This is a genomic window from Thermus tenuipuniceus (genome assembly GCF_002964845.1).
Taxonomy (GTDB): Bacteria; Deinococcota; Deinococci; order Deinococcales; family Thermaceae; genus Thermus; species Thermus tenuipuniceus.
In genome coordinates this window covers 1-49,586 of the sequence record NZ_KZ672965.1, presented here as the reverse complement: position 1 = coordinate 49,586, position 49,586 = coordinate 1, and the positions used below count along the sequence as shown (strand labels likewise).

Sequence of the window (49,586 nt, the reverse complement as noted above, 5' to 3'; positions counted from 1 at the left end):
GTTCTTGGCTAAGATACGGAGGGAGTCGGTTCCCCAAGGTGTCTCAAATGTGGTGGCCAATTACAGACCCTTGCCCCGGGGTTTTGGACCGGGTAAACTTTTGCCGGGGGTTCCCGTGGACCTGGAGAAATCCGTTCGGGAGCTGGCCCGGCGCTTTGCTCGGGAGCGCATCCTGCCCCAGGCCAGGCATCTGGACCAGGAGGCCCGGTTTCCCTGGCCCCTGTTTCGGGAGGCGGCGGGGCTTGGTTTTCCGGTACTGCTGGTCCCGGAGGAGCTGGGCGGGGCCGGGCTTGGGCCCAGGAGCCTGGTCCTGGTGGCGGAGGAACTGGCCTATGCCTGCACCGGGGTGGCGGCGGCCTTGCTCCTCAACAACCTGGTGGCGGACGCCCTTCTCCTCTCGGGAAGTGCCCACGCCCGAAGCTTTCTACCCCGGCTCAGGGAGGAGGTGGCCTCCTACGCCCTTACCGAGCCCCACGCGGGCTCGGATGTGGCCGCCATCCGCACCCGGGCGGAAAGGGTGCCGGGCGGATACCGCCTCCACGGGCGCAAAACCTGGATCAGCCATGCCCCGGAGGCTTCTTTTTTCGTGGTCTTTGCCAAGGTGGCGGAGGGCCGGGAGGGGATCGCCGCCTTTCTGGTGGAGCGGGGGATGGGGGTGGAGGTGGGGCCTCCTTTGTCCAAGCTGGGGCAGAAAGCCTCCCCGGCGGCGGAGGTGTACCTGGACGGCGTCCTGGTGCCCGAGGAGGGCTTGATCGCCCGGGAGGGGTTTGCCCTGGCCATGCGGGTGTTCAACCGCTCCCGGCCCATGGTGGCGGCCTTGGCGGTGGGGCTATTGCGGAGGGCCTTGGACGAGGCCCTGGCCTACGCTGCCATGCGGAAGGCTTTCGGCAGGCCTCTTCTGGAGCACCAGGGGGTGGGGTTTAAGCTGGCGGAGATGCACATGGACCTGGAGGCCGCCCGCCTTCTTACCTTGAAGGCTGCCGAGCTGGCGGAACGAGGCGAGGAGAACGCCTTGGAGGCAGCCACGGCCAAGGCCTTCGCCGCCGACGCCGCCGTGCGGGGGGTGTCGGAGGCCCTCCAGGTCTTTGGCGGAAACGGCTACAGCGAGGAGTATCCCTTGGCCAAGCTGTACCGCGACGCCAAGGTGCTCCAGATCTATGAGGGAACCTCCGAGATCCAAAGGTTCATCATCCTGAGGGAGCTGGTAAGGAGGCGGATATGGGAGAGCCCGTGATCCTCGAGGCGGTGCGCACCCCCATCGGTAAGAGAAATGGAGCCTTGCGGGAGTGGCGGCCCGATGCCCTTTACGCCCAGGTCTTGGACGCCCTCCTGGAGCGGACGGGTATCGACCCTGGGCTCATCGGGGATGTGGTCACGGGTTGCGTGACCCAAACCGGGGAGCAGGGGGCCAACATAGGACGGCTTGCCGTCCTCCTTTCCCGCCTACCCCAGGAGGTTCCTGCGGTAAGCCTAAACCGCATGTGCGGCTCCAGCCAGCAGGCTGTGCACTTCGCCGCCCAGGCCATCGCTGCCGGCGACCTGGACTTTGCCATTGCCGGTGGGGTGGAGAGCATGACCCGATCCCCCATGTTCTCCGATATCGGGGGAGGCTTCCACACCTTGAATCCGGCGCTTTTTCAGCGGTACGAGCTCGTCCACCAAGGGGAAAGCGCGGAGCGCATCGCAAGGAAGTATGGCCTCTGCCGGGAGGAGCTGGACGAGTGGGGCTATCTCTCCCACAGGCGGGCGGCCCGGGCCATTCAGGAGGGGCGCTTCCGGAGCCAGATCCTTCCCCTGGAGGGGGTGGATGGGGAGGGAAGGCCCTTCCTGCTGGACCGCGATGAAGGGGTGCGTTTCGACGTGGACTACGAGCGGATGCTGGCCTTGAAGCCCGTTTTCCGGGAGGACGGGGTGGTGACCGCCGGCAACTCCAGCCAGATCTCCGATGGGGCGGCGGCCCTGCTCCTGGGGGATAGGGAAAAGGCCTTGGCCCTGGGCCTTCGCCCCCGGGCCCGTTTCCTTGCCCGGGTGGTGGTGGCGGGGGATCCCACCCTGCAACTATTGGGGGTGATCCCCGCCACCAAAAAGGCCCTGGAGAAGGCGGGGCTTTCCCTTAAGGACCTGGACGTCATCGAGATCAACGAGGCCTTCGCCAGCGTGGTTCTGGCCTTCCTGCGGGAGTTTGGCCCTGACCCGGAAAGGGTGAACCCCAACGGCGGGGCCATCGCCCACGGGCACCCCTTGGGGGCCACGGGGGCCATCCTCATGACCAAGCTCCTTTACGAGCTGGAGCGCACCGGCGGGGAGTTTGGCCTGCAGGTGATGTGCATCGGCCACGGGCAGGCCACGGCCACCATCATCCAACGGATCTAGGGGTGGACCATGGAAAGAAGCGCTTTGGTGACGGGTGGGGCCTCGGGGCTCGGAAGGGCTACGGCCTTGGCCTTAAGGGATAGGGGCTACAGGGTGGTGGTCTTGGACCTCAGGCGGGGAGGGGATCCGGGTCTTGTTTACCTGGAGGGGGACGTGACCCGGGAGGAGGATGCCAGGCGGGCGGTGGAGCTTGCGGCCTCCCAGGCTCCCCTTTTTGCGCTGGTGAATGCCGCGGGCATCGGTTTGGCCCGCAAGGTTCTGGGGCGCGAAGGCCCCCACGACCTGGAGAGCTTCCGCAGGGTGGTGGAGGTGAACTTGGTGGGCACCTTTAACGTTTTGCGCCTTGCGGCTTGGGCCATGCGGGAGAACCCTCCCGATGCCGAGGGGCAGCGGGGGGTGGTGGTGAACACCGCCAGCGTGGCCGCCTTTGAGGGCCAGGTGGGCCAGGCGGCCTACGCGGCCAGCAAGGGGGGTGTGGTGGGCCTCACCCTTCCCGCCGCCCGGGAGCTGGCGGACTGGGGAATCCGGGTGGTGACCATTGCCCCGGGCCTCTTTGATACCCCCCTCCTTCAGGGGCTTCCGGAAAAGGCCAAGGCTTCGCTGGCCGAACAGGTGCCCTTTCCCAGGCGCCTGGGCCGGCCGGAGGAGTACGCCCTATTGGTCCTGCACATCCTGGAAAACCCCATGCTGAACGGGGAGGCGATCCGCCTGGATGGCGCCTTGCGGATGGCCCCCAGGTAGGGTGCTGGATCTCACCCGGCTTCTTCCCGGGCCCTTGGCGGGGAAGCTTCTTGGGGATTTGGGTTTTCCCGTGGTCAAGGTGGAGCCTCCGCAAGGGGACCCCCTCAGGGACTGGGCCCCGGAGGCCTACCGCTTCTTGAACGGGGAAAAGGAGGTCCTGACCCTGGACCTGAAGAGGGGGGAGGATCGGGAGAGGTTCCTGGCCCTGGTGAGGGAGGCCGCTGTCCTCCTCGAGGCCAACCGCCCCGGGGCCATGGAGCGCTTGGGCCTCGGGCCTGAGGTGCTCCTTGGGATCAATCCCCACCTGGTCTATGCCCGGCTTCGGGGCTACCCGGATGCCCCAGACCCCGGCCACGACCTCACCTACCTGGCGGAGGCCGGACTACTTGGACGTTTTCCCTGGAGATCCTTCCAGTTCGCCGACCTGGCCGGGGCCTATGCCCTGGCCCTGGTGGCCTTGAAGGGGCTGCTTCTTGGAGGTGGGGTGTACGAGGTGGCCCTCTCCGAGGCGGTGAAGGCCGTGGCCTATCCCCCGATTCCCTTTCTGGATGGCTCGGTGCTTTGCTATGGGGTTTACCCTGCCCGGCAGGGGCAGGTGGCCTTGGCGGCCTTGGAGCCCCATTTTTGGGCCCGGTTTTGTGAGGAGGCGGGCCTACCAGAGCTGCTTGCCGCGGCCTTCAGTCCGGCCAGGCCTGGCCTTGCGCCTTATGAGCGGCTACGGGCCTTCTTTCAAGGAAGGACCGCCCAAGAGTGGGAGGCCTGGGCCAAGGAGAAAGGGGTGCCCCTCCGGGCCGTGCGGGGCTAGCGGGCGGTCCAGCCCAGGTCAATGGGGAAGACCGCCCCGGTGATGGCCCCTGCCTTCTCCGAGGCCAGGAAAAGGGCGAGCTCTGCCACTTCCTCGGGCTCAATGAGCCGCTTCACCGCCGCCTGGGCCAGGAAGACCTTCTCCACCACCTCCGCTTCCGGGATCCCCAGGGTGCGGGCCTGGTCGGCGATCTGGTTCTCCACCAAGGGGGTGCGCACGTAGGCGGGGGCGATGGCGTTCACGGTGACGCCGAAGGGGCCCGCTTCCAGGGCCACCGTGCGGGTGAGGCCGATCAGGCCGTGCTTGGCGGAGATGTAGGCGCTCTTGTAGGGGCTTGCCACCAGGCCGTGGACGCTGGCGATGTTGAGGATCCGCCCCCAGCCCTTCTTTTTCATCCCCGGCAGCAGGGCCCGGATGAGCTGGAAGGGGGCCGTGAGCATCACCTGGAGCATTCGCTGCCAGGTTTCCAAGGGAAAGTCTTCCACGGGGTCGATATGCTGGAAGCCGGCGTTGTTCACCAGGATGTCCACGCCGTGCTGGACCGCTTGCCTTGCCAGTTCCTCCACGGCTTTGGGGTCTCCTAGGTCTGCCTGGAGGAACACCCCGCCCAGCTCCTCGGCGAGAGCAGAGGCATCCTTCACGTCGTGGACCAGGACCCTGGCCCCCTCCTGGGCGAAGGCGCGAGCGATGGCCAGGCCGATGCCGCTTCCTGCGCCGGTGATCAGTACGGTTTTGGAACCGCTGGGGCTCATGGGTACCTCTAAGGCATTCTACAGGCTCAGGTAGGCTTCCCGTATGCGGGAGTCCTCGAGGAGGGTGCTGGAAGGACCTTGCAACACGATGCGGCCATGCTCCATCACGTAGGCCCTGGCGGCCACCTCGAGGGAAAGCGCCACGTTCTGTTCCACCAGCAGGACCCCCACCCCCTCCTCCGTCACCTGTTTGATGGAGGCAAGCACTTCCTCGGCCAGGCGGGGAGCAAGTCCTAAAGAGGGCTCATCCACCAGGAGGATTCTGGGGAAGCCCATAAGGGCCCGGCCGATGGCCAACATCTGCTGCTCCCCACCGGACAGGGTGCCCGCAAGTTGCCTCCTCCTTTCCGCGAGCCGGGGGAATAGGGTGTAAACCCGCTCAAAACCCTCCCGCTCCCTTTCCGGGGCTAGAAAGGCTGCTCCTAGGCGGAGGTTTTCCTCCACGGTCATGAGCGGGAAAAGCTGCCTGCCCTCCGGCACATGGCCCAACCCAAGCCGGGCCCGACGGGCAGGGGAGAACCTCCGGAGGTCTTCTCCCTTCCAGAGGACCTTTCCCCGCCAGGGCGGGATGAGCCCGGAGATGGCCCGGAGCAAGGTGGTTTTGCCGGCTCCGTTGGCACCCAGGAGAGCCACCAGCTCCCCTTCCTTTACCTCTAGGTCCAGACCGAAGAGCACCTGGGCTTTGCCATACCCTGCTTCCAGGCCCTTCACCTCCAGCCTCATGTTTGCCTCCCCAGATAGGCCTCCCGCACCCGTGGGTTCCCCGCCACCTCTGAGTACGTTCCCTCGGCGATCACCTCGCCATAATCCAACACCACCACCCGGTCGGCCAAGGCCCGTACCACGGGCATGAGGTGTTCGATGAACAGGATGGTCACGCCAGCGTTGCGGATCCGCCGCACCAGGGCTACCGCCTCCTCGGCCTCCTTGGGGCGGAGCCCGGCCATCACCTCGTCCAAGAGGAGGACCTTGGGGCGCGTGGCCAGGGCCCGAGCCAGCTCTAGGCGTTTGTCCTCCAAAAGGGTGAGATCCCCGGCCAAAGCCTCTGCCCGCCCTTCCAACCCCGTGAGGCGCAGCACCTCCTCCACCCAGGCTTCCGCCTCTTTCCGCCGCACCCGGGGTTTGCCGAAAAGGGCTCCCACCATGAGGTTTTCCCGCACGGTGAGCTCGGGGAGGGGTTGCACGATCTGGAAGGCCCGTCCCAGGCCCAGGTGGGTGCGGGCCTCCGGGGGGAGGTGGGTGATCTCCTGTCCAAGAAAGAGGATTCGACCCGAGTCAGGCCTTAACAGGCCTGAGAGAAGGTTCAAGAGGGTGCTTTTGCCAGCCCCGTTGGGGCCGATGACCGCCAGGATCTCCCCTTCCTCCAGGTGAAGATGCACCTCCTTAAGGGCCTGGAGCCCCAGGAAGCGTTTGCTCGCGCCTACCACCTCCAGGACCCTACCCACGACGCCTCCCCAGAATGCCCACCAGGCCACGGGGCAGGAAGAGGATAACCAGGATGAGGATGGCCCCGTAGACCACCAGGTAACCCTCCTTGATCCAGAGCCTCAGGGCCTGCTCGAGGCTGACCAGCACCACGCCGCCCACCAGGGGTCCCAAAGTGGTGTAAAGGCCGCCGAAGATGGGGATGACCAAGGCTTCCACCGCCCTTCCCAGGCTGAAGGCATCGTAGGGGGAGAGGAAGAGGGTCTTCATTCCGTAAACACCACCTGCAAGCCCGGCAACCCAACTCCCCAGGAGCAAGGACCAAAGTTTCACCCGGATCACCCGCACGCCTAAAACCCGGGCCACGGCTTCCGATTGCCGGGTGGCAGCCTGCGCGAGCCTGAAAGGGCTCTTTTCTGCCCACAGGCTTAAGGCTGTGGCCAGGAGCAAGACGCTGAAGCTCAGGTAATAAGCAGCTAACGGCCAGGTTCCCCCGAAAGGAGGCGGCACAGGAAGGCCGATGGGGCCACCGGTAAAGGGCAACTTCAACGCGAGGGTGCGCAACACCTCGCTGAAGGCCAGGCTGGCGATGGCGAAGTACAGGCCGTGGAGGCGAAGGGTTACCGACCCCAGGATGAGGGCCCCGGCCCCTGCCACCGCGGCTCCCAGGAGCAAGGCGGGAAGAGTGCCCACCTGAGGGGCCAAGAGCCCTGCCCCGTACGCTCCCAAGCCGAAGAAAGCGCCGTGGGCCAAGGAAAGCTGGCCAGTCCGGGCCACCAGGTCCCAAGAAAGGGCTAAGGCGGTGAAAAGGAGAACAAAAAAACCCACGTCTAGGAGGAAGGCCCCCCAACCCCCCAAGGGGAGAGAGGGTAGCAGGGCGAAGGGGAGGAAGAGGAGGATCAGGGGGAGGTGATTGGCACCCCTCATGCCAACCTCCAAGCCCGGACCACCAGGGCCAGAAAAAGAACCAAGAAGAACACCGCTTCCACAAGCCCCCCGCCTCCCGGTAAATAGGTGCTCACCAAGGCTTCGGCCAAGGCTAGCACGAAGGCAGCAGGCACCACCCCCTTGAGGTTACCCAGACCGGCCAGGGCTACAATGGCAAAGGATTTGAGGGTGAAGATGAAACCCACGGTGGGGCTGGCGTACAGCATGACCGAGAGCATCACCCCAGCTACTCCCGCCAAAGCAGCCGCTAGGCCGAAGGCCAGCAGGTAGACCCTCTCGGCTTCGATGCCCAGGAGTCCGGGAGCCAGTCGGTTCTGGGATACCGCCCGCATGGCCAAGCCAAGCCGGCTTCGTGTAAGGAAGACCTGGAGCCCTAAAAGGATGGCAAGGGAAAGCAAGAAGGCTCCCAGGGGCACAGCCCCCAGAAAAAAGGGGCCCAAGGAGAGGGTGGTGGCCTGGTAAGGCGGAGCCACCACCCGGGTGTCTGCCCCAAACAGGAGGAGGGCAAGGTTTTGCAGGAGGATGGACAAGCCGAAGGTGAGGAGCATCTGGTTGAGCTCTGGGGCCTTCAGCGCAGGGCGTATCAGGCCCTGGTAGGTGAGGGCCCCCACCCCGAAGGCGGCGAGAAAGGCCAGGCCTAGGGAAAGCAGGGGGTCGGTTCCCCGGAAGGCGAAGAGGAGGTAGGAGAGAAAGGCGCCCACCATCAGGAACTCCCCGTGGGCGAAGTTGACGATGCCCACCACTCCCAGGGAGAGGGCCAGTCCGGTGGCCACCAGGGCGTACACCCCGCTCATGAGGAGGCCGTTGAGGATGGTTTGCAGTAGGAGCTCCATGGTCTTCCTGCGAACCCCTTCTTATCTGAAGTAGTACTCCCCAGGGTAACGCAAGGGCCGGGTGGCCACCGCTTTCGGGAAGACGGGCCGGCGGCTTCCTTGCAGGTACTGGAACTGGAACCAGATCTCGGGGCCGAAGCCTTGGTACTTGGTGTGGCCCGTGTCCGAGGGTTTGAAGGACAGGGGACCAAAGGGCGTGTTCATCTTGAGGCCAGCCAGGGCCTCGGCGATGCGGTTCTTATCCGCGCTTCCTGCCTGCTCTGCTGCCAGGGCCAGGCTTCTCACGATGGTGTAGCCCATGGGGGCCATGTACTCCTCCGTGACCTCCCCGTACTTTTTGCGGTAGGCGTCCACGAATCGCCGGGACTCGGCGTTGGCCACGGTGGGCAACCAGGCGGTCATGCCGGCGATGTCGTTAGAGAGCGGGTTCCTTTCAAAACCGATGGGCCAGGAGGGTGGCGCACCATAAATGAGCTTGGGCCTGAGCCCCACCTGCCTTGCCTGGGTGGCGATGGGCAAGGCATCCACGTCGTACCCAATCCAGTAAAGGATGTCGGGAGCGAAGGCCCGGAAACGGGTGAGGATGGCGGTGAACTGGCCGCTGCCTGTCTTGAAGGGTTCTGCCTGGACCTGGTAGCCCAGTTTTTCCAGTTGTTGTCTGTAAACCCCGATGCCCGCGGAGCCAAAAGGTCCATCCTCGTAAAGGATGGCCACCTTTTTCGCTCCGTGCTCCCGGTTCAGGTACTGGAAGAACTGCAAGGCGGCGGCCACGTTGTGATAGTCCCAGGGGTGGTAGTGGAAAAACAGGGGATAACCTTCAAAGGCTTGTTCCACCACCGAGCTGGCGGCCCCGATGACCAGGAAGAGGGGTCCGTGCTGCTTCACGGGGCCGGAAAGGGCGAAGGTAACCCCGCTGGCCAGGCCGCCGATCACGATGTCCACCTTGTCCACGGTCATGAGCTTGGTGAAGGCAGGGACCGCCTTGGCGGGATCGGTTCCGTCGTCCACCACCACCAGCTCCAGCCTGACCTTGCCGGCGGCGTTTACCTCGTCGGCGGCCAGCTGGATGCCGTTCAGCGCCGCCTTGCCCGAAACCGCAGAAGCCCCCGAGAGGGGGAGGATGACCCCTGCCTTTAGGGGGATCTGGGCCCAGGCCAGACCTGCTATAAGAACCAAGAATCCTACCACCTTCCGCATACTTGCCTCCCTTCCCTAGGGCCTTGCGCCCGTAGGTTCCTCATACAGCACCACAGCCTCGCCTTCGATGACCCTTTCTCCTCGCTGGTTTTCGCACACGGTGTCAAGGGTGAGGACGATGCCTCCCTTCTCCCTTTCCCGTACTCCCTTCACCGTGGCGGTGGCGGTGATGGTGTCCCCCAGGTAGGTGGGCTTGAGGAAGCGCAGGGTCTGGGAGAGGTAGATGGCCCCGGTGCCCGGCAGCTTGGTCCCGATGACCGTGGAGATGAGGCCGGCCACCAGGATTCCCTGGGCGATGCGCCCGCCGAAGCGGCTTCCTTGAGCATAAGTTTCGTCCACGTGTAGGGGATTGGTGTCCCCCACCGCCCCCACGAAAAGGGCCACGTGGGCCTCGGAAATGGTCTGGGTGTAGCTGGCTTTATCCCCCACCTTGAACCTCACCTTGCACCTCCTTAAGGAACGTTTCCAGGACGTCCTTGAGTACGCCTGGGTTTTCCAGGTTCGCCGAGTGGCCCACCCCCTCGAGGACCAAAAGCCTCCCCCTGGGGAAGAAGGCCGCCGTGGCCTCCGCCATGGCCCGGGTGACGAGGGGATCCAGGGTGCCATAGACCACCAGGACCGGCCCGGGATAGGCCCTCTCCAGCTGCCAGGCCGCCAGGGCCCGGGCGTTGCCCTGGAAGTGGGCAGGGTGCATCCTCTGCGCCCTTTCCACCAGCTCGGGAAACCAAGGGGGTCTACGGGTGGGGGCCATGGCCGCCAGGGCCTGGGCCAGGGCCTCAGGGTTGTGGCGGTAGCCTTCCAGGATGGGGTAGTAGGCTTCCGGGGTTTGGAGCCCCGAGGGCGGGGCGGAGTTGAGGAGGACGAGCCCCAAGGTCGTTGGGCCCGCCGCTTCCATCGCCACCGCACCCCCCAGGGAGTGGCCCACCAGGATGGCGTTTTCTAAGCCTTTCTCCTGAAGAAAGGTCCGAAGGGCCGAAGCATAGGCGGGGATGGAGGGGGTGAAGTCCTCTGGGGCGGGGCTATCCCCAAAGCCCAGCAGGTCGGGAGCCAGGAGCCGGGCCCCCTCAGGGGGGTCTTGCAGAAGCTCCCGCCACCACTCCTTGCAGGCGAAGTTTCCGTGGACCAGGACCACCGGGGTTCCGCTGCCGCTTTCCAAGTGGCTAAGCATACACCTCCTCCAAAAACTCCCTCACGGCCTGGGCGAAAGCCGCGGGGTCTTCCAAGGGTGCCGCGTGCCCCGTGGGCAGGGCCTTTAGCCTGGCCCCCAGGCCCTCGGCGAGGGCCTCGGCGTAGGGCCGGGGGAAGAGGAGGTCCTCCTCCCCATAGAGGACCAAGGCTGGGAGATGGAGGCGTGGGAGCTGAGGCCTGAGGTCCTCGAGGGCGAGAAACCCCAGAAGAAGCCTTTCCTGGGCCTTTTCCCCTGGCGCTTGGGCCACCAGGGGGGCCAGGCCTTCTTCCGTCAGCAGCTCGGGGTGCTGGTTTAGGAAGCGGGCCCCGAAGACCCAAGGCAGGGCTACCCTAAGGCGCAGGGGGGTACCCCCGGCCCTTAGGGCGTGCAGCCAGCTTTCCGCCTTGGCCCTTAAGGCGGGGTCTAGGTGGGGGGTGGTGCAGACCAAAACCAGGCCCCGGAGGCGATGGGGGGCTAGGAGGGCCGCCTTCAAGGCCACGATGCCCCCGTTGGAAAGACCCACCAAGGTGGCGTCTTCCCAGCCCAGTTCCTCGAGGAGCCCGAGGAGGTCCTGGGCATGGACCTCAGGGGTGTAGCGCCCCTTTGGGGCCTCGCTTTCCCCCTGGCTCCGCATGTCGTAGCGAAGAAGGGTGTAGCCCTTAAGCAGGGGCACCACGGGGTCCCAGCTTTCCAGGCGTTGGAAAATCCCGTTGAGAAGCACCACTTTCGGCCCATCTCCCTCCACGCGGAGCCTAAGCCTGGCCATGTTCCGCCTCCCACAACCTTTTCAGGGCCTCCTTCTGCACCTTCCCGGGCCCAGACTTGGGTAGCTCCGGCAAAAAGACGATGTGCTTGGGCACCTTGTATCCCGCAAGCCGCTCCCGGAGGAAGGCGCGAAGGGCTTCCGCCTCCAGAGGCTCCTTGAGGGTTACGAAGGCCACCCCTACCTCGCCCCACTTGGGGTCCGGCACGCCCACCACCGCTGCCTCCCGCACCGCCGGGTGGTCGTAGAGGGCCCGCTCCACCTCCACGGGGTAGACGTTTTCCCCCCCGGAGATGAACATTTCCTTCCGGCGCCCTACGATGTAAAAGCGCCCTTCCGCATCCTGGTAGGCCAGGTCCCCGGTCCTGAGCCATAGCCTTTCCCCGTCGTAGACGAAGGCCTTGGCGTTTTCCTCCGGGCGCTGGAAGTATCCCTTCATGACCACGCTCCCCGAAAGCCAAAGCTCCCCGGCCTCGCCCACGGGGGCCTCCTCGCCGTCCTCTTGCACCAGGCGAGCCTTCAGGTGGGGCATGGGCCGGCCCACGCTCTCCGGGTGGGCCTCGGCTTCCTCCAGCTCCAGGGTGAAGCAGTTGACCCCGCACTCCGTGAGGCCGTAGCCCTGCTTGAAACGCACCCCTTTTCTGCGGAAGGCTTCCCGCACCGGGCCGGGGCAGGGGGCTCCTCCGGAGATGGCGAAGCGGACAAAGGAAAGGTCGGCTTCCGCAAAACCCGGGGTTTCCAGAAGCATTTGGAACATGGTGGGCACCAAAAAGAGGATCGTGGGCCGGTATGTCGCCACCAGTTCCAGGTACTCCTCCGGGCGGAAGCGCTCTTGGATCACCACGCTCCCGCCCAAGTAGAGGAGGGGGGTGGCCAGGGCATTCAGGGCAGCGTGGAACATGGGGGTGGCCAGGATGTACCGGTCTTCCCGGGTAAGTCCCCAGGAAAAGGCGGTCTGGACAGCGTTGACCAGAAGCTGACGGTAGGGGATCAGGGCCCCTTTGGGCAGGCCGGTGGTGCCCCCGGTGAAGAGGAGGAGGGCGGGGTCCTCCAGTCCTACCCTGGTGGCCTCCTCTGCTTCCTTCCTCTCGAGGAGGGCCTCGAGGGGAAGCGCCCCAGGGTCTAAGGCTTGGGCCACCTCCTGGAAGCCTTCCCCATAGAAGAGCACCCGGGGCTCGGTGTAGGCGTAAAGGGCTTGAAGCTCAGGCAAGCTGAGGCGATGGTTAAAGGGGGTGAGGATGTGGCCGAGGAGGGGCCCGGCGAAGAGTAAGTCCAGGTATGCGGGGTGGTTCCAGGCCAAAAGGCCCACCCGGTCCCCCTTGCCCACCCCTAGGCCCCGGAGCGTTGCGGCGGTCCGTCGTGCCCTCCGGTAAAGATCCCCATAGGTGAACCAGACGCCCCGGAAGCAGACGGCCTTCCGGTCCGGATGGTAACCAGCAAGCCGCCCCAGCCAGTTGGGCTCAAGCATAAAGCCCTCCTTCCAGGCGGAGGACCGCCGCTCCGTAGAAGTACCCCACCCCCGCCGCCGCCAGGGCGGCCAGGCTGCCTTCCCGCAGAAGCCCCCTCTCCCAAGCCAGCTTCAAGGAGAGGATGGGGTCCAGCTGCCCCAGGTGGCCGAAGCGCTCCAGGTAGATGGACTGTTCCTCCCTGAGGCCTAGGCCTTCCAACACCGCCCGATGGGCGGAGCGCTTCATGTGGAGGAGGGCCAAGTAGTCCAGGTCGGCCTCGGTGTAGCCCGCTTCCCGCAGGGCCTCCCGTACCACCGCCAACAAGGTGGGGATGGAGGTGGCGTCCAAACGCGCCTTCATGGCCTCGGGGTTTTCCACGCGGAGCCGGAACGCCTGGAGGTTGGCCGGGTTCAACGGGTTTTGCGTTCCCCCCACCGGCACCTTCACCGCCAGGGCCAGGGTGGGGTCCATGCGGTGGGCCAGGCCTAATAGCCTAAGCCCTGGCCCTTCCCGGGTGAGGACCGCGGCGGCACCTCCTGCGGCCAGGTCGTAGAGGAAACGGGTGTGGGGGTCTTGGTAGTCCACCAGGTCCCCGTTGCGGTACCCCCCGGCCACCAGGACCACTTTCACTTCCTTCCGGGTGGCGAAAAGCCCCCGGGCCACCTCCAGGGCCCCTATGAAGGAGGCGCACTTCTGGTTGAGGTCTAGGCCCTTGGCCCTCGAGGCCCCCAGGCCCAGGGCCAGGTAAGGGGCTGTGGTCCAGACGGGGTAATCCTTATATTCCTCCACGATGGAGATCACCCAGTCCACCGCTTCCCCGCTGAGGCCCGCTTTTTCCAGGGCGGTCTGGGCGGCCCAGAGGGCCATCTCGGTAGGGTGGTCCTTGGGTCCTGGCACCGGTTTTTCCAAGATGCCCAGTTTTTCCCGCACCACCTCCACAGGTAGGTGGGCCCAGAGAGCGATTTCCTCGGCTCCCACACGCCCCTCCGGCAGATAAACCCCAAGGCTACGCAGGACCATCCACCCCCAGATTAGGGCTGGGGCGTTACCCAGGCGTTACAAAACGTGGTGGACCTGAAACCCATCTCCCCACATCCAGGACTACGCCCTGGGTGGGGTTATGAGCGACTGGGGCCTTGGCCATCCCTGGGCCTTCCTCCTTGGGAACGCCTGGGAGACCTGGGCGGGGGAGCGGGTGGAGGGGGCGGTCACGCCCCCTTACTGCACCGGGGGAAGGAGGCCCGGTCCTACCGGGGAATGGGGGCGAGGGTGAGCCCGATGGTGCTGGCCCACCACCTCATCTGTGGCCGTGTCTTCCTCAACATAGCGGGGGTGGAGCCTTGAGGTGGCCAACGAAGGGACTAAGCCACCGGGTTCAGGCTTGCCTCTAAAGCGGGTCCCGGGGAGAATAAGACCGTGCCCTACCCGGTGCCCGCCTCGAGGCTCCTGCCCCCTCGCACGGCCAAGGAGGTGCGGCGGGACCGTCCTCGGCGCCTGGTGGAGGAGGCCTTCCGCCAAAGCCCTGGGGTGGTCCTGGCGGCGGGGGCGGGGTACGGGAAGACCAGCCTGGCCTCGGAGTTTTCCGGGGTCTACGTGGCCCTGGCGGAGGAGGCCAAGGACCCTGTGGTTTTCCTGTGGCACCTTCTGGCTGCCTACCAAGGCCGGGCCGAGCTTCAGAGGGTGGCGGAGCTTTTGGAGGCAGGGGCTTGGCCCAGGGCCTTGGAGGTCTTTTTGGGTGCCCTGGAGCCCTTGGGTTTCCACCTCCTGGTGCTGGATGAGGTCCACCGGGCGGAAAGCCCCGGGGTGCTCAAGGTGGTGCAGGGCCTGGTCCGGCTTCCCGGCCTAAGGCTCTTGCTCCTCTCACGGAAGGCCACACCCTTTGCTTTCCTCACGGTGCTTTCCGAGCGGGAGCTGGCCTTTGATCCCGAGGAGGCTTGCCAGCTGGCCAAGGCCTTGGCCCCGGAACTTCTGGCCTTTGAGGTGGAGCGGGCCCTTTCCCTGGCCCTGGGCCTACGGGTGGTCCTGTTGGCCATGCGCCGGGGTCTGAAGCCGGAGCTGGCGCTGGAAAGCGCCGAGGGGCTCTTGGCCTACCTGGCCTATGGCCTTCCCGAGGAAGTTCTGCGGGAGGCCTCGAGGCTGGCCCTTTTGGGGGAGGTGCCGGAGGCGGAGGGGCAGGTCCTCCTGCCCTTTGCTGAGGACCTGCTCCTGGAAAGGCGGGAGGGGAAGCTCTGCTTCCATCCCCTGGTGCGCAGCGCCTTGAAAACCCTCCTTCCCGAGGCGGAAGCCCGGGGGCTCCTCACCAAGGCGGCGGAGGAGGCCCTGGCCCGTGGGGAAGGGGTTCGGGCGGCCGAGTTTCTCCTGGAGGCGGGAAGGCTTGGCCACGTGGCAGATCTTTTGGCGCAGGAAGGGTTTTCCTGGCTGGCTCGCGGCCTCACCTACACTGTCTTGCGCCTTCTGGCCCACCTGCCGGAAGCCCTGCGGCGAGGGCGGCATAAGCTCGGCCTCTTGGAGGCGGAGGCCTTGCGCCAGGCTGGGCGCTACCAGGAGGCGGAGGCTGCTTACCAGAAGGTCCTTAGGGCAGGGGAGACCCGGGCCTATCTGGGGTTGGCCCGCCTTTTCCTGGACACGGTGGAGCCTGCGCGGGGGCGTCCTTACGTGGAGGAGGCCTGTCGGCTCTTTCCGGAGGAGGCGCGGCTGCTCCTTGCCGAGAACCTCCTCAACGAGGGTCGGGTGGAGGAGGCTCAGGCCTTGGGGTTTTCGGGGCCGCGGCTCCTCCTCAGGCAAGGAAAGCCCGCGGAGGCCCTGGCTTGCCTGAGGGAAAGCGCGGACCCAGGGCTCCACCGGCCGCCGCAAAACCATCGTGAAGGCACCCTTCTTCGGGCGCTTCTGGAGTGCGTGGCCGGGGATGCGGAAGAAGGCCTTCGTTGGGCGGAACAGGGCCTTAGGGAAGCCGAGGTGCTGGGGAGCCCCTTTGGCATGAGCCTAGCCCAGGCCAGGAGGGGGCACGCCCTTCTGGCTTTGGAACGCCTGGATGGGGCCAAGGCCGCCTATCGGTCGGCCTTGGCCATGGCGGAAGGAGGTCCTGCGCGGCTCCGGGTGGAGGCCTTAGGGGGTATGGCAGCTTTGGGGGATGAGGATGCCTATAAGGAGATGGTGCGCCTGGCCCGGTTCTCGGGGGACCTCTGGGTGGAGGGCTTTCTCACCCTGATGGTGGCGGCCGCTTGGCTTCGCCGAGGGCAGGCTTTCCCTCTGCCGGCCCTTCCCCTTCTGGACTCCTTCCTCCGGGCTTTGGCCGAGGCCTATCCCTTCCGCGACGGCTGGGAGGATCTTTTGCGAATCTATCCCTTCTTAGCTGGGCGGACCCTCTTTGCCCCTCCCGTGCCCCGGGTACGCCGGGCCCTTTGGCGGCTTGGCCGCCTTCCCGTTCCCTACCATCCTGGGGTGCGGGTGGAGATACGAGTCCTTGGGGGATTTGAGGTGCGGGTGGAGGGGCGGCCTGTGCGGTTCCGCCGGGATAAGGCCCGGCTTCTTTTGGCCCTTCTGGTGGCCGCCCAATGGGAGAAGGAGGATCTCCTCGAGGCCCTGTCGGTTTCACCTGGGGAGTTCCGGGTGCTTTGGTGGGAGGTGGTAAGTGCCCTGGAACCGGGCCGGCCCAAAGGGGCTAAGCCCTACTTTCTACGCCAGAAGCCCTATGGCCTCTCTCGCGAGGCTCCAGAGCTCTACCTAGACCTCCAGGACCCCGAGGCCCCCTTGGCCCCACCCTTTTGGGGGCTGGAGCACCCTTTTTTGGAGGACTGGGCCCGGGCCTATCTGGAGGAACGGCGGCGGGCCCTTCTGCGGAGCCCCCGCCTCGAGGACTGGCTCCTGGCCCTGCGCCTAGATCCCTTGGACGAGGAGGCCCTGCGCCGCCTCCAGGGCACCCCGGCCCAGGAGGAGGGTCTTTTCCTGCACCGAAGGGCCTTGCGGGAGCTGGGTTGGGAAGGTTAAACCCCCAGGGGATGCGGCCCCTGGGGGTGGGTTCTTCCGCTTCCGCCTAGGCCGCCTTCTTGGCCCGCCCTTGCCGCATCTCCTTCCAGAACACCACCAGGGCGCTCACCACGTAGATGGAGCTGTAGGTACCCACGAAGATGCCTACGAGGATGGCCAGGGAGAAGTCCCTAAGGACGCTTCCTCCCAGGAAGAGGAGGGCGATGATGGGCAAAAGGGTGGTGAGGCTAGTCATCACCGTGCGGGAGAGGGTTTGGTTGATGGAGCGGTTCACCAGCTCCCGGTAGGGGATGCCCCGCATGAGCTTCTGGTTTTCCCGAATGCGGTCGGAAACCACGATGGAGTCGTTGATGGAGTAGCCCACGATGGTGAGGAGGGCGGCGATGGTGGGGATGGAGAACTCCAGGCCCAGGAGGCTGTACATCCCCGCCACGATGGCCACGTCGTGGGCCACGGCCAGCACGCTGGCTACCCCGAAGGTCCAGTCAAAGCGGAAGGCCACGTAGAGGAGGATGAGGCCGAGGCCTACCAGGACCGCCATCACCGCGTTCCGCCTCAGCTCCGAGCCGATGGCGGGGCCCACGGTTTCCGAGGTGAGCACCGTGGCCTTGAGCTCCGAGGCAAAAAGCCGCTCCAGCTCCAGCCTCTTGGCGTCGCTTAAGGGGGGGAGCTTCAGGGAGAACTCGCGGAAGTCGGCGGTGGGGGCTTGCACCTGGGTGATGACCGCTTCCTTGGCGGGGAAGCCCCTGGCCTCCAGGAAGCGCCTTAGGGTGTCCACGCCCACCTCGGGGCCCGTGCGCAGGGTATACGCCGTGCCCCCGGTGAAGTCAATGGAGTAGTTGAAGCCCTTGGTGAAGACCACGCCGGCCGCCAGCACCGCCAAAAGAAGCGTGGCCACGGTGATGAAGCGGGCCGGGCCCATGAAGTTGAACTGGGGGTTCACCAGCCACATGGGAGGCTTGATCTCGCTCCGGTCCGCCATGCGCTCCAGGAGGTAGCGGCTGAAAACCAGGTTGGAGAAGACGCTGGCCACCACACCGATGGCCAGAACCACCGCAAATCCCCGAACGGGCCCGGTGGCGTACTGGTAAAGGGCGGCGGCCGCCAGCAGGTGGGCGGCATTCACGTCCAGGATGGTCAGGGTGGAGTGCTTGAAGCCCTCGGGGATGGCCTGGCGGAACCTCTTCCCCGCCCTTAGCTCCTCCTTGATGCGCTCGAAGGAGAGCACATTCCCGTCCACCGCCGCCCCCAGGGTGAGGACGAGCCCGGCGATGCCGGGCAGGGTCAGGGTGGCCCCAAGGCCGGAAAGGAGCCCGAGGATCAGGATGGAGGTGTAGATGAGGCCCAAGGAGGCCACCAGACCAAGGCTCGGGCCGTAGTAGGCAAAGATGAGGAGGAAGATGGCCAAGGTGCCGATGAGAGCCGAGCGGATCCCTGCCTGAATGGCGTCCTGGCCCAAGGTGGGCCCGATGGCCCGGATCTCCGCCACCTGCAGGGGCACAGGCAGGGCTCCGGAGCGCAGGACCAGGGCGATCTCGCTGGCCTCCTCGAGGCCCGATAGCCCCTCAATCACCGCCTGCCCTCCCGTGATGGCCTGGCGGATCACGGGGGCGGTGTAGACCTTGCCGTCCAAGACGATGGCCAGCTGCTTGCCCACGTTGGCCCGGGTGACCTCCTCAAACTTCTTGGCCCCTTCCGGGGTGAAGGTGAGGGCCACCTGGGGGCGGCCAAACTGGTCAAAGACCGCCCGGGCGTCCGCCAGGTCCGCTCCCGTGAGGAGGGCCGGGCCCAGGTCCTCGGGCTTGATGAGGTCCTTCTCCAGGTCCTCCCGCTTCAGGCGCGGGTTTTCCCGGAGGGCCTGGTTGATCTGGGCCACGGTGGTGCCCGTGGCCCCCTCCTTGAGGATGCGGAACTCCAGCACCGCCCGCTGGCCGATGAGCTTGAGGGCCCGGTCCTGGTCCGCCTGGGAAAGGCCCGGAAGCTCCACCACGATGCGCTTTTGCCCCTGGATCTGGATGAGAGGCTCGGCTACCCCCAGGGCGTTGATGCGGTTCTCCAACACGGTGCGGGCCTTTTCCAGGTCGTCGGGGGTGGGGTTTTCCACCGCCGCCTCGAGGACAATACGAAGACCTCCTTTAAGGTCAAGTCCCAGCTTGACCTTGGGTTCCCCGGGGGCCCAGGGCTTCCAGACCATGAGGAGGGCCAGGAGGAAAAGGCCTAGGAGGAGAAGTCCGTTGAGAAGCTTGCGGTTCATACTCTTCACCTTTTGGGGCACGCAGGTGCCCGATTCGCTAGCAGAAGGGCTTAAAGCCGTATAGAGCCTAACCTCAGACTGCGCCGGACGGTCTTTTGAGCTTGTGCCAGCGCAAGAAGAAAGGATTCCGGGTCCTAGCCCCCATCCATCTGGAGGCGGCCATAGAGGAGGTAAAGGTGGGACGGGGAAGAGGTTTCCAGTGACGGTGGCTTGGCCTTCCTATTCTGGAGCTTGAGGGAGAAATGGGGAGGCCGGGTGGGAGCCTGGGCCAAGGGGGTAAGCCCGTTTCCCTGGCGGTCCTCCTTGAGGACCCAGGCAGGTCCCTTGGCGTGAAGTCCGGCTTCCGCCTTTCCCTTTCCCGTAGGGAAAGGGGGTAGGCCTTGGAGGACCAGGACCAGGATGGCCAGGGCCAGCCCTAACCTTCCCCAAGCATTCCCTGGGATCTTCCATTGCCCCAAGGAGGGTCTAAAGACCCCTGCCGCCCTAGGGCACGCTGCGGAGAAAGACCGCCGGATCCAGCGCAAGGAACCTCCTACGCCGGCACCTCCACCATCTGGAAAACCTCTATGATGTCCCCTTCCTGGAAGTCGTCGAACCCCTCGAGGCCGATGCCGCACTCGTAGCCCTGGGCCACCTCCCGCACGTCCTCCTTGAAGCGCTTGAGGCTGGCCATCTTCCCCTTCCAGATTTCCTCGCCCTTGCGCAATACCCTTACCTCGGCGCTACGCACCACCTTGCCCTGGATGACCATGCATCCCGCCACCTGTTTGCCCCCGGGCAGGCGGAAGATGGCCCGCACCTCGGCCCGGCCCAGGACCTCCTCCTTGAACTTGGGCTCCCGCTGCCCTTTGACCATGGACCGGACCTCGTCGATGAGGTCGTAGATGATACGGAAGGTTTTGAGGAGAACCCCCTTGCTTTCCGCCGCCTTCTTTACCGCACCGGAGGGGTTCACCCCGAAGGCCAGGATGGCGGCGTTGGCTGTCTGGGCCAGGAGGACATCGGACTCCGTGGGGGCCCCCACCTGGGCCAGGAGAACGTTGATCTTGACCTCCCCAAGCTGTTCCCTATGGGAGGCATCGGTGCTCTCCTTGGCCAGGATGTGCTGGATGGCCTCCAGGGAGCCCTGGGTATCCGCCCGGAGGATGAGGTTAACCTCCTTCTGCCCTTCCTCCTGCAGGGCCCGGAGCAGGTCGGCCATGGTCCTGGGGCGGCGCTCCTTCTCGGCTTCCTCGCGGGCCTTGCGCTCCTCTTTGCGCTCCTCGGTGATCTCCTTGGCGGCCTCGAGGTCCGGCACCCACTCCACCACATCCCCCGCGTGGGGAAGTTCCTGGAAGCCCAAAACCTGCACGGCGCTTCCCGGGCCCGCTTCCTTGCGCTGGTTGCCATCGGCGTCCGTCATGGCCCGGATGCGGCCGTACACCTCCCCGGCCACCACGTAGTCCCCCACCCGGAAGGTCCCCTCCTGGACCAGCATGTTGGCGATAATGCCCGCCTGTTTGTCCAGCTTGGACTCGAGGACAACCCCTTTAGGCTCGGCGTTGGGGTCGGCCCGGTAGTCCTCCAGCTCGGCAATGAGGAGGATCATCTCCAAAAGGTCCTGCACCCCTTGGCCCGTTTTGGCGCTGATGGGCACCACGATGGCATCCCCGCCGTACTCCTCGGGCACGAAGCCCCGCTCCATCAGCTGGCGCTTGACCCGGTCGGGGTCGGCCTGGGGCAGGTCCATTTTGTTCAGGGCGAAGATGATTTTGGCCCCGGCTGCCTTGGCGTGGGCGATGGCCTCATCCGTTTGGGGCATAATCCCGTCGTCGGCGGCGATGACGATGACGGCGATGTCCGCCACCTTGGCTCCCCGCTGCCTTATGGTGGTGAAGGCCTCGTGCCCCGGGGTGTCTATGAAGACCACCGTGCCCTGAGGGGTCTTCACCTCAAAGGCACCCACGTGCTGGGTAATGCCTCCCGCCTCCTTCTCGGCGATGCGGCTTTTCCGCAGGTAGTCCAGGAGGGTGGTCTTCCCGTGGTCCACGTGGCCCATGATCACCACCACGGGAGGCCTTCGGGGTAGGGCTTTCCTGCGTTCCTCCTCCGCCAGCTTCTCCTGCAGGCCCCGCTGCTCCTTTACCAGCTCCCGCACCGCCTCCGCATCCTCCTCGGAAAGGGTGGAGGCGTGGGACTTGTAGGCAACCCCCATCTGGTCCAGGAGCTCCAGGAGCTCCTCGTTGGTCATACCCAGCTCTTTAGCCAGCTGGTAGATGCGTATTTTGGCCATCCGTACCTCCTAAAAGGGTGACAAGCGCTTCCGACAAGGCTTTAGCCCGGGCCCCGGCAAAGCGCCTCAGCTTCTTTTCCGTCCAGCACCCCGGGTTGTCGGGGCAAACATAAGCCCCCCTGCCCGGCAGTTTCCCCGTGGGGTCCAGGCGAAACCCCTCCGGCATGAGCAGGATCCGCAAAAGCTCCTCCTTGGGCCGCCTTTTGCGGCACGCCACGCACATGCGGGTGGGGACATGCTTCGCCATTACTCGGAAAGATCCCGGAAGAGTTTCTCGAATTCCTCTTTCGCCCGGCTGGTGGTTTCCGCCTCTTCCTTGGCGGCCTTGCGAATGGCCTCGTCCAGGTCGGAGATCTCCGCCTCCTCAAAGTGGATCTCGTAACCCGTGAGCTTGGAGGCCAGGCGCACGTTCTGACCCCCGGTGCCGATGGCCAGGGAGTGCTGGTCCTTGGTCACCTTGACCCGGGCCTTCTGCCCATCGGGTTCCAGCTCGATGGAACCCACCTGGGCGGGGGAGAGGGCGTTGCGGATGAACTCCTTGGGATCCTTGGCCCAGAGGATGATGTCCACCTTCTCCCGGCCCAGCTCGGCGGAAACCGCCTGGATGCGCTGGCCCTTATGGCCGATGCAGGCCCCGATGGGGTCCACATTGGGGTTGTGGGTCATCACCGCCACCTTGCTGCGGCGGCCGGGCTCGCGGGCGATGGCCTTGATCTCCACGATGCCCTCGGCGATCTCGGGGACTTCCTGCTTCAAGAGGTGCTCCAGAAGCTTTTCGTGGGCCCGGCTTACGATCAGGGAAGGGCCTTTGGCGGAGCGGTCCACCTTTTTCAGGTACACCTTGAGGCGCTGCCCGGGGTAGTAGCGCTCCGTGGGGATCTGCTCGCTCTTGGGGAGGTAAGCCTCCCCCCGGCCCAGCTCCACAAAGACGTTGCCCCGGTTGTCCACCCGGGTCACCACCCCGGTGAGGACTTGGCCCTCCTTGTCCTTGTACTCGTTGTAGATGCGGTTGCGCTCGGACTCCTTGAGGCGCTGGGTGAGGATCTGGCGCAGGTCCTGGATGGCCATGCGGGAGAGGCCCTCGGGGTCGATGGGGAACTCCATCTCGTCGCCCACCTGGACCTCGGGATCGTACTGGAGGGCCTCGGAGAGGGCGATTTCCTTGTCGGGGTCCTCCACCTTCTCCACCACGCGGCGGACCTCCACCATCTCGATGCGCCCGGTCTGGGGGTCTATATAGACGTCCACCTCCGGACCCTTACCCGCATCGATTTCTTCCTTGCGGTACCCCTTTTGCCGCTTGATGTAGGCCTTGCGCAGGGCTTCCTTGAAGGCCTCGAGGACCTCCTCGGTGGTGACCCCCCGCTCCAAGGCCAGCTGCTGCATGGCGTCTATGAATTCCCGGTTCATCTCTCCTCCCTGAATCTAGGCTGTTACCTGGGCTCCTCGGGCCACTCGGCAAGGTTGGCGCGGAAGGTGCCGATCCTCAGGCGCTTTTCCTCCTGGCCCACCTGGAAGACGACCTCGTCCTCTTCCACCCGAAGGATGCGCCCGGTGAAGCCCTCGGGCCCCGGCACCTTGGCCTTTAGACCCTGGAAGCGCTCAAAATGGCGGCGGGTAAAGAGAGGGCGCTTGGGGCCGGGAGACTCCACCAGAAGGCGGTAGCTTCCCGGGATGGGGTCCTCCCGGTCAAAGACGGCCTCTATGGCCCGGCTGGCCCGTTCCAGGTCGGCCACGCGGATGGGCCTTTCGTCCTTTCGCTCCAGGCGGACCAGGACCTCCCCGGGGGCTTCCTTCACCTCCAGGACCTCGAGGCCCAGGGGCTCTACCGCTTCCTCCACCAACCGCCAAAGGTCCACAGGCACCTCCCTACCTCCCTTCACAAAGGAAGGGTGGGCTTACACCCACCCCCCTCCCTTGGGAGCACTGGGCTCAGTTTACACCCAAAACCCCCTTGACTACAACCCCTTTAGCCTAGTAGACTCAAGGTTGCCGGTCCGAGTCCGGCCAGTCACATGGGGGTGAACGGTCTCGACGGGGGTCGCCGAGGGCAGGTGGCGCGCCGAGGTGCGGGTGGCCTCGAAGGTAGCCCTTAAGGGGCTGACCGTAAAAACCCGCAAAAGCATAAAGGCCAACAAGCCTGCTTACGCTCTCGCGGCTTAATGACCGCGACCTCGCCCGGTAGCCCTGCCGGGGGCTCACCGACGCGGGGACACAAACCCGGCTAGCCTTGGCTACGCCCCGTAACCCAAGGCGAAGTTAAGCGGGGCTTGCTCCTGGCCGCCCGTCCGCGGGCCAAGCCAGGAGGACACCCAAAACGCGGACTACGCGCGTAGAGGCCTGCCGTAGGGACTTTCGGACGGGGGTTCGACTCCCCCCACCTCCACCAAAGGGCTTAGGGGCCTGTGAAGGCCCCTAGTTTTGTTGTGGCTCTATATCTCAGAGGTTGTGCGCCAGCAGGATGAGGTTCACCCGGGCCACTAACCCCCAGTAGGACCACGGCGCTAACCGATGCAGTCCCAAAGAGCGTACCATCACGCTGAAGCGCGTTTCCATCCGGTTCCGCACCCTCCCCATCCACGCTGTAAAAACCACTTTTCCACCCCGGGTGCGATAGGGTGGCGTGACTACCCCCTCCACCCAGCGAGTCGGGCCCGAAGGGCCTAGCTTGCCTCCTCGGTCCCCCCTAACCCTTGCGCCAACTCCTCCGCGGTCCAGGCCCAGGAATGTCAGGAGCTCGGAGAGGCTGGCCTTTTGGTGGCGCTGGGGTTTAGGGAGGCGGATGCCTTGGGGTTGGAGAGCCTCGAGTGTGTCATCTACCCAGACGTAGGTGGCCACCAAGAGGGTTTCTGCGTCAGGATGGTAAGCCTGGTAGTGCATCCTAACTTGTGACCTTCCTCATGGTTGTAAAGTGAGGTTGGTGCCTACTGGCACCTCCTTCGGGGCGGGGTGGAAGTCCCCACCGGCGGTGAAAGCCCGCGAAGCCCCTTTGGGGCCCGATCCGGTGGAATTCCGGGGCCGACGGTGAAAGTCCGGATGGGAGAAGGAGGTCTTTTGCGAGAGCTGGACGAAAGGTTCCTTCGTAGGGCGTTGCAGCTGGCCGAGAGGGCTCGAGGCCACACCTACCCCAATCCCCTGGTGGGGGCGGTGCTGGTGCGGGAGGGCCGCGTCGTGGGGGAGGGGTACCATCCCCGGGCCGGGGAGCCCCATGCGGAGGTTTATGCCCTGGGCCAGGCGGGAGAGGAGGCCCGGGGAGCCACCCTCTACGTGTCCTTGGAGCCTTGCAACCACTTTGGCCGCACCCCTCCTTGCTCCTTGGCCCTTCTGCAGGCGGGGGTGGCCCGGGTAGTGGTGGCGGCCCGGGATCCAAACCCTTTGGCCCAAGGGGGTCTGGAGCGGCTTAGGGCCGGGGGGGTAGAGGTGGAGGCCGGGCTCCTTGAAGCCGAGGCCCAGGGGCAGAACGAGGTCTTCTTCCACGTGCAGAAAAAGGGCCGGCCCTTCGTGCTCCTCAAGGCTGCCTTGACCTTGGATGGCAAGGTGGCTGCCGTAAGCGGGGATGCCCGCTACGTGTCCTCGGAGGAGAGCCGGCGCGTGGCCCAGGCCTACCGCCAGTGGCTTCCCGTGGTGATGGTGGGGGTGGGGACGGTCCTCGAGGACGATCCCTGGCTCACCGTGCGGGAGCCCGACTTCAGGCCCTTCCCCCTCATGCTGGAGCCCCCACCCCTCAGGGACCCGGTGAAGGTGGTCTTGGACACGGAAGGCCGTACCCCCCCCACCGCCCGCATCTTTCAGAAGGGACCCCGGGGGGAGCCTGCCCGCGTGTACGTGCTGGTGGGCAAAGGTGCGCCCAAGGATCGGCTTAGGGCCCTCGAGGAGGCGGGTGCCCGGGTGGTGGAGCTTCCCCGGGAAGGAGGGAGGGTGAGCCTCGAGGGGGCTTTGCACCTTCTCTTGGAGGAGGGATTGGACGGGATCCTGCTGGAGGGGGGTCCGAGGCTGGCTGGGGCCTTCTGGGAAAGGGGACTGGTGGACAAGCTGGCCCTCTTCGTGGCGCCCAAGGTTTTGGGGGAGGGGAGGGGGTTTTTGGAGGGGTTCGCCCTGGAGCGCATGGCCGAGGCCAGGAGGCTGAGGCTCGCCCGAAGGGAGTGGCTCGGGGAGGACCTTTGGCTGGAGGCGTACCCGGAGGGGTGATGTTCACGGGATTGGTGGAGGAAACCGGCGAGATCGTGGAGGTTCGGGAGGGTCCTTTCCTCAGGGTCAGGATCACCGCCAGGGAAGTGCTTTCGGACCTCAAGGTGGGGGATTCGGTGGCGGTGGATGGGGTCTGCCTCACCGCAGTGGAGGTGGACGAGGGTGGTTTTTGGGTGGAGCTTGCTCGGGAAACCCTGCGCCGCACCGCCCCCACCTGGCGGGTAGGGCACCGGCCCAACCTGGAGAGGGCCCTTAAGGTGGGTGGCCGGCTTGGGGGGCATTTCGTCACCGGGCATGTGGACGGGGTGGCGGAGGTGGTGGCCATCCGGGAGGCCCCGGGGGCCAAGGACTACTTCTTCCGACCTCCCCAAGACCTTGCCCGCTACGTTGCCGAGAAGGGAAGCGTGGCCCTAAACGGCGTTTCCCTCACGGTGGCGGGCCTAAAGGGGCAGGACTTCTTCGTCACCCTCATCCCCCACACCCTTAAGGTCACCAACTTAGGAAGCCTAAAGGTGGGGGATGGGGTGAACCTGGAAGTGGACCTCATCGCCCGTTACCTGGAGCGGCTAATCAAGGGGGAATGATGGAGGGTTTGGCCAGCGTCAGGGAACTCATGGAGGAACTCCGCCAAGGCCGCCCGGTGATCCTGGTGGACGACGAGGACCGGGAAAACGAGGGCGACCTCATCATGGCGGCGGAACACGCGACCCCGCAGTGGGTGAACTTTATGCTCAAGGAGTGCCGGGGGCTCCTTTGCGTGGCACTCACGGAGGAGCGGGCCAGGGCCCTGGACCTGCCCCTCATGGTGGAGAGAAACCAGGATCCCCAAGGTACCCGCTTCACCGTGAGCGTGGATGCCCGGGGGACCACCACGGGGATCTCCGCCTTTGAGCGGGCGGCCACCATAAGGCTTCTGGCTGATCCCGAGGCCACCGCCCAGGACTTCCGGCGCCCCGGGCACATCTTCCCCCTGGTGGCCAGGCCGGGCGGGGTCCTGAGGCGGGCCGGGCACACGGAGGCCGCCGTGGACCTTTTGCGCCTGGCGGGGCTTAGGCCGGTGGGGAGCCTCATTGAGATCCTCAAGGAGGATGGCACCATGGCCCGGCTTCCGGACCTTTTGGAGTTTGCCGGGCGCCACGGCCTTAAGGTGGGCACCATCGCCGACCTCATCCGCTACCGCCTGGAGAAGGGGGACCTCTACGTGAAACGGGAGGCGGAGGCCCTTTTGCCCACCCGGTTTGGCGAGTTCCGCATCCTGGGCTACCGGGATACCCTCACGGGAGAGGAGCACGCCGCCTTGGTCATGGGAAGCTGGGACCCTGAGGAACCTGTTCTGGTGCGCATGCACTCCGAGTGCCTCACCGGGGATGCCCTGCATTCCCTGAGGTGCGACTGCGGCTTCCAGCGGGATCTGGCTCTGGAGCGTATCTCCAAGGAGGGGAAGGGTGTTTTGGTCTATCTGAGGCAAGAGGGGCGGGGAATCGGCCTTGTGAACAAGATTCGGGCCTACCACCTGCAGGACCAAGGCCTGGATACGGTGGAGGCCAACCTGGCCCTGGGGTTCCCGCCGGACCTCCGGGACTATGGGGTGGGGGCCCAGATCCTCTACGACCTTGGGGTGCGGAAGATGCGCCTCCTCACCAATAACCCCCGCAAGGTGAAGGCCCTGTCGGGTTTCGGCATCGAGATCGTGGAGCGCATTCCCCTGCGGGCCGGGGACAACCCCCACAACGAGCGTTACCTCCAGGCCAAAAAGGAGAAGCTGGGGCACTGGATGGACTGATGGGGTTCCCTGGATGGTCCAGGCTTTCCCAAAGCCTCTAGCATGAGGCTATGCTTCGGCTTCTTAGGGTTGGGGTCCTCATCCTGCTTTTCTTGGCTTTCCTGGACCCTAGGTGGCCCATGCCGGGGCGGGTGGTGTACCTTCTGGACTTCTCGCCCTCTGCCCGGGAAAGCGTCTTCGCCTTGGCGGATAGGCTTCCTAGGGACGTGATCTATGTGGCCTTTGCGGAGCGGGCGGCGAGGCTTCCTTCGCCCACCGCCCGCAGGCTGGACCTGGGGGAGAGGACAGACCTGAAGGCGGCCTTCCAGGAGGCGGAGGCCCTGAGGCCGAGCCGTGTGGTCCTGGTTTCCGATGGGCTTTTCGAGCCCATTCCGGCCCCCTTTCCCCTGGATGCGGTTTACGTTCCCCCCAAGCCCCATGTGGCGGTGGAGCTGGTCCCCCCGCCTTACCCCCTGTACGGGGAGACGGTGGGGGTGGGGGTGGTCCTCGAGGCGCCCCTCTCCGTGGAGACACGCCTGAGGGTGGAGGGCCCCGCAGGGACTTGGGAACGAAGCCTTCGGGTGGAGGGGCGTAAGAGCCTGGTGTATACCTTTCCCCTTACGGAGAAGGCGGGGGTGCGGGCGGTGGTGGAGGGTTCCTGGGGCCGGAGCGAGGCCCAGGTGAGCCTCCAACCTGCCGACCGCGGCAAGGCCCTGGTGCTGGGGGACCCGGCCTTGGCCCGTTACCTGGAGGTCCAGGGCTTCCAGGTGGAGGAGGGTCCCTTCCGCCTGCCCCTCGAGGCCGACCTGGTGGCGGTGGGCCTCGGGGTCTTGGACCTTCCCGAGGGGGCTCCGGAGGCCCTGAGGGGATACCTCCGCCAAGGCGGCGGCCTTCTTTTCACCGCCACCCCCAAGGGTCTTTTCTTCGGCGGCTGGGACCGGGCTTTGCCGGAAGACCTTCCCCTGAAGCCCCTGGGCCGCAAGGGGGCGGCCTTGGTCCTGGTGATGGACGTATCGGGAAGCATGGAGGGGGAGAAGCTTTCCCTGGCGGTGGCGGGGGCCTTGGAGCTGGTGCGGTCGGCGGCGGAGGAGGACTACTTGGGCGTGGTGCTCTTTTCCTCCACCCATCGGGTTCTTTTCCCTCTCAGGCCCATGACGGAGCAGGGGAAGAAGGAGGCAGAAAGCCTCCTCTTATCCGTGCAGGCGGGGGGCGGGACGGTCCTGGGCTCCGCTTTCCGGGAGGCGGTGCGGCTTTTGCAGGGGGTGCCGGTGGAGCGCAAGGGGATCCTGGTGCTCAGCGACGGCCTCATCTCCGACCCCCAGGACCCCATCCTGGCCCTGGCGGAGGCCTCGGGCCTCGAGGTGAGCGCCATGGCCCTGGGGGCCGACGCCGACCGGGCTTTTTTGCAAGAGCTTTCCCGCCGGGGTGGGGGCCGGTACTACCAGGCCGGCACCGCCCAGGAACTTCCCCGGCTTTTCCTAAGGGAGGGGCAGGAGGTCTTCCAGGGGGAGAGCCTGGAAGGCCGCTTCCCCTTGCGGACCAGGCCCCACCCCCTCACCGAGGGCTTTGCCCCACCCCCCCTTGCGGTTCTCCTCCCGGCCCGGGCCGAGCCCTGGGCGGAAGTGCTCTTGGAAAGCGAAGGGCGGGCGATCTTGGCCATAGGAGAGCGGGGGGAAGGGCGGGTGGCCGCCTTGGCCACGGATCTTTCCCGTTCCTGGCGGGGATGGAAGGACGCGGCTTCTTTTCTGGGCGGCCTTGCCCGCTACCTCATGGGGGGCAAAAAGGCCCTGGCCCTATACGCCTATCCCGAAGGGAAAGGGGTGCAGGTGGTGGTTCTGGGCCACCTGGAGCGCCCGCTTTTCCTAAGCGGGGGCCAGGAGATGCCCCTGGTGCCCACAGGGCCTGGGCGGTACGAAATCCAGGCCCAGGCTCCGGGGGTGCTCCTGGACGGCCCGCGCCGCTTGCCCCTGGCCTTCCCCTTGCCCGGGGAGTGGACCCCTAGGGATGGGAAGGCAGTTCTCAAAACCCTGGCCGAGGCTTCCCACGGGCGGTTGCTGGCCCTCGAGGACCTAGGGCGACCTGGGTCCTCCCCCCTCCCCCTGCGCCCCTACCTGCTGGCCTTAGCCCTGGCGCTTTTCCTCCTGGAACGCTTTAGCGAGGCACGGCGAGGCTTTTCCAGGTGAGGTCACTTCGCTGGCTCGGCGAAAACGGAGGCCCCAGCAAGTCCCTTGCCCACACCCTCCTCTTGGATCCCCAGGGGCCGCAATCAGGCCAGCGAGGCTAGGGTTACCCCGGGTGCTTAGATCACACCCGGGTCTTTGGGGGACGTTCTATCCTATGGCCATGCATTGGGATGATGAGCTGGAAAAGCGAATCCTGCGGGAGATGGAGAGGAGGCGCCAGGAGGAGAAGCCTTTGCACGACCGCATCAACCAGTTGGAAGCAGCCCTTTGCGACGCCCAACTAAAAATCCGGCATCTTTGGGAGGAAAAGCGGGAGTGCCTTGAGCGTGCCCAGGCGGTGGCGTTGGGCGGGGTGTTTCCGGGTTCCGAGCTTAGGGCTTTGAAGAAGACCCTGGAGGAAGCCTGGCTGGAACTGGTTCTGGTGGCCTCGCCTCAGGCCGAGGCCCTTTCCCAGATCATCCGCCTTTTGGAGCGTTATTTTCCTGACCAAAACCCCCGGTGATCTGCACCAAGACCGCCTCCCCCCGCACGGTTACCTCCCCGTTGGCGTAGAGCTCGGTTTCCACCACCACCTTTTTCCCCTTAATCTCCTTGGCCCGGCCCACCAGGACCAGCTCGGGTCCCAAGGGCGTGGGCCTCAGGTAGTCCACCTTGAGGCTGGCGGTCACGAAGCGCAAGGGATGGGTTTCCAGATCCAGCCCCTCCGCATGGGCCTTGGCGGCGGCGGCGGTGGCGGTGGAGTGGCAGTCCACCAAGGAGGCCAAGAGCCCCCCGTAGACGAACCCGGGAATGGCGGTGTGGTGGGGGCTAGGGGTGAAACGGGTTTCGCTATGGCCCTCTTCCGCCTTCCAGTAGGTCTTGAGGTGGAGGCCCATGGGGTTTAGGTAGCCGCACCCGTAGCAGTGGGCCCACTCCGGGGGGTAGTAGAGCTGGATGGCCTTCATGGGGGTTTTCCTCCTAGCCGGCGTCCCGGAGGACCCTTAGGCCAGTCCCTGGGCCCGCCAGCGCTCGGGCACCGCCTGGCGGAGGAAGTCCACGATATCCTGGGTGCTGGTCCCAGGACCGAACACCGCCGCCACCCCCAGCTCCTTCAGCCTGGGCACATCCTCATCGGGGATGATCCCTCCCCCGAAGAGAAGAATGTCCGAGGCACCCTGCTCGTCCAAAAGCCTTTTAACCTCTCGGAAGTAGTGCATGTGGGCCCCGGAGAGGATGGATAGCCCTATGGCATCCACGTCCTCCTGGATGGCCGCGGACACGATCATCTCTGGGGTCTGCCTGAGCCCCGTGTAGATCACCTCCATGCCGGCATCCCTTAAGGCCCGGGCCACCACCTTGGCCCCGCGGTCATGGCCGTCCAGCCCGGGCTTGGCGATGAGCACCCGTATGCGCCTGTCCATACGCTAATCCTAAACGTAAGCTGGCTCCTGGTAGGTGCCGTAGACCTCCCGCAAGACATCCATCATCTCCCCCAGGGTGCAGTAGGCCAGGGCGCACTCCACGAAGTGGGGCATGGTGTTCTGCCCTTCCACCGCAGCCCGCCTTAGGCCCGCAAGGGCCTCCTCCACCCGCTTGGGGTCCCGTTCCCGGCGCACCCGGGCCAGGCGCTCCGCCTGGACCCGCTCCACCTCGGGGTCCACCAGCTGGATGGGGACCTTCAGGGGGATTTCGTCGGTGAAGGCGTTCACCCCCACGATGATCCTCTCCTTACGCTCCACCTCCTGCTGGTAGCGGTAGCTGGCCTCGGCCAGCTCCCGCAGGAAGTAGCCCTCCTCGATGGCCCGCACCACGCCCCCCATGCGCCGGATCTCCTCGATGATGGCCATGGCCTGGCGCTCCATCTCGTCGGTGAGCCACTCCACGTAGTAGCTCCCCGCCAGGGGGTCGATGGTGTGGGTGACCCCGCTTTCGTAGGCGATGATCTGCTGGGTCCTGAGGGCGATGGTGGCGGATTCCTCCGTGGGCAGGGCCAGGGCCTCGTCGTAGGCGTCGGTGTGCAGGCTGTTGGTACCCCCAAGGACGGCGGCCAGGGCCTGGATGGCCACCCGGGCGATGTTGTTCAGGGGCTGCTGGGCGGTGAGGGAGACCCCGGCGGTTTGGGCATGGGTGCGGAGCATCCAGCTTTGGGGGTTCTTGGCCCCGTAGCGGTGGCGCATCTCCTTGGCCCAGATGCGCCGGGCGGCGCGGAATTTGGCGATCTCCTCAAAGAAGTCGTTGTGGACGTCGAAGAAGAAGCTGATCCTGGGGGCGAACTCGTCGATGTCCAGGCCCCGCTTCAGGGCGGCCTCCACGTACTCAAACCCGTCCGCCAGGGTCCAGGCCAGCTCCTGCACCGCGGTGGAGCCCGCTTCCCGGATGTGGTAGCCGGATACGGAGATGAAGTTCCACTTGGGGACGTTCTTGGGCCCCCACTCAAAGGTGTCGATGACCAGCTTCACGCTGGGTTCGGGGGGGAAGATGAACTCCTTCTGGGCGATGAACTCCTTGAGGATGTCGTTTTGGATGGTGCCCCCAAGCTTCTTCCAGTCGTACCCCTTCTTTTTGGCCACCGCCAGGTACATGGCCCAGATGGCGTTGGCGGGGCTGTTGATGGTCATGGAGGTGGTGACCTCCTCGAGGTTGATCCCCTCGAAGAGGATCTCCATGTCCGCCAGGCTACTGACCGCTACCCCGCACTTGCCCACCTCCCCCTTGGAGAGGGGGTGGTCGGAGTCGTAGCCCATGAGGGTGGGCAGGTCAAAGGCCACGCTGAGGCCGGTTTGGCCCGCCTTTAAGAGTTTCTTGAACCGCTCGTTGGTCTGCTCGGCGGTGCCGAAGCCGGCGAACATGCGCATGGTCCAGAGCTTGGACCGGTACATGGAGCCGTAGACCCCGCGGGTGTAGGGGTACTCCCCGGGGTAGCCCCTCTTTTCCTCGTACTCCGGGTCCAGGACCCCGATGTCCTCGGGGGTGTAGAGGGGCTCTGGGGCGATGTCCGAAAGGGTCCGGTGGGCCACGGGCCTCTCGGGCATCTTCTCCAGGCTCTTCTGGTACGTCTCCCTGAGCCAGTCGTGCTTCTTGCGCATGGGTCCTCCCTTGGGCCATATTCTACGCTTTTGTGCGCCCAAGGAAAAGAGCGTTAGAAGAGTTCTTCGCTGGTGGGGAAAAGCCAGCCTGTCGGCAGCACCTTTCTGAAGCCACCTTTCCTTTAGCGCTTCCGCTCGCTTTCCGGCTCCACGTGGATGGTGACGGCAAGCCCGGGGAAACTTTCCTCCAAGGCCCTTTCCAGCTCGTCGCAGAGCCGGTGGGCTTCCTCCACGGTCATGGACCCCGGCACCACCAGGTGGAATTCCAAAAAGGCCCGGTTTCCCGCCTTGCGGGTTTTGAGGTCGTGGACCTCGAGGGCCCTTCCCCCCAAGGCCTCGGCGATAGTCTTTCGGATCCGCCCCACCTCCGCTGGGGAGAGTCCCTCATCCATAAGCCCTCCCACGGACTGGCGCACCAGGCGGAAGCCCATGAGGAGGATGTTCCCCGCCACCAAAAGGGCCAGCAAGGGATCCAGCACCCATAACCCCGTGGCCCAGGCGAGACCCACCCCGGCCAGCACCCCCACGGAGGTGAGCACGTCGGAAAGCACGTGGTACCCATCGGCGGTGAGGGCGGGGGAGCGCAAGCGCCTTCCCTGGCGGAGGAGGTGCCAGGCAAGAAGGCCGTTGATCAGGGAAGCCAGGAGGCTGACCAAGAGGCCCGGTCCCAGGTCCCCTAGGGGCCTGGGATGAAGGAGGCGGGGGATGGATTCCTTGGCGATGAGAAGGGCGGCCAGCACCACCAGGACCCCCTCCAGCACCGCGGAGAAGTATTCGGCCTTGCTGTGGCCGAAGGGATGGGTTTCGTCGGGAGGACGCTGGGCGAAGCGGATGGCGAAGAGGGCCAAAAGCGCCGCGGCCACGTTCACCGTGGACTCGAGGGCATCGGAAAGCAGGGCCACCGAGCCGGTGAGGAGGTAGGCCAAGGCCTTTAACCCCAGGACCCACAAGGCCACCAGGAGGCTGAGGCGGGCAGCCCTTTCCGCCACCTAGGCTAGGCTTCTTCCTCCACCAGCTCCCGCTTGGGTTTGAGCAAGGGGAAGAGGAGGACGTCCCTCAAGGAGGGCTGGTCGGTGAGGATCATGGCCAGGCGGTCCAGGCCCAGGCCCAGCCCCGCCGCCGGGGGCATGCCGTACTCCAGGGCCAACAGGAAGTCCTCGTCGGGCTCGGGGGCCTCCTCGTCCCCTTCCCGTCTGCGCCTGGCCTGCTCCAAAAAGCGTTCCTTCTGGTCCAGGGGGTCGTTGAGCTCGGAGTAGGCGGGGGCGAGCTCCATCCCGCCCGCATAGAGGTCCCAGCGCTCCGTGAGCCCGGGCTTTTCCCTATGCCGCTTGGCCAGGGGGCTGATGGCCAGGGGGAAGTCAAAGACAAAGGTGGGGTCTTGCAGCTCGGGCTCCACGTAAATGCCAAAAAGCTTGTCCAGAAGCTTGTAACTGGGAACTTGGGCGAGCTCGGGGTGGTGGGCGTCGGCGAAGATCCTAAGCCTTTCCAGGTCCAAGGGGTTAAAGGGCAGGCCGGCCTTTTCCTTCAAGGCCTCCACGAAGGAGATGCGTCTAAAGGGTGGGGTAAAGTCCAGCACCCGCCCCTGGTAGCGGACCTGGTAGCTGCCGAAGAGGTGGAGGACCAGGCCGGAAAGGAGTTCCTCCACCAGCTTGGCCATGTCCTGGTAGTCGGCGTAGGCCCAGTAGGCCTCCAGCATGGTGAACTCTGGGTTGTGGTTGTGGTCGATGCCCTCGTTGCGGAAGTTCCGCCCGATCTCGAAGACCTTCTCAAACCCGCTTACGAGAAGGCGCTTTAGGTAAAGCTCCAGGGAGATGCGTAGGTAAAACTCGTGGTCTAGGGCGTTGTGGTAGGTCTTGAAGGGCCTGGCCTCTGCCCCGCCGGTGGTGGCCTGGAGGATGGGGGTTTCCACCTCCAAAAACCCCCGCTCCTCAAAGAAGCGGCGGACGTAGCGCACCATGGCGGTGCGCCGCCGAAAGACCTCTCGCACCTCGGGGTTTACGATGAGGTCCAGGTAGCGTTGCCGGTAGCGCACCTCCTTGTCCTTGATCCCGTGCCACTTGTCGGGGAGAGGGTGGAGGCTTTTCACCAGGGGGGTCCAGGAGAGGACCTTCACCGTGACCTCCCCGGTCTTGGTGGTGAAGACCGTGCCCTTGACCCCTAGGATGTCCCCCACGTCCAGCTTCTTCAAGAGCTCATAGCTTGGGGTGAGGTCCTTTTGGAAATAGAGCTGGATCTTGCCGCTTTCGTCTAGGAGGTGGGCGAAGGTGACCTTCCCCATGCGCCTCAAGGCCACGATGCGCCCGGCCAGGGCCACCTCTTCCTCCCACTCGCTTTCCGAGGGAGCCCCCTCCTTGGCGGATAGGATTTCCTTTGCGCTGTGGGTCTTGGGATACCGGTAGGGGTAGGATGGAAAGCCCGCCTCCACAAGGGCTTCTAAGTTGAGTAGGCGTTGCCGCGTCTGCTCGTTCATGTTTAGCCGCGCACCGAGACCACCCGGAACTCCTTCTTACCCTTGGGGGTTTCCAGGCTGAGCACATCCCCCTCCCTGTGGCCCAGGAGGGCTTTGCCCATGGGGGAGGCATCGGAGATCTTCATGGGGGTTTCCAGGACGCTGGCCTCGGCAGGGGAAACCACCTGTACCTCCAGGCGCTCCCCGGTGACGGGGTCTTCCAGCTCCACCACCGAGCCCAGGCTGATGACCTCGGTGGCGGCCCCCTCTATGATCACCGCCCGGGATAGGATGTCCTCGAGGCTGTCGATCCGGGCCTCGATGCGGGCCTTTTCCTGTTTGGCCGCCTCCAGCCCCGAATCGTCGTAGTCGTCGGAGGACTCCATGAGCTCCTGCAGGATGCGGGTAGCTTCTTGCAGGCGTTCCCTTTCCTGCAGAAGTTGCTGCATGAGCCGCTCGTAACCGGCTTTGGTTAGTTTCACCTCACGCGCCATAGCTCACCTCGTAAGTCATGAAGGTCGGCCAAAGCCGACCTCCTTGGCCCAAGGGCCTCCTTCTCAGGTGAGTATACCGCGAAGGAGGATTTCCCTCAAACGCTCGGGCTCCGCATGGCTGGCGCAGGCTGCCGTGTCCAGGCAGAGGACCAGGTAGCGGAGGTGGGTTTCCCTTCCGCCCACCGGGTGGCGGAAGAAGCCCAAGGCGCTTCCCGAAAGATGGCGGTGGCAGGCCTCGCACACCTGAGGGCTTCCCAGGGTTCCGGGCAGGGGTTCCAGGGTCAGGCGGAGCTCCGGGGGCCCCTTTTCCTGGATGATCACCCGGCCTTCCTCATCGCGATAATAAAGAATCTCCCCAATGGGGAGAAGCTCAGGGGGAGTGCCTGGAAAGATTTCCAGGATCATCTCCCTTTCCTCGTGGTCCATACGCTTAGCTTAGCCTAAACCGCTCGAGGAGGGGAGGCAGGAGGAGGTAGAGGCCCACCAGGAGGGCGAAGAAGCTCGCCAAAAGAACCGCTGCCGCCGCCGTGTCCTTGGCCCGCTTGACCAGGGGATGAAATACCGGGCTCACCAGGTCGGCCAGGGCCTCGAGGGCGGTGTTCATGAGTTCCAGGGAAAGCACCAGGGCGCTAACGAGCAGCACCGGCACCGGGTTGACCTCCAGCCAAAGGGCAAGCCCGAGGGCCAAAAGGGCCGAGTAGACCTCGAGGCGGAAGTTCCGCTGCACCCGCCAGGCGTAGAGAACCCCTTCCCAGGCATAGCCCAGGGAGCGCCAAACGCCCTTCAGAGGGCGAGGATCCTCTCTTGGACGCGGCGGAAGCCCTCCCAATCCTCCTCCTGTTGGTGGTCGTGGCCGAGAAGATGCCATAGCCCGTGGGCCGCCAGGACAAGCACCTCCTCCTCGAGGGGAACCCCTCTTTCCTCCGCCTGCTTCTTGGCGGTGTCCAGGCTGATCCAGATATCGCCCAGGTGGGGGGGTACAAAGGGATCCCCGGGTTCGTAGTGGGGAAAGGAAAGGACATCCGTGGCCTCATCCTCCCCCCACCACTCCCGCTTTAGGACCCTGATCCTGCGGTCCCCGGTGAGGATGACCGTGACGGCCTTGTCCCCCACGCCCAGTTCCTCCATCAGGGCGGAAAGGGCCCGGCGGAGCCTGGGGATGAGGCCCCGGGGCGGACGCTTATTGGCTACGATCTCCACCACGCTCGGCTTCCTCGTAGGCCTTGATGATGCGGGCCACCAGGGGATGGCGCACCACGTCGGATTCCCTGAAGTACACGAAGGCGATGCCCTCAATGCCCTTGAGGATGCGGATGGCCTCCACCAGCCCCGACTTTTGGTGCTTGGGCAGGTCGATCTGGGTGATGTCCCCGGTGATGACCATCTTGGAGGAGAAGCCCATGCGGGTGAGGAACATCTTCATCTGCTCCGGGGTGGTGTTTTGGGCCTCGTCCAGGATGATGAAGGCATCGTTGAGGGTCCGGCCCCGCATGAAGGCCAGGGGGGCTACCTCGATGATCCCGGACTGGAGGTACTGCTCAAAGCGTTCGGCGTCGATCATGTCAAAGAGGGCATCGTAAAGGGGGCGGAGATAAGGGTCCACCTTGGCCTGTATGTCCCCTGGCAAAAACCCCAGCTTTTCCCCCGCCTCCACCGCCGGCCGGGTGAGGATGATGCGCTTAACCCTTTTGGCCCGGAGGTGGCTCACCGCCATGGCCACCGCCAAGTAGGTCTTGCCGGTTCCCGCAGGGCCCACCCCGAAGGTAATGTCATGGTGGGCGATGGCCTCCACGTACCGCCTTTGCCCCGGGGTTTTGGGCCTAAGGCGGCCCGGTAGCGCCAGTTCGGTTTCCGGGGTGGTGGCCTGGTACAGGCCCTCCCCTTGCAAGGCCAGGGCCACGGATTGTTCCAGGGTGGGCTGGTCCAGCTCGGCCCCCTGTCTTAGGAGGGCCAGGAGGTCCCGCACCGCCCGCTCGGCCACCCCCACCGCTTCCGGGTCGCCCTCCAGCTCCACCTGGTTGCCCCGCATGATGAGCTTGAGCCGGTCGCCGAAGGCCTCCCGGAATAGCGAACGGAGCTTCTTCAGGTTTCGATCCGCCTGGCCCAAAAAGGCCAGGGTTTCCTCGGGTTTTAGGGGAATCACCAGCCTTTGGGCTTCTTCAGGATCTCGTGCCATATCACCCCTTTCAAGATGCTCTCGCCATCGGTGGTGAGCAGTCGTTTCCGCGGGCGCTTCCTTCGCTCTTCCTCCGGCGAGGATGCCTCGCGGAACCGCACTTCCAAGGGTTGCCGTTCGGGGCTAGAGGGCCGTTCTAAACTCTCTCCCTCCGGTTTCTTGGGTGCGGGAAGGGACGGGGGCGGTGGGACCTTGGGCTTGGGCCGGGCCTTGGGCTTGGGGCGGGGTAGGGGTTCCGGTAGGGGCAGGTCCTCGGGAAACCCCGGGGGGGTGGGGGGAGGCTGGCCCCGGCGGCTTAGGCCCTGCAGGGCCGGGATGACGATGAAGAAGAGGAGGAAAAGGAGACCCAGAAGGTCGTCTAGGCTCATTCCTCACCCTCGGGCTTCGCCGCCCGGCTGATGGACTCCCGCATGTCGGTGTCGGCCTCGATGTTCTTCAGGCGGTAGTAGTCCATAACCCCAAGCCTTCCCGTGCGCAAGGCCTCCGCCAGGGCCAAGGGTACCTGGGCCTGGGCCTCCACCAGCTTGGCCCGCATGGCCTCCACCAGGGCCCGGTTCTCCTGTTCCGCGGCCACCGCCATGGCCCGGCGCTCCTCCGCCTTGGCCTGGGCGATCTTCTTGTCGGCCTCCGCCTGGTCTATTTGCAGCTGGGCCCCGATGTTCTTGCCCACGTCCACGTCGGCGATGTCCACGGAGAGGATCTCAAAGGCGGTCCCGGCATCCAGGCCCTTTTCCAGCACGGTCTTGCTGATGCGATCCGGGTTTTCCAGGACCTCCTTGTGGGAGTTGGCGGAGCCGATGGTGGTCACGATGCCTTCCCCCACCCGGGCGATGATGGTTTCCTCCCCAGCCCCGCCCACCAGGCGGTCGATGTTGGCCCTTACCGTCACCCGGGCGGTGGCGAGAAGCTGGATCCCGTCCTTGGCCACCGCGGCCACCATGGGGGTCTGGATCACCTTGGGGTTTACGGACACCCGCACCGCCTCCAGCACGTCCCGCCCCGCCAGGTCAATGGCCGCCGCCCGGTCAAAGGTGAGCTTGATCCCCGCCTTGTCGGCGGCGATCAGGGCGTCCACCACCCGGTCCACATTGCCCCCTGCCAGGTAGTGGGCCTCGAGGCGGTCCAGCCTCACGTCCAGCCCCGCCTTGGTGGCCTTGATGAGGGGGTAGATGATCTTGGCCGGGGGAACCCGCCTCAGGCGCATGGCCACCAGGGTGATCAAGGGCACCCTGACCCCCGCCGCCCAGGCGGAAATCCAAAGGCCTACCGGGATGAAGCTGAAGAAAAGAAAAACGAGGATGAGAACGATAAAAGCCAGAAAAAGCACGCCGAGTCCTTCCATATCACTCCTCCAAAGCTTCCACCACCACCGTGGGCCCCCTGACCTCCACCACCCTCAAGGTGGTGCCCTTGGGCAGGAAACCCCGGTTGGCTACCACGTCTATGCGCCTATTGCCGAAGCGGGCTACGCCCCCGGGCCTTAGGTCCGTGAGGGCCACGCCGATGGCCCCCACCTCCACCTCGTCCCCGGTGGCGTGGGCGGAGATGGCGCTTTCCAGCACCAGGGCCCTTGCCGGCCGGGTCCTGGGGAGGAAGCGAAACACCAGGAGGAGGCCAAGGCCCAAAGCGATCACCGCAATGGCGATGACCATGAGGGCGTTCTCCCCGAAGGTGAAGTACACGGAGGCCAATATGGACCCCACGCCCAAGGCCCCAGCGATGCCAAACCCAGGAAAGAGGAAGGCCTCGGCCAGGAGGAGGGCCACCCCCAGGAAGAAGAGAACCAGCTCGAAGGCCCCGGAAAGCCCGGCGAGCCACCCCCCGGCAAAGTAAAGGGCTAAAAACGCCAGGCCTAAGGTCCCCATGACCCCGAAGCCCGGGGTGAAGAGCTCGAGGAGGAGAAGAAGAAGCCCAAGGGCCAGGAGAAGCCCCGCCACAGTGGAGCTGGTGAGGAACCGGGCCACCTGCACCCGGGGGCCCGGTTCCAACCTTTCCGTTTCTAGGGTGTACCCCGCCTGGCGCAGGGCCTCAGCCAGGCTTCCCGCTTTGAAGTCCGCCACCTTGAGTTCCACCGCCTTGTCGGCGGAAAGGGTGAGGGGCTCTCCTTTGGCGGAAAGGCCAGGGATCTCCACCTGGGGGTCCACCATGGCCTCCGCCAGCTCCACCGGCCTTCCCCGGGCCTCGGCCACCGCGCGGAACTTGCCCTTAAGGGCGGAGATGATCTTCTGGTCCGCCGCCTGGGGCTGCTGCAGGGGAAGAGCCACCACCGGCAGGGCCGCCCCGATCTCCGAGCCCGGCAGCATGGCGATCTGGCGGCAGGAAAGGGCGATCAAGGCCCCGGCGGAAAAGGCGTTCTGCACCACCGCCAGGGTGGGAAGAGGGGTTTGCAGGATCCGGTCGGAGATGCGGATGGCGGCGTCCACCCGGCCCCCTGGGGTGTCGATGAGGAAGACCACGCCACTCGCCCCTTCCCGTTCGGCGCGGGTCAGGGCCTGCTCCACAAAGACGGCCAAGGCGGGGTCAATCTCCCCCTGGATGGGGACGAGGTAGGTTTTCCCCAGGGCCAGGGAGAGCAGGAAGCATAGGGGAAGAAGCCTTTTCACCGTCTTTATTCTATACGGGTTCGGTCCTGGGGTGTGGCGGCAGAAGCTATCCTGGGGTAGATGCTGCGCTTCGCCCTGTTGGGACACCCCGTGGCCCACTCCCTCTCCCCGGCCATGCACCGGGAGGCTTTGGAGGAACTGGGCCTCGAGGGAAGCTACCAGGCCTTGGAAACCCCCCTCGAGGCCCTGAAGGACCGCCTGGAGGAGGTGCGCCGGGAATACCGGGGCGTGAACCTGACCATTCCTCTTAAGGAGGCGGCCTTGCCCCTTTTGGATTGGGTTTCCCCGGAGGCCCAGGCCATTGGGGCGGTGAACACGGTGCTTTCCGTGGAGGGGAGGCTTCTTGGCTTCAACACCGATGCCCCTGGGTTTTTGCAGGCCCTGAGGGCCGAGGGGATTCCCCTCATGGGCCCCGCCTTGATCCTGGGGGCCGGGGGGGCGGGGCGGGCGGTGGCCTGGGCCTTGAGGGAGGCGGGCCTCGAGGTCTGGATCTGGAACCGCACCGGGGAAAGAGCCCTGGCCCTGGCGGAGGAGTTTGGGTTGAAGGCGGTTCCCTTGGAACGGGCCAAGGAGGCTAGGCTCCTGGTGAACGCCACCAGCGTGGGGCTTAAGGACCCAGGGGCTACTCCCTTGCCGGCTGAGTTTTTCCCTAAGGAAGGGGCTGTGGTGGACCTGGTCTACCGTCCCCTCTGGACCCGGTTGTTAAGGGAGGCCAGGGAAAGGGGCCTTCAGGTGCAGACCGGGCTTCCCATGCTGGCCTGGCAGGGGGCCTTGGCCTTCCGCATCTGGACGGGGCTTCTCCCGGACCCCCGGGGCATGGAGGAAGCAGCCCGCCGGGCCTTGGAGGGGGAGTGAATGGCCTACACCTTGGCGGCCCCGGTGGTTCACGAGGAGATCATCCAGAAGAGCCACTTCATCGCCAAGGCGGCCCCGGTGGCCTCGGAGGAGGAGGCCCTGGCCTTCTTGGCGGCCCAGCGGGAGTCGGAAGCCACCCATAACTGCTACGCCTACAAGATCGGCCCCCTGTACCGCTTCTCCGACGACGGCGAGCCCACGGGCACGGCGGGTAAGCCCATCCTTCACGCCATAGAGGCCCAGGGGCTGGATAGGGTGGTGGTTTTGGTGGTGCGCTATTTCGGCGGGATCAAGCTGGGGGCCGGGGGGCTTGTCCGGGCCTACGGGGGGGTGGCGGCGGAGGCCCTGAGGCGGGCTTCCAAGGTGCCCTTGACGGAGTGGGAGGAGGTGCGGTTTGTGGTCCCTTTTCCCCAGGTGGGCCGGGTGCACAGGCTTTTAGCCTCCCGCTCCTGGGCGGCTTTGGAGGAGTACCTGGCGGAGGGGGTGCGGTTTCACCTCAGGCTTCCCGCAGGGGAATTGGAGGCTTTTTTGCAGAAGCTCAGGGACCTCACCCGGGGACAGGTGCGCTGGGAAGGCTAGGGTAGCATAAGGGCGATGCTGCCCCTCTTTGAGCCCAAGGGCCGGGTGCTTCTGGTGGACGGCCACCACCTGGCCTACCGTACCTTTTTTGCCCTGAAGGGCCTCACCACCAGCCGCGGGGAGCCGGTCCAGGCGGTGTACGGCTTTGCCAAAAGCCTTTTAAAGGCGCTAAGGGAAGACGGGGATGGGGTGATCGTGGTGTTTGACGCCAAGGCCCCCTCCTTCCGCCACCAGACCTACGAGGCCTACAAGGCGGGGCGGGCTCCCACCCCCGAGGACTTTCCCCGGCAGCTTGCCCTGATCAAGGAGATGGTGGACCTTTTGGGCCTGGAGCGCCTCGAGGTATCGGGCTTTGAGGCGGACGACGTCCTGGCTACCCTGGCCAAGAAGGCGGAAAGGGAAGGTTACGAGGTGCGCATCCTCACCGCGGACCGGGACCTCTACCAGCTTCTTTCGGACCGAATCTCCATCCTTCACCCGGAGGGTTACCTGATCACCCCGGAGTGGCTTTGGGAGAAGTATGGGCTTAAGCCTTCCCAGTGGGTGGACTACCGGGCCTTGGCCGGGGACCCTTCCGACAACATCCCCGGCGTGAAGGGCATCGGGGAGAAGACGGCGGCCAAGCTGATCCGGGAGTGGGGAAGCCTGGAGAACCTTCTTAAGCACCTGGAACAGGTGAAACCTGCCTCCGTGCGGGAGAAGATCCTTAGCCACATGGAGGACCTCAAGCTATCCCTGGAGCTTTCCCGGGTGCACACGGACTTGCCCCTTCAGGTGGACTTCGCCCAGCGCCGGGAGCCGGACCAGGAGGGACTTAAGGCCTTTTTGGAGAGGCTGGAGTTCGGAAGCCTCCTCCACGAGTTCGGCCTGTTGGAAAGCCCGGTGGCGGCGGAGGAAGCTCCCTGGCCGCCCCCCGAGGGGGCCTTCGTGGGGTACGTTCTTTCCCGCCCCGAGCCCATGTGGGCGGAACTTAACGCCTTGGCCGCCGCCTGGGAGGGAAGGGTTTACCGGGCGGAGGATCCCTTGGAGGCCTTGCGGGGGCTTGGGGAGGTGAGGGGGCTTTTGGCCAAGGACCTGGCGGTGCTGGCCCTGAGGGAAGGGATTGCCCTGGCACCGGGCGACGACCCCATGCTCCTCGCCTACCTCTTGGATCCTTCCAACACCGCCCCCGAAGGGGTAGCCCGGCGCTACGGGGGGGAGTGGACCGAGGAGGCGGGGGAAAGGGCGCTGCTTTCCGAAAGGCTTTACGCTGCCCTCCTGGACCGGCTTAAGGGAGAGGAGAGGCTTCTTTGGCTTTACGGGGAGGTGGAAAAGCCCCTTTCGCGGGTCCTGGCCCACATGGAGGCCACGGGGGTGCGGTTGGATGTGGCCTACTTGAAGGCCCTTTCCCTGGAGGTGGAGGCGGAGCTCAGGCGCCTCGAGGAGGAGGTCCACCGCCTGGCCGGGCATCCTTTTAACCTGAACTCCCGGGACCAGCTGGAAAGGGTCCTCTTTGACGAGCTGGGGCTTCCCGCCATCGGCAAGACGGAGAAGACGGGCAAGCGCTCCACCAGCGCCGCCGTTTTGGAGGCCTTGCGGGAGGCCCATCCCATTGTGGACCGCATCCTCCAGTACCGGGAGCTTTCCAAGCTCAAGGGCACCTACATCGACCCCCTGCCCGCCCTGGTCCACCCCAAGACGAACCGCCTCCACACCCGTTTCAACCAGACGGCCACCGCCACGGGGAGGCTTAGCAGCTCGGATCCCAACCTGCAGAATATCCCCGTGCGCACCCCCTTGGGCCAGCGGATCCGCCGGGCCTTCGTGGCCGAGGAGGGGTGGAGGCTGGTGGTTTTGGACTACAGCCAGATTGAGCTCAGGGTCCTGGCGCACCTTTCCGGGGACGAGAACCTGATCCGGGTCTTCCAGGAGGGCCAGGACATCCATACCCAGACGGCCAGCTGGATGTTCGGCGTGCCTCCCGAGGCCGTGGATTCCCTGATGCGCCGGGCGGCCAAGACCATCAACTTCGGCGTCCTCTACGGCATGTCCGCCCACCGGCTTTCGGGAGAGCTGGCCATCCCTTACGAGGAGGCGGTGGCCTTCATCGATCGGTATTTCCAGAGCTACCCCAAGGTGCGGGCCTGGATTGAGAAAACCTTGGCAGAAGGACGGGAACTGGGGTATGTGGAAACCCTCTTTGGCCGGCGGCGCTACGTGCCCGACTTGGCTTCCCGGGTGAAGAGCATCCGGGAGGCAGCAGAGCGCATGGCCTTCAACATGCCGGTGCAAGGGACCGCCGCGGATTTGATGAAACTGGCCATGGTGAAGCTCTTTCCCAGGCTTCAGGAGCTGGGGGCCAGGATGCTTTTGCAGGTGCACGACGAACTGGTCCTCGAGGCGCCCAAGGAGCAAGCGGAGGAAGTCGCCCAGGAGGCCAAGCGGACCATGGAGGAGGTGTGGCCCCTCAAGGTGCCCTTGGAGGTGGAGGNAAAAAGGCCATGGGCACGCTGTATCCACCCTTGCCGATGAAGCAACCTTCCTGCGTGAGCACTTAGAACCGCCCTCGGGATAACCCAGGGGGAGCCTTGGGGTATAGTCTTCCCCATGAGGCGCTACTTCGGCACCGACGGGGTGCGGGGGGAGGCGGGCAAGCACCCCCTTACCCCCGGGTTTGTCCTTAAGCTTGGCCAGGCGGCGGGGGCCTATCTTCGCAGGGCGAGCCCCAGGCCTGTGGTCCTCCTGGCCAAGGATACCCGGGAGTCCAGCGACCTTTTAGAGGCTGCCCTGGCGGCGGGGCTCATGAGCCAGGGGGTCAGGGTGGAGCACCTGGGGGTGTTACCCACCCCGGGGCTTGCCTACCTGACTCGGCACCTTAAGGCCAGCGCCGGGGCCATGATCTCCGCCAGCCACAACCCCTACCAGGACAACGGCATCAAGTTTTTTGGGCCCGAGGGGGAGAAGCTTCCCGATCCGGTGGAGGAGGAGATCGAAGCCCTCTTGGAGGAGGACCATCCCACCCGGGGCATCGGCACCGTGGGGGATTTCCGGGAAGCGGAGAGGATGTATCTGGACTTCCTCCTCTCCCACGCCCCCGACCTTTCGGGCCTTAAGGTGGGCTTGGACCTGGCCCATGGGGCCACCTACCGCCTCGGGCCCAGGCTTTTTCAGCGGGCGGGGGCCGAGGTGATGGCCTTCTTCAACACCCCGGATGGCCGGAACATCAACAAGGCCTGCGGTTCCACGCACCCCGAGGCCCTGGCCCGCTTTGTGGCGGAGCTGGATCTGGACCTGGGTATCGCCTTTGATGGGGATGGGGATAGGGTGCAGTTCATAGACCGAAAAGGACGGCTTTTCCACGGGGACCACATCCTCTACCTCACCGCCTTGGCCTATGGGGAAAAGGGGGTGGTGGGCACGGTGATGAGCAACATGGGCCTCGAGGTGGCCCTGAGGGAAAAGGGCCTTAGCCTTCACCGGGCAGCGGTGGGGGACCGGTACGTTCTGGAGGTGATGAAGGAAAAAGGGCTTTTCCTGGGCGGGGAGCCCTCGGGGCACGTGATCTTCCGGCGGCACCACACCACGGGGGACGGCCTCCTCACCGCCCTCCTCACCCTGAAGGCCCTAAAGGCCCTGGGGGGGGATCTTGCGGACTGGTACGAGGCCCTGCCCATGTACCCCCAGGTGCTTTTGAACGTGCGGGTTTCCGACAAAAACAGGGTCATGGCCCATCCCCGGCTGAAGGAGGCAGTAGAGGAGGCGGAAGGGAGGCTTGGGGGCTTTGGCCGGGTGAACGTGCGCCCCTCCGGGACCGAGCCCGTGGTGCGGGTTATGGTGGAGGCCAAGGAAGGGGCGGAGGAGGTGGCCCGGAAGCTGGCCGATCTGGTTTCCCGCCTGGACCGGGAGTAAGCTTTAGGTGTGAGCTATGGGAAGGCCCACCTGGAGGAAAGGCTCCTGCGCGCCCTGGCGGAGGCCGTCCAGGGGCTCGAGGACCCAAGGCTTTTCCTCCTCACCGTGGAGGCGGTGCGCCTTTCCCCCGATGGCCGGGTGCTCACGGTGTACGTGGAGGCCTTCAGCGACGAGGAGAAAGCCCTTCTGGCCTTAAGCCACGCGGAGAGAAGGCTCCTTTCCGAGATCGCCCGTAGGGTGCGCTTACGCCACCTGCCTCGTCTGGAGTTCGTGCCGTGGAGAGCGAGACCCGCATAAAGGTGCGCTACGCGGAAACCGACCAGATGGGGGTGGTCCACCACTCCGTCTATGCGGTGTACCTGGAGGCGGCCCGGGTGGAGTTTTTGGAGAAGGCAGGCCTGCCCTACCACCAGGTGGAGGCCCGGGGGGTGTTCTTCCCCGTGGTGGAACTGGGCCTGACCTTCCGTGCCCCGGCCCGCTTTGGGGAGGAGGTTCTGGTGCGAACCCGCCTGGCCCACCTTTCCCGGAGAGACCTCCTTTTCCGCTACCGGGTGGAGCGGGAGGGGACGCTCTTGGCGGAGGGCTTTACCCGGCATCTATGCCAGGTGGGGGAGAAGGCTGGCCGTATTCCGGAAGACATCTACCAAGCCTTGAGTGTGCTACACTTAGGGTAGCATTGTGGGCATGAGCCACGACCCCTTTACGCTTTTTGAGCGGCACATCAATCCCGGCTTGGCAGGGTTGCTTCGCTTCACCGGCCTGGACCGGATCGAGTCCCATGCCGAAGGTCCCTACGTCTGGGACACCACGGGCAAGCGCTACCTGGACTTTTTGGGCCTCTACGGCACCCTGAACCTGGGCCACCGCCACCCCAAAGTGGTGGAGGCCGTCAAGGCCCAGCTTGAGCGCATGCCCATGTCCGTGCGGGTCCTGGTTTCCGAGCCCACGGCGAGGCTTGCGGCCAAGCTGGCGGAGATAACGCCCGAAGGCCTGGAAATGGTCTTCTTCGGCAACTCCGGGGCGGAGGCGGTGGAGGCCGCCATCAAGCTGGCCCGGGCCTACACGGGGAAGCCGGGCATCGTCACTGCCCACGGGGGATTCCACGGCAAGACCCTGGGGGCCCTTTCCCTTACCCCCAAGCCCGAGTATCAGGATCCCGCCAAGCCCCTTCTTCCCGGGGTGAAGGCGGTGCCCTATGGGGACCTAAAGGCCCTGGAAGCGGCCATAGATGAGGAAACCGCCGCGGTGATCGTGGAGCCCATCCAGGGGGAAGGGGGGATCCGCGTGCCCCCGGAGGGCTACCTGAAGGGGGTGCGGGAGCTTACCCGCAAAAAGGGCGTCCTCATGATCGCCGACGAGGTGCAGACCGGCCTCGGGCGGACGGGAAAGCTGTTTGGGGTGGACTGGGAGGAGGTGGCCCCCGACCTCATGACCCTGGCCAAGGCCCTGGGGGGCGGGGTGATGCCCATCGGGGCCTGCGTGGGCCGGAGGGAGGTCTTTGAGATCTTCAAGCAAAACCCCCTCTTCCACTCCTCCACCTTTGGCGGTAACCCCCTGGCGGCGGCGGCGGCCTTGGCGGCCCTCGAGGTCACCCTGGAGGAGAACCTGCCGCAAAGGGCCCTGGAGATGGGGGGCTACCTGATGGCGGGGCTTAAGGAGCTTAAGGCCCAGTATCCTCACCTCATAGAGGACGTGCGGGGCCGGGGCCTGATGCTGGGTGTGGAGTTCACCGATGCCGACATCGGCGCCTTGGTGGTGGCAGAGTTGGCGGAAAGGGGGGTGATCACCGCCTTCGGGCTCAACAACCCCAAGGTGGTGCGCCTCGAGCCCCCCCTCATCATCGGCAAGGAGCACGTGGACGAGGCCCTTTCCGCCTTCTCGGAGAGCCTTAAGGCTACGGAGAAGGCCCTGGAAGGCCTCTTGGGTTAGAATGCGGGAAACCTTACTGGAGTTTTTCAAAAAGACCGGTAGGCCCCACCGCCTGGAGGAGATTCTCAGGCGCTTTGGGCTGGAAAAGCGGGAGGCCAAGGCCTACCTTAAGGCCCTGGTGCGGGAAGGGTTGTTGGAGAAGAAGGGAAGCCAGTACTTCCTCCCCGCCCGGGTGCAGGGACCCATCAGCCTCCACCGGGACGGGTATGGCTTCGTGCGCCTTCCCGAAAAGGACCTCTTCATCCCGCCCGGCTACACCCAGGATGCCTGGCCCGAGGATCTGGTGGAGGCCCGCATCATGCCTCCTGGCCGGGACGGGAAGCCCTGGGGGGTGGTGGAAAGGGTCCTGAAGCGGGCCCGGGAGCGGGTGGTGGGTACCCTGGATTTCCGCAAGGGGTATGCGGTCCTCTTGCCGGACGAGCTGGGTCTGCCCGAGCTCAGGCTTCTTCCCGAAGGGCTCCACGGCCTCAAGCGGGGAAGCCGGATCGTGGTGAGGGTGCACTACGACCGGCGCCCTTACGGGGAGTTTCTGGAGTACCTGGGGGAAGGGGAGGCCCCGGAGACGGAAACCGAGGCGGTGATCGCCAAGTACGGCCTAAGGGCCGAGTTTCCGGAGGAGGTGCTGAAGGAGGCGGAGGCCATTCCCCTGGAGATCCCCGAGGCGGAGATGGGGCGGCGCCAAGACTTCCGGGGCCTTCGGGTCTTCACCATCGACGGGGTGGACGCCAAGGACTTTGACGACGCCATCCACGTGGAGCGCCTTCCCAAAGGGTATCGCATCGGGGTGCACATCGCCGACGTTTCCCACTACGTCAAAGAAGGTAGCGCCCTGGACCAGGAGGCCTTCCTAAGGGGAACCAGCGTCTACCTGCCGGGGCGGGTTCTGCCCATGCTCCCCGAAAGGCTTTCCAACGGGGTGTGCTCCCTGAAGCCTCACGAGGACCGGCTGGTCCTCTCCGTCCTGGTGGAGCTGGATGAGGACCTGGAGGTGAAGCGGGTGCGCTTTGCCGAGGGGGTCATCAAGAGCGTGGCCCGGATGACCTACACGGAGGTGGAGGCCTTCGCCGAGGGGTATGGCCTGCCCGAGGAGCACGCCTTCTTGGCCGAGGATCTAGACCTCCTCCTGGACCTTACCCAAAGGCTTAGGCAGAAGCGCCTCGAGGCGGGGTCCCTGGACTTCTCCTTCCCCGAGGTGAAGGTGGAGGTGGAAGACGGCACCCTCCACCTCATCCCCCAGGAGGAGCCCAAGGCGAGAAGCCTCATCGAGGAACTCATGCTCCTGGCCAACCGGATGGTGGCCGAGCACCTGGTGAACAAGGGGCTTCCCGGGCTCTTCCGGGTGCACGAGGAGCCCTTGGAGGAAGCCTACGGGAAGCTTCGCACGGCTTTGGCCCGGCTGGGGTATACCCTGCCGGAGAAGCTTTCCTCTAAGGCCTTGCAACGGGTTCTCCTCGAGGCCAAGGGCCGGCCGGAGGAGCCCGTAGTGGCCAACCTGGTCCTGCGCTCGTTGCGTTTGGCTCGGTACGCTGCGGAGAACCTGGGGCATTTCGGGCTGGCCATGGAGCACTACCTGCACTTCACGAGCCCCATCCGCCGCTATCCGGACCTGGTGGTGCACCGGGTGCTTAAGGCCATCCTCCGGCGGAGCCTTACCCCAGCCAAGAAGGCCCGCTGGCAGGAAACCTTTCCCGCCATCGCCGAGCACGCCTCGGAGATGGAAAGGAAGGCGGAGGCAGCGGAGCGGGAACTCACCAAGTACTACATGGCCAAGTGGGCGGAGCTTCACCTAGGGGAGCGGTTCTTGGGCAAGGTGACCGGGGTGGCCAGCTTTGGCGCCTTCGTCACCCTGAAAAACGGGGTGGAGGGCTTGGTGCGCCTCGAGGCCCTGGGCCCTTACACCTACAGCGAGGAGGCCCTGGCCCTTTTGGGTCCCAAGGGCCAGAGGATCCGCCTGGGGGACGGGATGGAGGTGGTGATCGCCGCCGCCAACCCGAGGCTCCGGCAGATCGACCTCCTGCCCTACCGGGAGGAGGAAAAGAAGGAAGCTTCCAGGGAAAAAACCCTGGTGAGGAAGGGAAAGATAAAGGAGGAGGAGATGCGCAAGGTGGTAGGACCGCCTACGGATAAGAGCCGCGACAGCCGGCCCGAGCGGGCCACGGTGAACACCGTTTACTTCGGTGAGTGGGCTCCCAGGGAGGAAAAGGCCGGGATGCACCGCCCGGTGGACACCAAGGCCAAGAGGCGGCGTAGGCGCCGCTGATGCCGCCCCACCCTGGCTTCGCCAGGGACCCGGCAAAGCCCTTCTAGCCTTGGGTGGCCGTGGGGTACGATACGGGGAGAAAGGGTATGAGGCTCCGTCGCCTGGGGTTTAGCCGGGAAGGGTGGCTCAAAACTTGCACTTATCCACCCCCCGCATACCCATGCGCCAGGGGACCACTTGAAAAGGGCC

At 65.4% G+C, this 49,586-nt stretch carries 49 protein-coding genes, 1 other RNA gene, 1 pseudogene and 1 riboswitch; of the genes and pseudogenes, 20 read left to right on the top strand and 31 right to left on the bottom strand.

Annotation, left to right across the window (positions count from 1 at the left end; genetic code table 11):
* Window positions 1–121: 121 nt before the first annotated feature.
* From C2847_RS03635 to C2847_RS03620, 4 genes are read left to right on the top strand one after another with little or no spacing between them, the layout of a single operon-like run.
* Entirely contained in the window at window positions 122–1,234 is a 1,113-nt protein-coding gene (locus tag C2847_RS03635) for an acyl-CoA dehydrogenase family protein (protein WP_425275075.1), read from the top strand.
* On the top strand, window positions 1,219–2,373 hold the full coding sequence (locus C2847_RS03630; RefSeq protein WP_105317118.1) for a thiolase family protein: 1,155 nt from the start codon (window positions 1,219–1,221) through the stop codon (window positions 2,371–2,373). The genes C2847_RS03635 and C2847_RS03630 overlap by 16 nt, the downstream gene beginning before the upstream one ends.
* A 9-nt stretch (window positions 2,374–2,382) precedes the next feature.
* Window positions 2,383–3,114 (top strand): 3-hydroxyacyl-CoA dehydrogenase, encoded by a 732-nt coding sequence (locus C2847_RS03625; protein ID WP_105317117.1) that lies wholly within the window; start codon window positions 2,383–2,385, stop codon window positions 3,112–3,114.
* On the top strand, window positions 3,086–3,919 hold the full coding sequence (locus C2847_RS03620) for a CoA transferase (protein ID WP_105317116.1): 834 nt from the start codon (window positions 3,086–3,088) through the stop codon (window positions 3,917–3,919). The genes C2847_RS03625 and C2847_RS03620 overlap by 29 nt, the downstream gene beginning before the upstream one ends.
* On the opposite strand, the gene C2847_RS03615 is transcribed toward C2847_RS03620, so the two are convergent.
* The 11 genes from C2847_RS03615 to C2847_RS03565 are packed head-to-tail and all read right to left on the bottom strand — an operon-like array spanning window position 3,916 to window position 13,473.
* A complete protein-coding gene (locus C2847_RS03615) occupies window positions 3,916–4,671 on the bottom strand; it encodes a 3-hydroxybutyrate dehydrogenase (protein WP_105317115.1) in 756 nt (251 codons plus the stop codon). The two genes, C2847_RS03620 and C2847_RS03615, sit on opposite strands and share 4 nt — an antisense overlap.
* Before the next feature lie 18 nt (window positions 4,672–4,689).
* Window positions 4,690–5,394 (bottom strand): ABC transporter ATP-binding protein, encoded by a 705-nt coding sequence (locus C2847_RS03610; protein ID WP_105317114.1) that lies wholly within the window; start codon window positions 5,392–5,394, stop codon window positions 4,690–4,692.
* Window positions 5,391–6,116 carry an ABC transporter ATP-binding protein gene (locus tag C2847_RS03605; RefSeq protein ID WP_105317113.1) on the bottom strand — a complete coding sequence of 242 codons (726 nt, stop codon included), beginning with the start codon at window positions 6,114–6,116 and terminating at the stop codon, window positions 5,391–5,393. Before C2847_RS03605 ends, C2847_RS03610 begins: the two co-directional genes overlap by 4 nt.
* The gene (locus C2847_RS03600) at window positions 6,109–7,023 is read right to left on the bottom strand and encodes a branched-chain amino acid ABC transporter permease (protein WP_105317112.1); all 915 of its coding nucleotides are present in this window, start codon (window positions 7,021–7,023) and stop codon (window positions 6,109–6,111) included. Before C2847_RS03600 ends, C2847_RS03605 begins: the two co-directional genes overlap by 8 nt.
* Window positions 7,020–7,877, bottom strand: coding sequence for a branched-chain amino acid ABC transporter permease (locus C2847_RS03595; RefSeq protein WP_105317111.1), 858 nt, complete (start codon window positions 7,875–7,877; stop codon window positions 7,020–7,022). The genes C2847_RS03600 and C2847_RS03595 overlap by 4 nt, the downstream gene beginning before the upstream one ends.
* A gap of 21 nt (window positions 7,878–7,898) precedes the next feature.
* Complete coding sequence (locus C2847_RS03590) at window positions 7,899–9,074, bottom strand: ABC transporter substrate-binding protein (protein WP_105317110.1); 1,176 nt, start codon at window positions 9,072–9,074, stop codon at window positions 7,899–7,901.
* Window positions 9,075–9,089: 15 nt separating this feature from the next.
* Window positions 9,090–9,515, bottom strand: coding sequence for a MaoC family dehydratase (locus C2847_RS03585; RefSeq protein WP_105317109.1), 426 nt, complete (start codon window positions 9,513–9,515; stop codon window positions 9,090–9,092).
* Window positions 9,493–10,242 carry an alpha/beta fold hydrolase gene (locus C2847_RS03580; RefSeq protein WP_105317108.1) on the bottom strand — a complete coding sequence of 250 codons (750 nt, stop codon included), beginning with the start codon at window positions 10,240–10,242 and terminating at the stop codon, window positions 9,493–9,495. Before C2847_RS03580 ends, C2847_RS03585 begins: the two co-directional genes overlap by 23 nt.
* Window positions 10,235–11,008 carry an alpha/beta fold hydrolase gene (locus C2847_RS03575; protein WP_105317107.1) on the bottom strand — a complete coding sequence of 258 codons (774 nt, stop codon included), beginning with the start codon at window positions 11,006–11,008 and terminating at the stop codon, window positions 10,235–10,237. The genes C2847_RS03580 and C2847_RS03575 overlap by 8 nt, the downstream gene beginning before the upstream one ends.
* Window positions 10,995–12,473 (bottom strand): class I adenylate-forming enzyme family protein, encoded by a 1,479-nt coding sequence (locus C2847_RS03570; RefSeq protein WP_105317106.1) that lies wholly within the window; start codon window positions 12,471–12,473, stop codon window positions 10,995–10,997. The genes C2847_RS03575 and C2847_RS03570 overlap by 14 nt, the downstream gene beginning before the upstream one ends.
* A complete protein-coding gene (locus C2847_RS03565) occupies window positions 12,466–13,473 on the bottom strand; it encodes a 3-oxoacyl-ACP synthase (RefSeq protein ID WP_105317105.1) in 1,008 nt (335 codons plus the stop codon). The genes C2847_RS03570 and C2847_RS03565 overlap by 8 nt, the downstream gene beginning before the upstream one ends.
* Before the next feature lie 100 nt (window positions 13,474–13,573).
* Between C2847_RS03565 and C2847_RS12255 the strand changes: the two genes are divergently transcribed.
* Together C2847_RS12255 and C2847_RS03560 are read left to right on the top strand one after the other, a co-directional pair.
* Window positions 13,574–13,726 carry a hypothetical protein gene (locus C2847_RS12255; protein WP_164835626.1) on the top strand — a complete coding sequence of 51 codons (153 nt, stop codon included), beginning with the start codon at window positions 13,574–13,576 and terminating at the stop codon, window positions 13,724–13,726.
* A 143-nt stretch (window positions 13,727–13,869) separates the two neighbouring features.
* Window positions 13,870–16,440, top strand: coding sequence for a tetratricopeptide repeat protein (locus tag C2847_RS03560; protein ID WP_105317104.1), 2,571 nt, complete (start codon window positions 13,870–13,872; stop codon window positions 16,438–16,440).
* A gap of 46 nt (window positions 16,441–16,486) precedes the next feature.
* Here C2847_RS03560 and secD read toward each other — a convergent pair whose 3' ends face one another.
* The 6 genes from secD to rimP form a co-directional block, all read right to left on the bottom strand.
* Window positions 16,487–18,694, bottom strand: a complete 2,208-nt coding sequence (secD, locus tag C2847_RS03555; RefSeq protein ID WP_105317103.1) for a protein translocase subunit SecD — start codon at window positions 18,692–18,694, stop codon at window positions 16,487–16,489.
* A 134-nt stretch (window positions 18,695–18,828) separates the two neighbouring features.
* Complete coding sequence (locus C2847_RS03550) at window positions 18,829–19,152, bottom strand: hypothetical protein (protein ID WP_244187341.1); 324 nt, start codon at window positions 19,150–19,152, stop codon at window positions 18,829–18,831.
* 74 nt (window positions 19,153–19,226) lie between these two features.
* Entirely contained in the window at window positions 19,227–20,966 is a 1,740-nt protein-coding gene (infB, locus tag C2847_RS03545) for a translation initiation factor IF-2 (RefSeq protein ID WP_105317102.1), read from the bottom strand.
* Window positions 20,935–21,213, bottom strand: a complete 279-nt coding sequence (locus C2847_RS03540; protein ID WP_105317101.1) for a YlxR family protein — start codon at window positions 21,211–21,213, stop codon at window positions 20,935–20,937. The genes infB and C2847_RS03540 overlap by 32 nt, the downstream gene beginning before the upstream one ends.
* Window positions 21,213–22,376, bottom strand: coding sequence for a transcription termination factor NusA (gene nusA / locus C2847_RS03535; protein WP_015716819.1), 1,164 nt, complete (start codon window positions 22,374–22,376; stop codon window positions 21,213–21,215). Before nusA ends, C2847_RS03540 begins: the two co-directional genes overlap by 1 nt.
* Before the next feature lie 23 nt (window positions 22,377–22,399).
* Entirely contained in the window at window positions 22,400–22,825 is a 426-nt protein-coding gene (gene rimP / locus C2847_RS03530) for a ribosome maturation factor RimP (RefSeq protein WP_244187342.1), read from the bottom strand.
* Between the two features lie 158 nt (window positions 22,826–22,983).
* On the opposite strand from rimP, the gene ssrA reads away from it, so the two are divergent.
* Window positions 22,984–23,355: a transfer-messenger RNA gene (gene ssrA / locus C2847_RS03525) on the top strand.
* A 50-nt stretch (window positions 23,356–23,405) separates the two neighbouring features.
* On the opposite strand, the gene C2847_RS12975 is transcribed toward ssrA, so the two are convergent.
* Window positions 23,406–23,846 carry a hypothetical protein gene (locus C2847_RS12975; RefSeq protein WP_105317099.1) on the bottom strand — a complete coding sequence of 147 codons (441 nt, stop codon included), beginning with the start codon at window positions 23,844–23,846 and terminating at the stop codon, window positions 23,406–23,408.
* A 51-nt stretch (window positions 23,847–23,897) separates the two neighbouring features.
* Window positions 23,898–24,018: riboswitch (FMN riboswitch) on the top strand.
* A gap of 2 nt (window positions 24,019–24,020) precedes the next feature.
* On the opposite strand from C2847_RS12975, the gene ribD reads away from it, so the two are divergent.
* The 5 genes from ribD (at window position 24,021) to C2847_RS03495 (ending at window position 29,601) form a co-directional block, all read left to right on the top strand.
* A complete protein-coding gene (gene ribD / locus C2847_RS03515; protein ID WP_105317121.1) occupies window positions 24,021–25,154 on the top strand; it encodes a bifunctional diaminohydroxyphosphoribosylaminopyrimidine deaminase/5-amino-6-(5-phosphoribosylamino)uracil reductase RibD in 1,134 nt (377 codons plus the stop codon).
* Window positions 25,154–25,738: a riboflavin synthase gene (locus tag C2847_RS03510; RefSeq protein ID WP_105317098.1), complete on the top strand. Its 585-nt coding sequence runs from the start codon at window positions 25,154–25,156 to the stop codon at window positions 25,736–25,738. The genes ribD and C2847_RS03510 overlap by 1 nt, the downstream gene beginning before the upstream one ends.
* Window positions 25,738–26,937, top strand: coding sequence for a bifunctional 3,4-dihydroxy-2-butanone-4-phosphate synthase/GTP cyclohydrolase II (locus C2847_RS03505; RefSeq protein WP_105317120.1), 1,200 nt, complete (start codon window positions 25,738–25,740; stop codon window positions 26,935–26,937). The genes C2847_RS03510 and C2847_RS03505 overlap by 1 nt, the downstream gene beginning before the upstream one ends.
* A gap of 50 nt (window positions 26,938–26,987) precedes the next feature.
* Window positions 26,988–29,099, top strand: a complete 2,112-nt coding sequence (locus C2847_RS03500) for a vWA domain-containing protein (RefSeq protein WP_105317097.1) — start codon at window positions 26,988–26,990, stop codon at window positions 29,097–29,099.
* A gap of 160 nt (window positions 29,100–29,259) precedes the next feature.
* On the top strand, window positions 29,260–29,601 hold the full coding sequence (locus C2847_RS03495) for a hypothetical protein (protein ID WP_105317119.1): 342 nt from the start codon (window positions 29,260–29,262) through the stop codon (window positions 29,599–29,601).
* On the opposite strand, the gene C2847_RS03490 is transcribed toward C2847_RS03495, so the two are convergent.
* From C2847_RS03490 to C2847_RS03430, 13 genes are all read right to left on the bottom strand, one after another.
* Complete coding sequence (locus tag C2847_RS03490; protein WP_105317096.1) at window positions 29,555–30,043, bottom strand: PaaI family thioesterase; 489 nt, start codon at window positions 30,041–30,043, stop codon at window positions 29,555–29,557. The genes C2847_RS03495 and C2847_RS03490 overlap by 47 nt on opposite strands.
* 36 nt (window positions 30,044–30,079) lie before the next feature.
* Window positions 30,080–30,499, bottom strand: coding sequence for a cobalamin B12-binding domain-containing protein (locus tag C2847_RS03485; protein WP_105317095.1), 420 nt, complete (start codon window positions 30,497–30,499; stop codon window positions 30,080–30,082).
* A 9-nt stretch (window positions 30,500–30,508) separates the two neighbouring features.
* Entirely contained in the window at window positions 30,509–32,164 is a 1,656-nt protein-coding gene (locus C2847_RS03480; RefSeq protein ID WP_015716828.1) for an acyl-CoA mutase large subunit family protein, read from the bottom strand.
* Between the two features lie 122 nt (window positions 32,165–32,286).
* Entirely contained in the window at window positions 32,287–33,153 is an 867-nt protein-coding gene (locus tag C2847_RS03475) for a cation diffusion facilitator family transporter (protein WP_105317094.1), read from the bottom strand.
* A 5-nt stretch (window positions 33,154–33,158) separates the two neighbouring features.
* Window positions 33,159–34,634: a lysine--tRNA ligase gene (lysS, locus tag C2847_RS03470; RefSeq protein ID WP_105317093.1), complete on the bottom strand. Its 1,476-nt coding sequence runs from the start codon at window positions 34,632–34,634 to the stop codon at window positions 33,159–33,161.
* 2 nt (window positions 34,635–34,636) lie between these two features.
* Complete coding sequence (locus C2847_RS03465; protein WP_105317092.1) at window positions 34,637–35,107, bottom strand: GreA/GreB family elongation factor; 471 nt, start codon at window positions 35,105–35,107, stop codon at window positions 34,637–34,639.
* Between the two features lie 63 nt (window positions 35,108–35,170).
* Window positions 35,171–35,533 carry a hypothetical protein gene (locus C2847_RS03460; protein WP_015716832.1) on the bottom strand — a complete coding sequence of 121 codons (363 nt, stop codon included), beginning with the start codon at window positions 35,531–35,533 and terminating at the stop codon, window positions 35,171–35,173.
* 4 nt (window positions 35,534–35,537) lie between these two features.
* The gene (locus C2847_RS03455; RefSeq protein WP_105317091.1) at window positions 35,538–35,936 is read right to left on the bottom strand and encodes a diacylglycerol kinase family protein; all 399 of its coding nucleotides are present in this window, start codon (window positions 35,934–35,936) and stop codon (window positions 35,538–35,540) included.
* Complete coding sequence (gene ybeY / locus C2847_RS03450; RefSeq protein WP_105317090.1) at window positions 35,891–36,310, bottom strand: rRNA maturation RNase YbeY; 420 nt, start codon at window positions 36,308–36,310, stop codon at window positions 35,891–35,893. Before ybeY ends, C2847_RS03455 begins: the two co-directional genes overlap by 46 nt.
* The gene (locus C2847_RS03445; protein ID WP_105317089.1) at window positions 36,288–37,283 is read right to left on the bottom strand and encodes a PhoH family protein; all 996 of its coding nucleotides are present in this window, start codon (window positions 37,281–37,283) and stop codon (window positions 36,288–36,290) included. Before C2847_RS03445 ends, ybeY begins: the two co-directional genes overlap by 23 nt.
* The gene (locus C2847_RS03440) at window positions 37,247–37,651 is read right to left on the bottom strand and encodes a hypothetical protein (protein ID WP_105317088.1); all 405 of its coding nucleotides are present in this window, start codon (window positions 37,649–37,651) and stop codon (window positions 37,247–37,249) included. Before C2847_RS03440 ends, C2847_RS03445 begins: the two co-directional genes overlap by 37 nt.
* Window positions 37,648–38,625 (bottom strand): flotillin-like protein FloA, encoded by a 978-nt coding sequence (floA, locus tag C2847_RS03435; RefSeq protein WP_105317087.1) that lies wholly within the window; start codon window positions 38,623–38,625, stop codon window positions 37,648–37,650. The genes C2847_RS03440 and floA overlap by 4 nt, the downstream gene beginning before the upstream one ends.
* Before the next feature lies 1 nt (window position 38,626).
* The gene (locus tag C2847_RS03430; protein WP_105317086.1) at window positions 38,627–39,886 is read right to left on the bottom strand and encodes an NfeD family protein; all 1,260 of its coding nucleotides are present in this window, start codon (window positions 39,884–39,886) and stop codon (window positions 38,627–38,629) included.
* Between the two features lie 60 nt (window positions 39,887–39,946).
* Here C2847_RS03430 and aroE point away from each other — a divergent pair, with 60 nt between their 5' ends.
* From aroE to rnr, 8 genes and pseudogenes are all read left to right on the top strand, one after another.
* On the top strand, window positions 39,947–40,741 hold the full coding sequence (aroE, locus tag C2847_RS03425; protein ID WP_105317085.1) for a shikimate dehydrogenase: 795 nt from the start codon (window positions 39,947–39,949) through the stop codon (window positions 40,739–40,741).
* Window positions 40,742–41,320: an IMPACT family protein gene (locus tag C2847_RS03420; protein ID WP_105317084.1), complete on the top strand. Its 579-nt coding sequence runs from the start codon at window positions 40,742–40,744 to the stop codon at window positions 41,318–41,320.
* Between the two features lie 6 nt (window positions 41,321–41,326).
* Window positions 41,327–43,790 (top strand): annotated as a pseudogene (gene polA, locus C2847_RS03415) (DNA polymerase I); the annotation flags it as partial.
* A gap of 116 nt (window positions 43,791–43,906) precedes the next feature.
* The gene (gene glmM, locus C2847_RS03410; RefSeq protein ID WP_105317082.1) at window positions 43,907–45,208 is read left to right on the top strand and encodes a phosphoglucosamine mutase; all 1,302 of its coding nucleotides are present in this window, start codon (window positions 43,907–43,909) and stop codon (window positions 45,206–45,208) included.
* 9 nt (window positions 45,209–45,217) lie between these two features.
* Window positions 45,218–45,505, top strand: coding sequence for a ribosome-binding factor A (locus C2847_RS03405; protein WP_105317081.1), 288 nt, complete (start codon window positions 45,218–45,220; stop codon window positions 45,503–45,505).
* Window positions 45,484–45,882, top strand: a complete 399-nt coding sequence (locus C2847_RS03400) for an acyl-CoA thioesterase (protein WP_038068889.1) — start codon at window positions 45,484–45,486, stop codon at window positions 45,880–45,882. Before C2847_RS03405 ends, C2847_RS03400 begins: the two co-directional genes overlap by 22 nt.
* A gap of 10 nt (window positions 45,883–45,892) precedes the next feature.
* On the top strand, window positions 45,893–47,137 hold the full coding sequence (locus tag C2847_RS03395; RefSeq protein WP_105317080.1) for an aspartate aminotransferase family protein: 1,245 nt from the start codon (window positions 45,893–45,895) through the stop codon (window positions 47,135–47,137).
* A 1-nt stretch (window position 47,138) separates the two neighbouring features.
* Window positions 47,139–49,397, top strand: coding sequence for a ribonuclease R (gene rnr / locus C2847_RS03390; protein ID WP_105317079.1), 2,259 nt, complete (start codon window positions 47,139–47,141; stop codon window positions 49,395–49,397).
* Window positions 49,398–49,586: the final 189 nt, after the last annotated feature.

What these genes read in the sequence shown, in the direction of transcription:
- nusA (WP_015716819.1), bottom strand. Translation starts at nt 22,376, where the DNA reads ATGAACCGGGAATTCATAGACGCCATGCAGCAGCTGGCCTTGGAGCGG.
- C2847_RS03565 (WP_105317105.1), bottom strand. Translation starts at nt 13,473, where the DNA reads ATGGTCCTGCGTAGCCTTGGGGTTTATCTGCCGGAGGGGCGTGTGGGA.
- C2847_RS03625 (WP_105317117.1), top strand. Translation starts at nt 2,383, where the DNA reads ATGGAAAGAAGCGCTTTGGTGACGGGTGGGGCCTCGGGGCTCGGAAGG.
- infB (WP_105317102.1), bottom strand. Translation starts at nt 20,966, where the DNA reads ATGGCCAAAATACGCATCTACCAGCTGGCTAAAGAGCTGGGTATGACC.
- C2847_RS03395 (WP_105317080.1), top strand. Translation starts at nt 45,893, where the DNA reads ATGAGCCACGACCCCTTTACGCTTTTTGAGCGGCACATCAATCCCGGC.
- C2847_RS03570 (WP_105317106.1), bottom strand. Translation starts at nt 12,473, where the DNA reads ATGCTTGAGCCCAACTGGCTGGGGCGGCTTGCTGGTTACCATCCGGAC.
- lysS (WP_105317093.1), bottom strand. Translation starts at nt 34,634, where the DNA reads ATGAACGAGCAGACGCGGCAACGCCTACTCAACTTAGAAGCCCTTGTG.
- C2847_RS03505 (WP_105317120.1), top strand. Translation starts at nt 25,738, where the DNA reads ATGGAGGGTTTGGCCAGCGTCAGGGAACTCATGGAGGAACTCCGCCAA.
- C2847_RS03580 (WP_105317108.1), bottom strand. Translation starts at nt 10,242, where the DNA reads ATGCTTAGCCACTTGGAAAGCGGCAGCGGAACCCCGGTGGTCCTGGTC.
- C2847_RS03590 (WP_105317110.1), bottom strand. Translation starts at nt 9,074, where the DNA reads ATGCGGAAGGTGGTAGGATTCTTGGTTCTTATAGCAGGTCTGGCCTGG.
- C2847_RS03465 (WP_105317092.1), bottom strand. Translation starts at nt 35,107, where the DNA reads ATGGCGCGTGAGGTGAAACTAACCAAAGCCGGTTACGAGCGGCTCATG.
- C2847_RS03480 (WP_015716828.1), bottom strand. Translation starts at nt 32,164, where the DNA reads ATGCGCAAGAAGCACGACTGGCTCAGGGAGACGTACCAGAAGAGCCTG.
- C2847_RS03610 (WP_105317114.1), bottom strand. Translation starts at nt 5,394, where the DNA reads ATGAGGCTGGAGGTGAAGGGCCTGGAAGCAGGGTATGGCAAAGCCCAG.
- C2847_RS03575 (WP_105317107.1), bottom strand. Translation starts at nt 11,008, where the DNA reads ATGGCCAGGCTTAGGCTCCGCGTGGAGGGAGATGGGCCGAAAGTGGTG.
- C2847_RS03495 (WP_105317119.1), top strand. Translation starts at nt 29,260, where the DNA reads ATGCATTGGGATGATGAGCTGGAAAAGCGAATCCTGCGGGAGATGGAG.
- C2847_RS03485 (WP_105317095.1), bottom strand. Translation starts at nt 30,499, where the DNA reads ATGGACAGGCGCATACGGGTGCTCATCGCCAAGCCCGGGCTGGACGGC.
- secD (WP_105317103.1), bottom strand. Translation starts at nt 18,694, where the DNA reads ATGAACCGCAAGCTTCTCAACGGACTTCTCCTCCTAGGCCTTTTCCTC.
- C2847_RS03595 (WP_105317111.1), bottom strand. Translation starts at nt 7,877, where the DNA reads ATGGAGCTCCTACTGCAAACCATCCTCAACGGCCTCCTCATGAGCGGG.
- C2847_RS03445 (WP_105317089.1), bottom strand. Translation starts at nt 37,283, where the DNA reads ATGGCACGAGATCCTGAAGAAGCCCAAAGGCTGGTGATTCCCCTAAAA.
- C2847_RS03440 (WP_105317088.1), bottom strand. Translation starts at nt 37,651, where the DNA reads ATGAGCCTAGACGACCTTCTGGGTCTCCTTTTCCTCCTCTTCTTCATC.
- C2847_RS03620 (WP_105317116.1), top strand. Translation starts at nt 3,086, where the DNA reads ATGGCGCCTTGCGGATGGCCCCCAGGTAGGGTGCTGGATCTCACCCGG.
- C2847_RS12255 (WP_164835626.1), top strand. Translation starts at nt 13,574, where the DNA reads ATGAGCGACTGGGGCCTTGGCCATCCCTGGGCCTTCCTCCTTGGGAAC.
- C2847_RS03510 (WP_105317098.1), top strand. Translation starts at nt 25,154, where the DNA reads ATGTTCACGGGATTGGTGGAGGAAACCGGCGAGATCGTGGAGGTTCGG.
- C2847_RS03630 (WP_105317118.1), top strand. Translation starts at nt 1,219, where the DNA reads ATGGGAGAGCCCGTGATCCTCGAGGCGGTGCGCACCCCCATCGGTAAG.
- C2847_RS03420 (WP_105317084.1), top strand. Translation starts at nt 40,742, where the DNA reads ATGGCCTACACCTTGGCGGCCCCGGTGGTTCACGAGGAGATCATCCAG.
- C2847_RS03460 (WP_015716832.1), bottom strand. Translation starts at nt 35,533, where the DNA reads ATGGACCACGAGGAAAGGGAGATGATCCTGGAAATCTTTCCAGGCACT.
- aroE (WP_105317085.1), top strand. Translation starts at nt 39,947, where the DNA reads ATGCTGCGCTTCGCCCTGTTGGGACACCCCGTGGCCCACTCCCTCTCC.
- rnr (WP_105317079.1), top strand. Translation starts at nt 47,139, where the DNA reads ATGCGGGAAACCTTACTGGAGTTTTTCAAAAAGACCGGTAGGCCCCAC.
- C2847_RS03600 (WP_105317112.1), bottom strand. Translation starts at nt 7,023, where the DNA reads ATGAGGGGTGCCAATCACCTCCCCCTGATCCTCCTCTTCCTCCCCTTC.
- C2847_RS03500 (WP_105317097.1), top strand. Translation starts at nt 26,988, where the DNA reads ATGCTTCGGCTTCTTAGGGTTGGGGTCCTCATCCTGCTTTTCTTGGCT.
- floA (WP_105317087.1), bottom strand. Translation starts at nt 38,625, where the DNA reads ATGGAAGGACTCGGCGTGCTTTTTCTGGCTTTTATCGTTCTCATCCTC.
- C2847_RS03615 (WP_105317115.1), bottom strand. Translation starts at nt 4,671, where the DNA reads ATGAGCCCCAGCGGTTCCAAAACCGTACTGATCACCGGCGCAGGAAGC.
- C2847_RS03540 (WP_105317101.1), bottom strand. Translation starts at nt 21,213, where the DNA reads ATGGCGAAGCATGTCCCCACCCGCATGTGCGTGGCGTGCCGCAAAAGG.
- C2847_RS12975 (WP_105317099.1), bottom strand. Translation starts at nt 23,846, where the DNA reads ATGCACTACCAGGCTTACCATCCTGACGCAGAAACCCTCTTGGTGGCC.
- C2847_RS03490 (WP_105317096.1), bottom strand. Translation starts at nt 30,043, where the DNA reads ATGAAGGCCATCCAGCTCTACTACCCCCCGGAGTGGGCCCACTGCTAC.
- glmM (WP_105317082.1), top strand. Translation starts at nt 43,907, where the DNA reads ATGAGGCGCTACTTCGGCACCGACGGGGTGCGGGGGGAGGCGGGCAAG.